Source organism: Pedobacter sp. UYP1 (assembly GCF_040547305.1).
Taxonomy (GTDB): Bacteria; Bacteroidota; Bacteroidia; order Sphingobacteriales; family Sphingobacteriaceae; genus Pedobacter.
On record NZ_JBEPPL010000013.1, the window covers coordinates 1 to 57671 of the forward strand.

Here is a 57671-nt window from a genome sequence, read left to right on the forward strand (position 1 = left end):
GTCATAACGTTTTCCATTTCTTGGAAGAGCTAATCCTCCACCTTTTTTATTCTCCATACACTGTTTTTAGTGTATAGCTTTTTTAGGAAGTGACATCTTCAGCTACAGTTCGTCTGCTGATCAATAACATCAGTTCTAAGAGAAATTCCTGTTACGCTAAAACCATTCCTGTGGTAACATGATTATTTCTTTGATTTCTTATAAGTTAAAATTAACAATTGTTTATTATTTAAATGAAAATAAATTGATACTCATTTTTCCTGTAAATAATGGTTTAAACGCTGTTTTTTGAATAAACTTTAATTATGTGTAATTAATATTTGTTTTTGTGATTTTTCGTGCTGAAATTGTATTTATCGATTCGCTATTATAAATATAAATAATGTAAATATATCCATTTTAAGCGATGTAAGGATGGTTTTATTATTCAAATAAGTGCATAAATATAAATAAATGTCATATAGTTTATCTTAAAGTAAAATTAACCTACAATTAACCTATCAATGAAAAACACTGAAGTATACCTGAAGCCGAATTTAGTCATGGAGCCATTAGTCGATAAATGGTATGCATGGAGCCATCTGATCTCTCCTGCAACAGCCGCGATGAACATTGTTGGGCGACATATGACTATTATGGAATCCTATTTAATGGCACCGGAGCTTCATGCAGAAGCTGTCCTGAATCCAAAGTTAAGGGGAGGCCCCTTTATGGATATACCCGTAGAGAGAGCCGATGAAGTCAAAGCAATTTATGAAGATACCCTGTTAAAGCAACAGCCTGTATTGGAATTTTCAAAAGCAGTGAATAAATTAGATAAGCTGCTGAAAGCCGATGCGAAAGGTTTTGCGATGGAAGAAATGTACGCCCGCGTACCTGAAGAACTTAAAGGCTACGTAGAGCTCTACTATGACCGCAACAACAACGGAGGGTTCAGATTTTTTGAACCTCTTTTGTATGATAGTGCTTACTATAATAAAAATTCTCAAAGTTTGGCCTTATGGATTACTGACAATGACCACAGGCCATTTTGCCTGAGTACGCCGAAGCTGACTGATGAAAATACACTGCATTTAGAGATCCCTTTTGATCATGCCGGCATTGATGAACTGGCCAGAATGAAAAGAGTCCCGCAGACCCTTGATTATATCAAAGAAAAACTGGGGATTACCGATGACCAATCGGCACTTTTTGAAACGTTTTTTACGACTGATGTTCCTCCTGCTTATGAAAAGTACGCAGGTGATAAAATCCGCATGCGCTATTTCGGCCATGCCTGTATTTTAATTGAAACCAAAGACATCAGTATCCTGGTTGACCCGCTGATCAGTTATTACGGCTATGCTTCAGAAGTAGATCATTTTTCGGATGTGGATCTTCCTGATACTATTGATTATGTTTTGATCACGCATAACCATCAGGACCATATTCTATTTGAGACCTTGTTGCCCTTACGCCATAAAATCAAAAATATTATTGTGCCCAATACCTGCAGCGGTAAACTCCAGGACCCCGATTTAAAGCTCATGTTCAATCATATTGGTTTTCACAATGTGACCTCGATCAATGAAATGGAATCGGTAAAATTTGCGGATGCCATTATTACAGGAGTACCATTTACAGGAGAACACAGTGATCTGAATATCTTAACAAAATCGTGCTATTTTGTACAGATAGGAGATTTTAAACTGGCATTTTTTGCGGATTCAAGAATAATGGAACCAGAACTCTATGCCCATATCCAGCGGAAAATAGGGAATGTGGATGTTGTTTTTCTGGGAATGGAATGTGATGGAGCTCCTTTATCCTGGTTATATGGACAGTTATTGCCTCAAAAATTACCAAGAGATCAGGACAACAGCCGCAGGTTATCGGGATCTGACTGTAAAAAGGGAATGTCCTTAGTCGATATCTTCCATCCCAAAGAAGTTTACGTGTATGCCATGGGACAAGAGCCCTGGGTTGAGTTTATCAGCAGTATTAAATATACCGATGAATCAAATCCTATTGTTCAATCCAACAGATTAATAGAAGAGTGCAGGGAAAAAGGAATTGCTGCAGAGCGATTATTTGGTGAAAGAGAAATACTCTATAACAAATAACGGATTAAAATTAACAATCACCTTATAGCTTTCTTACCGCTTACTACTATACGTAAATCGTATAGTAGTAACTAATTTAACCTTGCATGAAACTCTCATCCAACACATTCCCTATGCATCCTGCGCAACAGGATGTCTTTATTGATCAGCTGATTAATATCAATAGTCCCCATTACAATATCAATAACTACTTTAAGATTACAGGTACATTAAACATTGATAAATTCATCAGTACTATCGTTTCTTCGGCTGCGGTTTTTGATGTTTTTAAAATGGCGATTGCTACAGCTGATTTTAATCCCGGTTACCAGATTAATGAGCAAGAACGCGAACTCCCTGTTCAGCTCCTGGATTTTAGTGGTGACGACCATCCGGCAGAGCTGATTCTCCAGTGGATAGAAAATCAGAATGACAGGCCGCTTTCCTTAGAAAAATCAAGCTTGCCTGTGGAGCAGTATATCCTTAAAGCAACTGACAATGAACATTATTATTATTTTAAGTTTCATCACCTTCTTTTTGACGGATATAGTGTCAGGGTGTGGGCAAATTATATTTCCAGTAAATATAAAAGCTTGTTAAATAATGATCAGGATGTTTTTGTTTCACCTTCTTATTTGCAGGAGGTAGAAAAAGCAGTAGCCCATCGTGGATCCGACGCTTATCAGGTTAGTGCTGCCTACTGGAAGGCAAAATTAAAGGCAAAGCCAGCTTCCGTTCTTCAGCCAGCTTACAACGCATTGGATGAGTTGGGGAAAGAAAGCAAATGTTATACACACATTTTAGCAAAAAAAGAGCAAATACAGTTGGCTCAATTAGCCGTGGACAGCCAGGCGCGTTTGCAACATTTAACTATTGCCGCAATGGTGATTTACCTGGCTAAAATGTATGGACTGGAGCGTTCTCTTTTTGGTACAGCTGCCCATAAACGAAATCAAAAAGAGCAGCGGGAAATATTAGGAATGTTTTCTGGCGTTGCTCCATTTGAAGGTAATTATCAGCCAACCACTAAATTAATTGATTTCATTCAGCATATAGCCCAGTCTCAAAAAGAAGATTACAAGCATCTTGATTACATCGCCGGAGATCTGAGCAGACATTTTAAACATGATCCTTTAGCAGGGCCTTTCTTTGATTTTGTGATTAATCATATCGTATTTGATTTATCATTTAATTTAGGAAGCGGTATTCAAACAGCTCATGAGGTTAGGTTTAGCAGACATCAGCAAACGCCACTGGAAATTATGTGGCTTGATCACGGAGAAGATCAGCCCTTACAACTGGTCATTGGATTCCGTCATGAATACTTCCGGGAAACAGAAATCGCCTTATTTGCTGAGCAGTTATTAGCTATTATGAAACAGTTTACACAAGCTCTTCAGCTTAATGTTGAAGAAATTGAGGTGGATACTGAGGCAGGAATACCTGCATTTGTAAAAAGAAAAAATAAGGTGGAAATTACAGCAGAGGAATTGTCGCTGCTAAAAACTTTCAATGCCACAGCAGCAGATTATCCACTGGACCAGAACCTTATACAATTATTCACTGCGCAAGCGAACCTCCATCCGGACGCGATTGCAGTGCTCGTGCACGATGAGCAATTAACCTATAGTGAGCTTGATCAAAAAAGTAATCAGCTCGGACATTATCTGCGTAACGCAGGGGTGCAGGAAAATACGCTGGTGCCAATTTGCATAGACCGTTCAGTAGAGATGGTAATTGGCATACTGGGTATTTTGAAAGCAGGAGGGGCATATGTTCCTGTTGATCCGGAATATCCACAAGAAAGAGTGAACTTTCTGCTGGCAGATACCGGTGCTGCTATTGTCGTGAGCAGTACAGCGCAGCACAAACTGTTTGCACATCAGGAGAATATTCATGTAATTTCAATGGATGCAGACTGGGAAGAAATTGCGCAACAACCTGTCTCTTCCTTAGCAAATGAGCTGTATCCTGACCAATTATGTTATGTAATTTATACTTCTGGTTCTACCGGTCAGCCTAAAGGAGTAATGGTGGAACACAGGAATGTGGTGAACTTGGTTTATGACCGTCAGGAGCTTTTAAAGCTTGGCAATACCGACCGGGTAGCCGCATTTACCAGTTATACTTTTGACCCTTTTGTAGAGCAGTTATTTCTGTCTTTGCTGAATGGTGCGGGACTGGTATTGATTTCCAAAGAAGTACAACTGGATGCAGAGGCGCTTGTTGCTCTGCTGAATAAGGAACAAGTTACTTATATATTAAATACGCCAGGGTTTTTAAGGAATGTACCTTTTGAGCAGGCTCCCAGGAGTTTAAAAGCGGTAATGGTTGGCGGAGAACGCTGTACAACTTTATTGGCAGAACAATGGACAACACAACTCCCTGATTTGCACTTTTATGTCGCCTATGGCCCTACCGAATGTACGGTGACTTCTACTATCTATTTATATCCTGAAGATCACAAAGAAGGAAAATACCTTCCTATCGGTAAACCAACACGAAATCAACAAATCCATATCGTAGATTCCAATGGCAATTTACTGCCTTTAGGCGAACCAGGGGAAATCTGGATAGGGGGTGCTGGTGTAGCGCGGGGTTATCTGAACCGTGAAGAATTAACTGCTGAACAATTTATACCGGATACTTTCGGGAGTACAAATGGAGGCCGTTTATATAAAACAGGTGATATCGGGTATTGGCTTCCGGATGGAAATATTGAATTTGTTGGCCGTAAAGATGACCAGGTTAAGGTGCGTGGTTACCGTATTGAACTCGGAGAGATTGAAAATGCCGTTCAGCAAAGTGGTCAGGCAGGTCAGACTGTCGTGCTTGCTATAGCAGATGAATCTGGTCACAATCAACTGGTTTGTTATTTAATTCCGAAAGGAGATTTTGACAAACAAAGGTTGATCTCTTATCTGGAAACTCAATTGCCAGCGTATATGGTACCCCATGTTTTTGTAGAAATGGTTGCTTTTCCACTAACTGCTCATGGTAAACTGGATAAAAAAGCATTGCCTTCAGCAGATATTAAAGGGCAATTGAGCAGGGATTATGTAGCTGCAAGGGACGAATTAGAGTTAAGACTAGTCAATATCTGGGAAGAGTTGCTTCAGATTAATCCAATTGGAATCCATGATAGTTTCTTCGAACTGGGCGGACATTCTCTGCAAGCCATGCGGGTTAGTGGTTATATGCACAAGGAATTTGGTGTAAATGTCCCGGTAAAACATATATTTCAATGTAAAAATATAGAGAAACTTGCAGTCTATGTAGCTGAACATAAGGGTAAAAGTGCGGTACATTCTTCTATTCCGGTGAAGCAAAGAAATGGGGATGTTCCACTATCTTATGGTCAGGAGGGCCTTTGGCGGATAGACCAGCTTAGTGGAAGTAAGCAGTATCATATGCCTATGTATTTCCGTTTGTCGGGAACAATAAATACAGCTGCGCTTGAACAAGCGATCAATGAGGTTGTGAACCGTCACGAAATTTTAAGAACAGTGATCCGTGAGGATGCCGAAGGACAACCTTTTCAGTTCGTTTTAGAAAAAGATACCTGGTCACTCGATAGAATAAATCATATTCAGGGTGGCGAAAGCGCATTGGATGATTTGCTGTCTGAGCTTTCTTCAGCACCCATCGCGTTACATACGGATCATATGCTGCGTGGTCATCTGATCCGGATTTCGGACCAAGAACAGGTATTGGTAATTATACTTCACCATATCGCAGCCGATGGCTGGTCGGTTTCGGTATTGATCCGGGAGCTGGTTTCTTGCTATCAAATGCAGACCACAGGTTCAACAGCAGCACTACCTGCGCTTCCTTTACAATATGGAGATTATTCCATCTGGCAGCGTGCGCAAGAAGAATCTCAATGGAATGGTGGTATTGCCTACTGGAAAAATCAACTGGAGGGGACCAGTCAGCTGGAGTTGCCTGCAGATTATCCGCGTCCATTTATACAGAGTACAAAAGGCGCCATGGCCGTATTTACATTGAATCAGGAATTGTCAGCAGGATTGCAATTGTTGGCACGCCAGCATGGAGCTACCTTACACATGACCCTATTGTCGGCCTTCAAAATTTTGCTGCACCGTTACAGTGGTCAGGACGATATTTGTGTGGGAAGTGTGATTGCAGGACGGACGCGTCAGGAACTAGAAGGGTTAATTGGCTTTTTTGCCAATACACTGGCCTTAAGAAGTAACCTTGGCGGTAATCCTTCATTTCTTGATTTGCTGCAGCAAGTAAGAGAGACCGCAATGAATGCATACGAACATCAGGATGTTCCTTTTGAACGTGTTGTGGAAGCTGTTGGCCAGGAAAGAGATAAAAGCCGTAACCCTTTATATCAGGTGATTTTTACGGTACAGAATATTCCGGAAGTACCAAAGTTCCGCCTGGGGGAAGCTGTTTTTACAGCGCAGAAAACAGGGCGTACAACCAGTCAGTTTGACCTGAATGTTTCTGTAGTAGCAACAGAAGCAGGAATTGAAATTAGTGTGGAATATTGTACTGATTTGTTTAAAGAAGAAACAATAGGCCGCATGTTTGGTAATTATCAACAGCTGCTTCAATCTATTTTATCTGCTCCGGCGCAAACAATAGCACAACTGCCAATATTGCGTAAGCCAGAACTGCAAAAACTGCTTTTTGATTTCAACAATACGGCAGTTGCTTATCCGCACGAGCAGACTTTAATAGATTTATTTAGCTGGCAGGCAGCTCAGACTCCTGATGCAATTGCATTGGTTTATCTGGATCAGACTTTAACTTATAAAGCGCTTGAGGAACAGAGTAATCAGCTTGGGCATTACCTGCGCAGTGCAGGAGTGAGAGAAGATACGCTGGTTCCAATTTGTATCACGCGTTCTGTAGAGATGATGATTGGAATATTAGGTATCCTGAAATCTGGCGGCGCTTATGTGCCAATTGATTCGGAATACCCACAAGAGCGCATCAATTATATTTTGTCTGATACCCATGCAGCTATCGTGGTGAGCAATGAGGCTAACAAATCATTGCTTTTGGCTCAGCATGCCGATATCCGCATTATTTCGTTAGACGGAGAAAATGAAGCTATTGCGAACGAACCAACATCGGCTGTGCCCACAGCTCTTCGCCCAGCTCATTTATGCTATGTCATGTATACTTCTGGCTCTACCGGGCAGCCGAAAGGTGTTCTGGTTACGCATAGCAATGTGACCAGCCTGATTTCAGGTGCAAATTATATCAAGCTGAGTTCCCGTGATGCGTTATTATCTGCGGGCTCTGCTTCTTTTGATGCTACAACATTTGAGTATTGGAGCATGTTGCTGAATGGCGGGCGTCTGGTCTTATGTCCTGCTAATAGTTTGCTGGATAACAATTTATTCAAAGAAGTATTGCAAGTAAATAAAATCACGGTGATGTGGTTTACCGCAGGCTGGTTTAACCTGCTTGTTGATGTGGATATCGATTTATTTGAAGGCTTATCAGCGATTATGGTTGGCGGTGAGAAACTATCGGTTGCACATATCAATCGCTTCCGCGAATTCTATCCGGATAAAACTATTATCAATGGCTATGGCCCAACTGAAAATACAACTTTCTCTATTTGTTACCCTATTCAGGAAATGGAGTCAGCAGGGAATATTCCTCTGGGCCGTCCGCTGAATAACCGCCAGGTTTATGTACTGGATAATTTCTTGCAACCAGTACCAATTGGTGTAGCCGGGGAGATTTATACAGGCGGGGCTGGAGTAGCACGTGGCTATCTGAATCAGGAAGAGCTGACCTGGGCACGATTTATCAAAGATCCTTTTGTAATTGGGAACCGTTTATATAAAACAGGTGACATTGGCAGATGGCTTTCCAATGGAAATATAGAGTTTCTGGGCCGGATGGATGACCAGGTGAAAATCAGGGGTTACCGTATCGAGCTGGGAGAGATTGAAAGTGCTATTCAGCAAAGTGGTTTTACAGGACAATGCGTGGTGCTGGCACCCGCTGATGAATCCGGACAGAAACGCCTGGTAGGTTATGTGGTTCCTGGTGAACAAGGGTTTGACAGGGACGGATTGGTCAGTTATCTGGAAGCGCGTTTACCAGATTATATGGTGCCACATGTATTTATGGAGCTGGAGGTTTTTCCGTTAACTGCGAATGGTAAACTGGATAAAAAAGCTTTGCCAGACGCAAATGCTATTCAGCTGATCAGAATGGATTCAGAAGATTTGCTCACGGAAACTGAACAAAAGGTAAAAGATATCTGGGCGCTGTCTCTCGATCTTGAAGAATTAGGAATTCATGATGATTTCTTTAAACTTGGTGGTGATTCTATCATTGCTATTGGGGTCATCAGCCGTTTGCGCAAAGCATTTAATGATAGTATTCGCTTATATGACCTTTATGAATGTTCAACGGTCAGCCGTTTATCGGCGTTGATTGACTCAGGACATGAGGTTGTGACTGAAGATAAAGGACATACAGTTCGTGATGCAGTAATTGCTGAGCTGGAATCTCTGCGTTCACGTTTGCTGCCAGAGTTTGAAGATGAGTCAGAGATAGAAGATGTTTATCCGATGAGTGATATTCAGAGTGGGATGGTTTATGCTTCTCAATTAAATCCTGAGCAAGCCGTTTATCATGATCAGTTAACTTTTAAAATGCCATTATCACTGAACAGGGATGTTTTTGAACAGGCTTTAAAGTTACTGGTTGCCAAGCATTCCATTTTGCGGACCAGGTTTGATCTTGATGTTTATACAGGAGATGTACAAGTTGTTTATAAGCAAGGAGACCCTGAATTGTTATTCCGGGATATTCGTTTATTTACTGAAAATGGATCTGGCGCTTATTTAAATGATTACCTGACAGCAGAACGCGCTATTCCTTTTGTTGCACATCAGGGTAAGTTATGGCGCATCAGTTTATTGCAGACTTTGAAGGATTATATCCTGGTGTTTCAGTTTCATCATGCCATGTTTGATGGCTGGAGTGTTGCTTCATTTACAACAGAATTGAATAATCTGTATTTAGCTATCCTGGCCAATGGACCGCAAGTTCAGGTAACTTCGCTAAAAGCGAGCTATCGTGATTTTGTGATCGAGAGTATTTCAGAAAAGCGCAATGAGGATAACCGGACTTATTGGGCAGAGTCATTAACCGACTATAAACGGTTGGACATGTTTACAGAAACGGTTGCGGATGATAACTGGGCAAAAGCCTATGACCTGGATTATCTGCAGCGCTTAAAAGACAAGACTAAAGCAGATGGATTGAGTTTGAAAGGAATGTTCCTTGGCGCCTATCAGTATATGCTGAGTATGTTGACTATGGAGCAGGAAGTAACCTTGGGTGTGGTGACCAATGGACGTCCGCTTACTGAAGATGGAGATAAAGTACTGGGTTGCTTTTTAAATACTATTCCTTTCCGTTTTATTGGTGGCGATACTGAGCTCACCTGGAAAGCATATTTTGAACGTATTGAACAACAGCTAACTTCACTCAAAGAGCGGGACAGGATGCCTTTAATGGAAATTGCACAGCTAACCGGCGAACAATCTTCCAGTGGCAATCCATTCTTTGATACGCTGTTCAACTACATTAATTTCCATGTATATGGTCAGATGGATACAGAAGAGGGATTATTTGCAAAGCAAGGGCATGTTCAGTTAGCAGAAGAGGAAGAGAAAAATGCTTCTGGCGGTTATGAAGCTACGAACACTTACCTGGATTGTTCGGTGAGTGTAACCGGTGATATTCTGGTGGTAAGTTACCACCGCACAAGAGCTCTTAAAAGTGGTAAAACACTGGCAGATATTCATACTTATTTTGATCGCGTACTGCAAGCTTACCTGGAGCATTACGAACAGCGCATTGCCGATGTTCCGATATTGTCTGCACAGGAACTGGACTTATTAAGCACGTTCAATTCAACAACGATGACGTATCCGGATACGCAAACACTGGTTGATTTATTTGTCACTCAGGCAACTCAGTATCCAGATGCAGTGGCGCTAATAGATGAGGATCAGCATTTAACTTATAAAGAACTCGATCTAAAGAGTAACCAGCTGGGACATTATTTACGTTCGGCAGGAGTTCAGGAAGATACCCTGGTGCCAATCTGTATCGGGCGTTCTATGGACATGATTATTGGTATACTGGGAATTTTGAAAGCGGGAGGTGCTTATGTCCCAATTGATCCGGAATATCCTCAGGAAAGGATTAATTATATGCTTTCTGATACCGGAGCAGGTATTGCTTTAAGCAATGCACAACATCGTGAGCTACTGGATGAACAGGGGATTTTAGTGATTTCAATAGATGAACAGCAGGAATTAATCCAGAAGGAGTCTGCTTCACCTGTACCGGCAGCGCTCCATCCAGCTCATTTATGTTATGTGATTTATACCTCCGGATCTACAGGGCAACCCAAAGGCGTATTGATAGAACATAAAGGTGTGGTTAACTTGATTTGTGATCGCCAGCGGTTTTTGAAATTCAAAACCAGCGACCGGGTACTTTTATTTTCTAATTATACTTTTGATCCTTTTGTGGAGCAGCTTTTTATGGCTTTGCTAAATGGTGCAGCATTAGTTATTATACCTAAAGAGGTACAAATGGATGCAGGTAAGCTGATGGAAGTTATTGCAGCTGAAAAGGTTACTTATCTGGATGTGACGCCAAGTTTCTTAAGCGGGTTAAATCCGGATGAGCAATTAAAAGATTTAAAACACGTGATTGCCGGAGGCGAACGCTGTGCAACTTCGCTTGCACAGCGCTGGACGCAGGATGCGGAATTAGATTTTTATAACGCATACGGGCCAACAGAGTGTACCATTACTGCTACAGTCTATTCTTACGCTAAAAACAGAAAAGACGGCGAGTACCTGTCTATTGGTAAGCCAGTTGGAAATGTACAAATACACATCCTGGATAACGGAGGTAATTTGTTGCCTGCAGGTGTACCGGGAGAGATTTGTATTGCTGGTGCCGGGGTCGCCCGTGGTTATCTGAACCGCGAAGAGTTAACTGCAGCACGTTTCGTTGCCAATACTTTTGGTGAAGGCCGTTTGTATAAAACTGGTGATACGGGCAGGTGGCTTCCAGATGGAAACATCGAATTTATAGGCCGTATAGATGATCAGGTTAAGGTACGCGGCTATCGTATTGAACTGGGAGAGATTGAAAGTACCATTCAACAAAGCGGCTTAGTGAATCAGTGTATTGTAATGGCGCAAGCAGATGATGCTGGTCATCACCAATTGATTTGTTATGTGGTTTCTTCAGGCGTTTTTGTAAAAGAGAATCTGATGGCTTACCTGGAAACTCAATTACCGGAATATATGGTGCCCCGTGTATTTGTAGAGATGGAATCGATTCCATTGACTTCCCATGGTAAACTGGATAAAAAGGCATTGCCTTCAGCAGATACTAAAGGTCAGCTGAGCAGGAATTATGTCCCCGCTGAAACTGAACTGGAATCCACTCTTGTCGGGATCTGGGAAGAGTTGCTTCAGATTTCTCCTATCGGAATTCAAGACAGTTTCTTTGAACTGGGCGGGCATTCTTTGCTGGCTATGCGGGTGAGCAGTAGTATACAAAAAGAACTGGAGGTCAATGTTCCGGTCAAAAGTATATTTCAATGCAAAAGCATAGCTAAACTAGCAGCCTATATAGAAGAGCTCCAGGACAAAACTGTTCGGCTTGGAGTCAATGTAATCAGCCTTTAAACCAATATAACCTAAATAAATAGCTATGAATACGGACTTTAACGAGGTTGTCGGTGTGTTGAAAAAAGCAAGAAATAACGGTGTTTCTGTTTTTCTTGAACATGATAATCTTAAACTTGACTTAGGGGAGCAGACGCAGATTGATCCTGAGCTGCTGGAGGAAATTAAAAAACACAAACAGGATATCATTGATTTTTTACGAAATGATATGTCTTCTGGTGATGATTTTGATCATTCACCAATTCCAGTCAGAGCCGCGCAGGAGGAAATTCCATTGTCTTATGGCCAAAAGGGCCTCTGGATGATTGACCAGCTCAATGGAAGTACGCATTATCATATGCCAATGTATTTCCGCTTGTCGGGGAAATTTAATGCAGATGCGCTGGAGCTGGCCATTAAAGAGGTGGTGAACCGCCACGAGATTTTACGGACGGTAATCCGGCAGAATGCTGCAGGTCAGCCTCTTCAGGTTGTCTTAGAGAAAGATCGCTGGTCTTTAAACAGGATAGCCGATTATCAGGGTGGAGATGCCGGGCTCACTAAGCTGCTGGCTTCCATAGCTGCTGCCAGTATAGATCTCCGTACAGATCATATGCTGCGCGGACATTTAATCCGTATCTCGGATCAGGAACATGTGCTGGTTATTCTTCTGCATCATATTGCAGCGGATGGCTGGTCTCTTTCGGTACTGATCAGGGAACTGGTTTCTCTGTACCAGATGAATACAGGGGGTGAAAAAGCCATACTTCCTGCACCAGGATTACAATATGGAGATTATTCCATCTGGCAGCGTAAGCAGGAAGAGTTACACTGGGGCCGCCGGATCGCTTATTGGAAAGATCGTCTGGTGGGTACCAGTCCACTGGAACTGCCTGGCGATTATCCGCGGCCAGCCATACAAAGTACAAGGGGGGCGATGGCTGTATTCCCGCTTGGGGCAAAACTTTCAGCGGGTTTGCAATTGCTGTCCCGCCAGCAAGGTGCCACACTGCATATGGTGATGCTGGCTGCTATTAAAGTTTTGTTTTACCGTTACAGTGGACAGGATGATATTTGTGTGGGCAGTGTGATTGCAGGACGGACACGACAGGAATTGGAAGGTTTAATTGGCTTTTTTGCCAATACACTGGCTTTGAGAAGTAATCTGAGTGGTAATCCTTCCTTTCTGGACTTGCTGCAGCAAGTCAAAGAGACGACTTTGGGTGCCTATGAAAATCAGGACGTACCTTTTGAACGTGTTGTTGAGGCAGTTGGACAAGAAAGGGATAAGAGCCGCAATCCTTTGTACCAGGTGATTTTTACCGTACAGAATATTCCTGAAGTACCGGTGTTCCGGTTAGGAGAGGCGGTGTTAAAAGAACAGAAAACAGGCCATACCACAAGTCAGTTTGATTTGAATATTTCTGCAGTAGAGGGGCCGGCAGGAATTGAAGTTGGGGTAGAATATTGTACTGACTTGTTTAAAGGGGCAACGATAGACCGCATGTTCCGCAATTACCTGGTCTTACTTCAGGCTATCGTATTCGCTCCCTCACAAAGAATAGATCAGCTGCCGATATTGCGTAAATCGGAAGAGGAGGAGCTTTTAAATACTTTCAATGCAAGGACTTCAGCTTATCCTCAGGACCAGACTTTAGTAGATCTTTTTACCAAACAGGCAAGTCAGACTCCAGATGCTATTGCCGTGGTTTATCTGGATCAGCGGTTAACCTACAAAGAGCTCGATGAAAGGAGTAACCAGCTTGGACATTACCTGCGCAGTGCAGGGGTCAGAGAAGATACACTGGTTCCAATCTGCATTCCACGTTCTGTGGACATGATGATCGGCATACTCGGTATTCTGAAAGCGGGTGGCGCTTATGTGCCGGTTGATCTGGAATATCCGCAGGAAAGAATCAGCTATATTTTGTCAGATACCAAGGCCGGTATAGTTTTGAGTAATGAGGCTGGCAGCTCGCTGTTGAATGGTTATGAAGAAATCTGTATCATTTCTTTGGATGGAGAGCGTGAGATTATTGCTCAGGAACCGGTTTTTGCTGTACCATCAGCTCTCCGGCCGGATCATTTATGTTATGTCATGTATACTTCTGGCTCTACAGGGCAACCTAAGGGTGTTTTGGTAGAACACCGCAACGTGATCAGCCTGAGTTTTGGCGCGAATTATATCAAATTGAGTTCCCGCGATGCGCTATTATCTGCAGGCTCTCCTTCTTTTGACGCCACAACATTTGAATATTGGGGGATGTGGCTTAACGGAGGGCGGCTGATCTTATGTCCGGCCAGCAGTTTACTGGATAACAATTTATTGAAAACGGTACTGCAAATCAATAAGGTTACAGTCATGTGGTTTACTTCGGGCTGGTTTAACCAGTTGGTTGATGTAGCTATAGATTTGTTTGAAGGGCTATCATCGATTATGGTAGGCGGGGAAAAACTATCGGTCAAACATGTCAACCGTTTCCGCCAGTTTTATCCGGATAAGATTTTAATCAATGGATATGGGCCAACTGAAAATACAACTTTTTCGCTGACCTATCAATTAACAGGCCGGCAGTACGAAGGTAATATCCCTATTGGCAGGCCGCTGAAAAACCGGCAGGCTTATATACTGGATAGTTATGGACAACCAGTACCAATTGGTGTGGCCGGAGAGATCTATGTAGGCGGGGCAGGTATTGCCCGGGGTTACCTGAATCAGGAAGTGTTAACTTCAGAAAGGTTTATTCCGGATGTTTTTGGAAAGACAAGTGGTGGCCGTTTGTATCAGACAGGCGATCTTGGCAGATGGCTGGCAGATGGGAATATTGAATTTATCGGCCGCAGGGACGATCAGGTAAAAATCCGTGGTTACCGTATCGAACTGGGAGAAATTGAAAATAGCATTCAGCAAAGTGGCCTGGTGAGCCAGTGTGTGGTAATGGCGCCTGCCGATGAATCAGGACAAAAACGCCTGGTAGGTTATATTACAACTAATGGACAAGGTTTTGAACGGGATGCACTGGTTGCTTATCTGGAATTACGTTTGCCGGATTATATGGTACCTCATCTATTTCTGGAATTAGAAGCTTTCCCGCTTACAGCTAATGGTAAACTGGATAAAAAAGCATTGCCGGATGCAAATAGTATTCAGCTCATCAGAACTGAAATTGCGCAAGCAATGGATGCGCCGCTAACCGAAACTGAGCAAAAAGTAAAAGAGATCTGGGCATTATCACTGGGTATTGAAGAACTGAGTATTCATGAAGATTTCTTTAAGCTTGGCGGGGATTCTATTGTTGCCATCGGGGTCATCAGCAGATTACGTAAAGCATTCAATGATACGATCCGGTTATATGATCTGTATGAGTGTTCAACGGTCAGCAGTTTAGCGGCTTTAATTGATTCGGGGAATACTGTTGATGCTGACAGTCCAAAGGCAGAACCAGTTCATGCAGAAGTTATTGCCGAACTGGAAGCGCTGCGTTCACATTTGCTTCCACAACTGGAACAGCTGTTTGCGGAGCAGCATACTGAACTGGAAGTTGAAGATATTTATCCGATGAGTGATATCCAAAGCGGCATGGTCTATACCTCTCAGTTAAATCCTGAACTGGCTATATATCATGATCAGATCACGTTTAAATTACCAAAGGAATTAGACCGGAATGTTTTTGAACAGGCCCTGAAAAGACTGGTTTCCAAACATTCGATCCTGCGGACCAGGTTTGACCTTCACCTCCATACACAAGGCATACAGGTTGTTTATAAGCAAGGTGATATCCATGTGGAATATCATGATCTCCGGCAATTGGAAGAGACAGCCCCTGGTGCTTACCTGGGCAAATATTTAGCAGAAGAACGGAAGTTCCCTTTTGAAGTCCATCAGGGAAACTTATGGCGGATGGACGTGTTTCAAACTTTGAAAGAACATATTCTGCTGTTTCAGTTCCATCATGCGATGCTGGATGGCTGGAGTGTAGCTTCTTTTGCGACAGAATTGAATAACCTCTATGTGGCACAAATGGAAAGCAGCGTGGAGGTAGAATTGCCGCTTTTGAAAGCAAGTTATCGTGATTTTGTCATAGAAAGTATTTCAGAGAAGCGCAATGAAGAGAACCGTGAATTCTGGGTACAGTCCTTATCCGATTATAAAAGGCTGGATATTTTTACAGATACAGTGATTGATGGTAACTTATTAAAAGTTTACGACGTGACTTACCTGGATCGCCTGAAAACTAAAACACAAGCAGATGGACTGAGTTTGAAGGGCGTGTTTCTTGGCGCTTACCAGTATATGCTGAGCATGCTGACCGTGGAGCAGGAAGTTACGGTAGGGGTGGTGACCAATGGCCGTCCGATTACCGAAGATGGAGATAAAGTGTTAGGTTGTTTTTTAAATACAATCCCTTTCCGTTTCATTGGTGAGGATTCGCAAACCACCTGGAAAACTTATTTTGAGCGTATAGATCAACAGTTAATTTCACTGAAAGAAAGAGATCGTGTGCCTTTGTCAGAAATTGCGAGATTGATTGGGGAACAGGCTTCCAGTGGCAATCCTTTCTTTGATACGATTTTCAACTATATTAATTTCCATGTATTTGATCAGATGGATGGTCTGGAAGGCTTATTCGTGCAGCAGGATTATCTGCAGGCTGAAGCAGATCCGGTACAAATGGAAAGTTCTGAGGTTACCAATACACATCTGGACTGTACAGTGAGTACTACAGGTAATGTGCTGGCTGTTAATTACCGGTTGGGCAAAGAACTGAAGTGCGGTAAAACACTGGCTGATATTCATGTTTATTTTGATGCCGTACTCGCTGCTTACCTTGAACATGATCAGCAGCGTATTGCGGATGTCCAGGTGTTGCCGGCAGCGGAACTAGCCTTGTTATCCGCTTTCAATTCCCGGGCAGCAGCTTATCCGGTTGAGCAGACTTTGGTAGATTTGTTTGCCTTACAGGTTGCTCATCACCCGGATGCGGTTGCGTTGATTTATGAAGATCAGCAGTTAAGCTATAGTGCGCTTGATCAGCAGAGTAATCAACTCGGACATTATTTACGTTCGATGGGGGTAAAAGAGGATATGCTGGTGCCTGTCTGTATAGATCGTTCTTTGGATATGATCATCGGTATATTGGGTATTTTGAAAGCCGGAGGAGCTTATGTACCCATAGATCCGGAATATCCTCAGGAACGGATCAATTATTTGCTTGCCGATACCAGGGCGCAGCTTATAGTGAGCAGTTCCCATTACCGTAACTTATTTCACGAAGACATACGTGTTGTTGCGATGGATGAAGATTGGGCAGCAATCCATCAGGAATCCTCAGCACCGGTTTCAACTGCGCTTCAGGCAGATCATTTATGCTATGTAATCTATACTTCGGGTTCCACCGGACAACCAAAAGGTGTATTGATCGAACACAGGAGTGTTCATAATATGGTCTTCGGCTGGCAGAAAAAATTAACGCTGAATAAGGCTGACCGGGTATTGCTGTTTTCAAACTACACTTTTGATGCTTCTGTTGAACAGTTGTTTATGGCTTTGTTGAATGGCGCCGGGCTGGTTTTAATCTCAAAAGAAGTGCAGATGGATGCCGATGCTGTTATAGCGGTCATGAATGCAGAAAAAGTCACTTATATGCTGGCTACGCCAGGATTTTTAAGGAATATACCTGCAGATCAGGTTCCATCAAGTTTAAGGCATATTACTGCCGGTGGAGAGCGCTGCGGAATTCCATTGGCGCAAAGCTGGACGGAATATACTTCGCTCAATTTTTACAATGCTTATGGGCCAACGGAGTGTACGGTATTTGCGACTACTTATAAATTTGAGAGGGGTTGGAATGAGGCAGATTATCTGCCCATCGGCAAACCAGTTGAGAATGTACAGATTTATTTGCTGGATGCTGCAGGGAATTTATTGCCTGCAGGCGTACCAGGAGAAATCTGTATTGGTGGTTCTTGTGTAGCCAGAGGTTATCTGAACCAGCAGGAGTTAACCTCAGCACGCTTTGTGCCTGATCCTTTTGGAAATAAAGCTGATGGCCGCTTGTATAAAACGGGTGATATCGGCAGATGGCTTCCTGACGGAAATATGGAGTTTATTGGACGTATGGACGATCAGGTTAAAGTAAGAGGGTACCGGATTGAACTGGGAGAAATTGAAAATGCTGTTCAGCAGAGTGATTTTGTCAGTCAATCTGTGGTGCTTACCCGTGCGGATGAATCGGGGAGTAATCATTTGGTTTGTTATGTGGTTCCGGAAGGTCCTTTTGCGAAAGATCACCTGGTGTCCTACCTGGAGACGCAGTTACCTGAATATATGGTGCCGCGCGTATTTGTAGAAATGGAGGCCATGCCATTGACCTCACATGGCAAGCTGGATAAAAAAGCGTTACCGATGGCGGGTGCCTCAGTTCATCAAAGTCAGGGTTATGTGCCTGCCAGAAATGAGCTGGAAGCCAATTTGGTAGCTATCTGGGAAGAATTGCTTCATGTGTCTCCTGTAGGTATTCATGATAGTTTCTTTGATTTGGGTGGCCATTCTTTATTGGCTATGCGCGTAATGAATCCGATCAGAAAGTTAGGATATAAAGTGCAAATGCAAGACTTGCTGGTCAACACGACCATCAATACGCTATCCCGCATGTTGCAAAGACAGCTTTATCAAACAGGGAATGAACATCTTGTTTTACTGAATTCCGGCCGTTTGGATGAGCCTGTTTTTATAATACCTGGCTCGGATGGAATCTGCGATGGTTATGATGAACTGGCTAAAGGATTAGAGGAAAGTGGTGCGGTTTACGGTCTGCAAATGATGGGGCTGTTTAAAGGTGAAAAGCCTTTGGAAAGTATCCAGGCAATTGCGGCAATGAACATAGAATGGATCAGATCAGTACAGTCAGTAGGGCCTTATCGTTTAATCGGACATTCTTTCGGTGGACAGGTAGTTTATGAAATGACACTGCAGTTGGAACGTGAGGGGGAGCAGGTAGATTTGCTGGCTATTTTAGATGCCGCGGCTGTCTTAAAACGAAACCTCCAGTCTGTTGAAAATCAGGGAAATGCATTGCTGGATATACTCAGCTATTATCATTTGATACAGGTGCCTTATCCAGCCTGGACAACTGAGTTTTTAACTGCTGTGGCAGAGATTCCTGAACATGAACTGAAAGGTTTTGTAGCTGATTTTCTGACTGATAAATCTGGCCTTAAGCAAGAAGATGTCGCTTTCATTTTGAGATTGCTCGATTTACAGTTTACAAATGTGCAATTGAATTACCTCGTAAGTGGTGAAATCAAAGCTTTGACAGTTGTTGTCAAAGCTGAACAGGCGGATTGGACAGGTTATGAACCCGGTTTAGGCTGGGAAAAGCATGCAGCAAACGCAGTTGTTTATACAGCTCCTGGAAATCATTTTAATATGGTGAAGAATAAAGAGGCCTTAGCCTTAGCTGCTTATTTAAAAACGCATATCATTTGTTATACTGATTTGTAAAAGACGCTGCTGTCTTTTTGGCTAAACTCAAAGGAACAGTTATATTGCAATAATCCGGTTGTGGTTTTTTCCGCAACCGGATTATATAAGCTGACTGTGCATGGAAAATAATGCTGATTCTCTGGTTGAAAAATTAAAGCTGATCAAGGAATTGAACGCGAATCTTTGGGGCTGGCCAAATGAAAAGGTCCAATTGAAAGAAGCCGGAAATCTTTTAGCAGATTTAATAACAGACTTTCCTGAAAACACTTCGGTACTGATTAATATAGGTGCTTTGAGAATTGATCAGGGAAAATATAAAGCGGCTATGACCTTTTTGAAAAAGGCTGAATCGATTGGCTCGGCCGACCGCAATTTATACCTGAATATAGCTATAGCAATGCTTAATATTTCGGCTCAAACCAGGGAAAATGCTCAGGTTTGGTTTAAAAAGGCAGAAACTTTCGAGGCTGACGACTTAACTATAACTGCTTATTTTGATCCTCAGGGGTATTAGCCAATCACCTTTTTCTCCATGACAATGAATTCTATTGGTTGTTTAATATCGCCGAAAACCCCCTCGCCTTCAAATGGTTGTATTTCTCCTGTAAAGGTGTATCCATGACGTTCATACCATTCAATAAGTTCTGTCCGGCTGCGGATTACAGACATCGTAATGGTGTGGCAGTTTAATTTTCTGGCTTGTATTTCTGCTGCTGCAAGCAAGGCTTTACCAATTCCTTTGCCTTGGAGAACAGGGGATACACTGAACATGCCTAAGTATAATTTAGGGCCTTTAACCTCCAGGTAAACAGAACCCAGGATCTGCTCATTTTCATCCGTATATTTGAGGATCTCAATCGTATCCTTATTGAAGTACGTAGCTAATGTTTCTTCATCGATCCGGATACCACCTAAAAGGTCTGCTTCAGTTGTCCAGCCTTTCTTTGATTCCTCACCGCGATAAGCGCTGTTTACTAATACATTTAACTGGGGTACATCTGCAACTGTGGCACTGGTAATTGGCATATAATTATTTTTAAGTCAAATTTAATATTTTCAACTATTGCAGCCAAAACGGGATTATAAGAATTTGAAATCTTCCCGTACCGGATCAAAAATATCTATCAGTTTACAATCGGTAATCGCTTTGCCACCGTGAATCACATTCGGTGGAACAATTGCGAATGTACCGGTATCCAGTACTTTCGATACCCCATCGACAGTCAGTTCAAACTGGCCTTCAATAACAAATACGCATTGATGATTGATGTGCTGGTGCATTGCAGATACACTTCCTGCTTTTACCTCCAGGAAATTGATCGTATTGTTATCCGTATGGATTATTTTTGATAAATAACCAGGTGATAATTCTTTAGTTTCTATATCAGAAAAACGGTGAAAAACAGGGTTGTTCATAGTGTGTTTTATTTTGTGTTTGTTTTTGATGAAATATTAGCTCTGTATTTTCTTGATGAAATAAACATAAACTTCTTTTCTTATTAAAAATCCTAAATCTTTATAAACTTTAATCGCACGTTCATTATCAGTGCGTACATGTAAGAAAGGAATACTGGATGCTGCTTTGATCCTTCGGATCTGTTGGAGTAACAGTTGCCTGGCAAATCCTTTACCCAGATGATCAGGATGCGTACACACAGCACTGATCTCTGCATAATTAAACGGATTTAAACGCTGACCTGCCATCGCTGCCAGCTTACCATTTTCAAAGATACCCTGGTAATGTCCGAATTCAATTGTTCTGGTTGAAAAAGGCCCTGGATTGGTCAGCTTAGTCAGTGCAAGCATTTCGGGGATATGCGCTTCATTTAGTGGTACAGGCTGTAAAGTGATTTCCTGATTGATAGCTGGCTGCTCGAAAACCATTTGAAAAATACTGACCTGGTTAAGGATTTTCCAGGAATGCGGAATTTCTACTGCCACAGGTATTACCAATCCAATTGGATTGTCATGGGGTATGATTTCATAAAGCTGGTGAAAGTTTTCTTCAGTGTTTTCTTTTAAGCCAACAAAAGGTGAAACTTCCGGATCAAAATGTTTAATGTTTTCGCTGCCATTTGAAAAATTTGCATGATGGCTGATGAGTGCATTAAATACGGGATTATCTAATATATGATCCATGGCGTAAACCTAGAAAAAAAATCTTCAGTCTAAAAAAAATACTGGATTCAGCTATGGGATGAGGTATTAAATTTACTTAACTATGGAGATTTAGTTTTTTACACCACTTATATTTGTACCAGGGCCGGCTGCTCAGCTTACAAGCCGGTTATTCAGATTGAAATTAATACCAATGAAAAAACTTACTTTAAAACAACCACAACTTCATCCTTCAAACTTTGATTTCTTAAAAGATTTAGGACAAAATAATGATAGAGAATGGTTCAGTTTACATAAAGATGAATTTCAAAAAGAGCAGTTGCAGCTAGAAGACTTTGCAGATGCGTTATTACAAGATCTCAATTCGCATGATGTAATTGAAACCGCTTCAGGGAAAAAGAGTTTGTACCGTATTTACAGAGATACCCGCTTCTCAAAAGATAAGACTCCTTATAAAACACATTGGAGCGGCAGTTTCAGGCGTGCAGGAAAATTCCGCAGAGGAGGATATCATTTTCATCTTGAATCTGGTAACAGTTATATTGCTGGTGGTTTCTTCGGGCCATCCACTGAAGATCTGAAACGAATCAGACAAGAGATTTCTTTTGATGCTGTTCCACTCAGGAAAATCCTAAGCAGTAAATCATTTACCTCAACATTTGAAACTTTAAAAGGGGAACAGCTCAAAACGACACCCAAAGGTTTTGATGCCAATGATGAGGCCATTGACCTTTTACGCTATAAACAATTTCTGCTGATCCGGAAGTTTTCAGATGAAGAAGTGCTTGGTGAAGATTTTCTACAACTGGCTGGACAGACTTTCAAAAATATGCGTCCATTTTTTGATTACATGAGTGAAATATTGACAACTGATATTAACGGACTATAGATCTAAAGCCTTGATACCGCGTGTTTTTTGATAAGGATTGTCTCAGAATAATATATATTTAGATATAATCTGAGATACGATGCTTCATGAAAACCTTATTTTAATCCTTGTTTTGCTTTTAGGTGTAACCATTCTGGTAATGGTTGGCCATAAATTGAAAATCTCTTATCCTATATTCTTAGTCTTAGCTGGCTTAATTATAGGGTTTATTCCGGGAATTCCGCATCTTACGGTTGATCCGGATATCATCTTTTTACTTTTTCTGCCTCCCTTATTATACGAGGCTGCATGGACTACGTCCTGGAAAGATTTCCGCGAATATCGGGGGGCAATCTTTTTACTCGCGGTAGGGTTAGTGTTGATTACTTCTGTAGCAGTTGCTTATGCTGCTGTTGCTTTTATTCCGGGTTTCACTCTGGCACTTGGATTTTTACTGGGAGGAATAATCTCACCACCGGATGCTATTGCAGCTTCCTCTGTTTTAAAGGGGATTAAAATTCCTAAAACCATAAATTCCTTATTAGAAGGGGAGAGCCTGGTCAATGATGCATCCAGTTTAATTGTTTTCAAATTTGCCCTTGCGGCAGTCGTCACTGGAAATTTTGTACTTCAGGATGCTGCGTTGAATTTCGTTGTGGTTGCCGGAGGTGGAATTTTAATTGGCCTGGCCATAGGTTGTGTCTTTTATGCACTTCACCGCTGGCTGCCAACCAACGAAAATATTGATACTGCTTTAACATTGCTTACTCCATATTTCATGTATATCGTAGCGGAGCATTTCAAAGTTTCTGGTGTGATGGCCGTAGTATCCGGAGGACTGTTTTTATGTAGCCAGTCACATGTGATTCTAACACCAAATTCCAGAGTTAAAGTCAACTCCGTCTGGTCTGCAATCACTTTTATGATGAACGGAGTGGTGTTTATTTTAATTGGTCTGGCCTTACCCGATATTGTTGCAGGCCTGGGTTCAGAATATCCACTGAAAACTGCGATATTTTACGGCGTTGGAATCAGTATACTCGCCTTATTTGTCAGGTTTTTCTGGTTATTTTCAACAAGCAGATTCACTAGTTTGGTGAATAAGAAAACAAGAGTCCGTTATCAGGGCATGACCTGGCACTCTTCGGTTGTTATAGTCTGGGCTGGAATGCGAGGTGTGGTTTCTCTGGCGGCCGCACTTTCTATACCATTGATGCTCAATAGCCAAACTCCATTTCCACTGCGGAACTTAATCCTGTTCATCACTTTTGTTGTTATCCTGGTCACCCTGGTTATTCAAGGATTATCCTTACCTTATGTGATCAAAATATTGAAAATACCTGTCAATACTTATAAAATACCAGAGCAAGAGCAAAGTGCACAAATCAAACTGCGGTTAATTGATAAGTCACTGGTCAGGTTACAAAAGAACTACCAGTTCCAATGTATCCATAACGAGCTGATGGCAAGTTTTAAGACCGAACTGGAAAACTCCCTGACTGGCAAAAGAAATAACCTGGAAGCTTTTAGAACAGGTAAAATTGATAAACAAGAATTGAAAGTCTATCGTGAAATAATGCTCGATCTGATTCATATTCAGCGGGATGAACTGCATCTTTTGAAAAATGACAGGAATTACGATGATGATATTATCAGGGAAGAAGAAAGAAGGCTGGACCTGGAAGAATTGAGTACTACAGGTAATCTTTTTTAAAAGGATAATTATTCCGGAAGATATTAACAAATAAGTTCCATTAATTCATTTAAGCTATTCCAATTATAAAATGATAAAACGTTTCTCCAATGCACTTATTCCACAAAAACTAACCTTACTACTGCTGTTTCTTTTATTGATAGCTACTCATGATTGTGTCTCTGCTGCATTCATCAGGAAGCTAAATGTGCAGGAATTGGTAAATAAGAGCAATGGTTTTAACGTTAATTTTACAACCATATCAGCAATTAATGCTGAGGAACCACAGCACCCGAATGATTCTTTAAATCAGGAGATCGTCATCCTTGCAAATCAGGTAGCTTATAACCTGGACGGGCCTAAAACAGCAATGATCAAACATCGCCGGGCTTTACCAGGAATTTTGAAATTCGAACTCCTGGATGCGGCTACCCAGAAGCCGGTTTTCTCTGGTAAACTTGGAAAAGCAGAACAAGTAGCAGATTGGGATTTGGAAAATTGGTATAGTCCTGTTGACTTTACAGCTTTTCATCAACCTGGGGTATACAAAATCCAGTTGATCGTTCAGGATAAAAAATATCAATCTTATAATTTTAAAATTGGAGTACAGGCTATAGGTAAAATAGGGATTCCAGCCATGGTAAACTTCTTTAACCATCAGCGTGCTAACTCTAAAGAAGAATTGGCAGCCGATAAACAGATCAGACTTTTCGGAAGTGACCAGACTGTGAATCTTCAGGGAGGTTGGTGTGATGCTTCCGGTGATATCAGTAAATACTTTTCACATCTGGCCTATACAAATTATATGCTGCCACAACAGATTCCAATGGTTGACTGGTCGATGATTAACACTGTTGAACAAGTTCCGGATTTACTGGGTGAGATGAATATCAAAGCTAAGCTTGAGGAGGAGGCTCTTTACGGTGCTGATTATATCATGCGTTCGTTATCACCTGAAGGGTATTTTTATATGACGGTCTTTAGTTATTTTGATAAAGACCCAAATGCAAGAAGAGTGGTTGGTTTACTGGCAGACAGTAAAACAACCAGTGATTATCAATGTGCCTACCGTGAGGGCGGAGGGGTGGCAATAGCCGCTTTAGCACGGATTTCAAAATGGAACAAGGATGGGGCATTTTCTTCTGCACAGTACCTTGCAGCAGCAGAACGTGCTTTCTCACATCTGCAAAAATTCAGCACATTATATGCTGACGATGGAAAAGATAATATCATAGATGATTATTGTGCATTGATGGCCGCCACAGAGCTTTGGATGGCTACCGGTAAAACAGTATACGGTGACCAGGCCCGTAAAAGATCCGTGAATTTGAAAAACAGGTTAGCTCCTGAAGGTTATTTCATAGCAAATGATGCCAACAGACCTTTCTGGCATGCAGCTGATGCAGGGCTGCCGGTTATTGCATTGGCAAGATACCTGGATATTGAAAAAGAGCAACTGCACCGTAAAATGGCACTGCAAACAATTAAAACCGCATTGGACTATAACCTGAAAGTAACGCATCAGGTAATTAATCCTTTTGGTTATGCCAGGCAGCATTTTCTTTACCGCGGAAAAGTTAAAGACGGGTTCTTTATTCCGCATGAAAATGAGAGTGGCTGGTGGTGGCAGGGAGAAGATGCACGTTTAGGCTCATTAGCTGCGGCAGCAATAGTTGGGGGCCGGTTGGTTTATCCGGACAAAGGGCCTTTAGGTGTAAAACCTGAGCTTGCAATATATGCCAGTAAGCTGGTATCCTGGATTTTAGGAAGTAACCCTTATAATATGTGTATGCTCTATGGCTATGGACATAATAATGTACCTTATATGAGCTCTATGTATGGTCATGGCTCTGGTAAAGGAGGTATTTCCAATGGAATTACAGGGAAAGATGGAAAAGAAGATGGCTCTGGCATTGACTTTAAAGTGGAAGACCATGGCAATGAATGGCGCTGGAGTGAACAATGGATTCCTCATACCAGCTGGTTTTTACAAGCAGTTACGGCGATGTCAGCGAATCCAGATTATTAGTTAATTCAAAACAAAAATGATTAATCAATATAACCAGAATAAGATGAAGTATTTTAAATTGATAAGCGTAATCATGGTATTTATGACCCTGTCTACCGGAAGTTTCGCTAAAGAACCTGCTTTTAAAGCACTGGTATTGACAGAAAGGGGAGGGCTGCATGAAGGATTTGTCGTTGCTGCACTAGATTGGCTTCAAAGCTTTGCAGCAAAGAACAACTTTGAAATTACTGTTATCAATGATACAAAAGCTATTGATAAAGAATACCTGTCCCATTATAAATTGTTTATTCAATTGAATTATCCACCCTATACCTGGACAGATCAGGCCAGGTCTGCGTTCGAAAAATACATTGAGCAGGGACGTGGTGGCTGGGTAGGTTTTCATCATGCCACTTTACTGGGAGAATTTGATGGTTACCCGATGTGGGATTGGTTTTCAGGTTTTATGGGTGGCATCCGTTTTAAAAGCTACATCGCGGGGCTGGCTTCAGGAAAAGTTGACGTAGAAGCTGCACATCATCCGGTAATGAAAGGCGTACCAACCTCATTTATCATTCCTGATGATGAATGGTATACTTTTGATAAAAATCCAAGAGCTCAGGTAAAAGTATTAGCTCATGTCGAGGAATCGAGTTATAAACCTGCTTCTGCTATAAAGATGGGAGATCATCCGGTAATCTGGAGCAATGAAAAAATGAAAGCCAGGAATGTCTATTTTCTAATTGGGCACCACGCAAACTTGTTGAAATCCAGTGCGTTTAAAACGATGTTTGGAAATGCAGTTCTTTGGGCATCTGGTCAATGAATTGCTGGTTAATGAAGATTTAATCAATGGTTGTTGCAGGTCTGACCAATACTAGTTATAAAGGGCTGTACTCAACTTTACAGCCCTCCATATTTTAACTGGCGATTCTGTTCCAGGTCAAATCGTCATAATAAATTAACCCATCTGATGTTGAGGCCCAATAATCCTGGCTTCCACCCCTGAAGGTATGAAATGTGATGACTTTGATTAAACGCTTAGAGGTATCAGTTGTCCAGCGGATATCATTTTTGGTCAATAAATCCACTCCGTCAACCGAATAAGAAATCTGACCATCGAAATTTGAGCCAGTATTGCTCTTTACCCTGATTTTGATAGTGTACCAGGTGTTCTTAGCCAATTGTTTACTTTGTTTTCCGAAGTTATTTCCGCAATCTTCAGGCATATCCTTATAATAGACATAAGGTCTGAAATAGGGTTTATCCGTCCCGCTATTATCTTTCTGATTGCTTGGATTATACCACATAATCCTTGCGCTTCCACCTGTTCCACTGTCTGCTTTATTACAACCAGTAAAGCCGTCCCCAATCAGAAATCCAAATCCGGCTTTTCCACCTCTGCTCCATTGAAAATTAGAATCAAAGCGTATTTTAAAACTTAATTCGTATTCAGAACCATCAGGAACATCTATCTGAACGGTGTTTCCACTACCTGCACTTGCAGGAACTGAAGAAATAGAGTTGGCAGGAATTCTGACACTGACCTGGTTACTGGAAATATTAACATTGCCAGCTTGCCAGTTTCCAATGATATCTCCCATGTCGGAGGCCGCTGTAGTTTTGCTGTAAGCACCATCACTGTGCGTGAAGTTTACTGTCCGGCTTGCATATACAGCTCTGGCAGTAGTTGTTGCATCCTCGTCAATGATTTCATTGGGTTGAACATCCTTCTTACATCCTGCAATTGCAAGTGTAATCCCCAATGCAGCAAGGAGGAAATTTGATTGTTTAAAAATGGTTTTCATAGTTTTAGGTTTTTTTTTGATTGATTGTTGAGCTTTTCATTGATTGTTGAACTTTTGATGGTTTGCTAAGGCTTATTTGATTGCTAAGTTTTTTTGATTGCTAACTAAGCTGTTTGATAAGCGATCCGCTATCCCGGATCCTGATCCGTAGTCCTTTCTCTGATATATTGTTCCATTCCAAAAGCATAATCCATTTGAGTTTGATTCATCAATGGTTTTGATTTTTTGAGGACAAGAATTGCGTTGGCATAGGCTCTGTTTTTGATATAGATATCCGCGATATGGAGAAAAGGCTCAGCCGAATTGGGAAATACTGTTGCCGTAAATTCATACAATTTCAGTGCAGCAGCCTGCTGATCCAAATGTTTAAACAAGAGCTCTCCAAAAGAATTTAAAGCAGTACTATTCAGCTCATATTTTGTGTTTTTTGTCTTCCTCAACGACTGATAAAGATGGATCGCAGAATCAATACTTCCGGTTTCCAGTAGCTTTTTACCCATGACCAGCCCCACGGGGATTTTCACAACTGGCAGGTTTCCGCCTTGAAGCCAATTAGTGATATTCCTGATAATCTCTGCACTGACTGGCTGAGCAGCACTATTGCTTAAAAAAGTAATACCTATCTTTTGATCAGGGATTAATAAGATCTGATTCTGGAAATGAGTAATACTGCTTGTCTTCGTAAATGATTCCTGATCGTTTTCTTTTTGGAATTCCCAACCAAATGTTATACCCGTCAGTTTTCCCGTCATATACCTCGCACCAAAGAAATCATCAAAGGTAGCCCGGCTCACAAAAACGCCTTTCCCTGTTTTTCCTTTGTTCAAAAGCATTTCCATCCAGATAGATAGATCTGCAGCAGTGGTATGTAAGCCATTACTGCCACTATTTTCACGGTTATAAGGATAAATACTGTCTGATTTTGATGTCAAAGTCAACCAGTTGTTGACGCTGAATGGCTGTACCGTTACTGCTGGCTTAGAGAAGCTGGACGATTTCATGCCCATTTTCTGAAAAACTTGCTCGTATATGTAATCTTCAAATGGCTTTTTAGTTACTTTTCCAACCAGGTCAGCAAGGATATCATAATTATAAGGTGACCTGACCACGCGGGTACCTGGAAAGGGAAATTTCAACTGCTGAGATGAAATACTGCGGGTTGTTGTTTCCAATGCCTTGGCAGAGCTATCTGGCGTATCCCATAACAACGGGTAATGTTGTATACCAGAAGTATGAGATAATAAGTGTCTGATAGTTATCTTTTTATTTGTTTTACCTGCTGTTTTAAAATAGGGCAGATATTGCTGTACCGGATCATCTAATTTAATCAGGCCAGAATCCAGCAACTTCATGATTGCCGTAGCCACCATTGGCTCAGAAATACTGCCCGCAGAAAATGGCAGCAAAGAATCTATCTGATGCTTTTCATTATCTGCGATTCCCAGGCTCTTATTAAAAACAGAATCCTGATGTACAATCCCAACTGATAAGCCAGGGATGGAATAAGCCCGGCTAATTTCATTCAGATACTTATTCAGCGCTTTGATCCTGCTGCTGGAAATCTGTTGTTTTAAGGGTGCTTTCTGTTCGCTGTTGCAGCTAAATAGAGTGAATACTATTAAATGGAGAAGGAAGAGTAAGATTCTGTTTTTCATCTTTGTGTGTTTTTTTCATAGCTTCATAAGTACTTGTTTTGCAATGTGCTATTTGAAATTTGCAATATAGTATGCTTGAGTTATTTGGCTAATAGTGAGTAGTGCAGGTGAGATTTAGGGCCGTTGGAAAGGGAATGGCTAAGGCATACTAATCCCGCCTCCTGCAGAGAGAATTTTCATCATGTTTATATTGGTTTATGTAGAATGAATTTAAGAAAATAGGGAAAAAGAAAATCGTTTGAATCTCCCCGGACTAATGAAAAACGTCATTAAAGGAAGGTTCAAACGATTGAAATAAAATAGATCAGTATGCTATTTTAATAATTTTCTGAGGTAGGCTAACAATTCAAGCCCTAATGTTGATTTTAATACTGGAATTAATACCTCTTCTAATTTCAGCTGCTCAACTTTATAAATTTCAAATTTCCGGTCATTGCCATGGATAATACTAAATTCAACGTTTGAAATTCTATCCGCAAGTTTTACAATAATGGCATCTTCGTTTTTGGCTATCTTTTTATAGAAGTTGACTTTTCTTTCTGCTCTGCTGGCTCCTTGATCATCACTCAGTGTATAGACAATATCAGTGACTACTGCTCCGAATTTCGCTTCCAGCTCAGCTTTGGTCACTGCGGTGTCTTCCAGTACATCGTGCAGCCAGGCGGCAACTAATAGATTCAGATGATATTGATTACTTAGCTCAACATTAAACCGCATCAATACACTAATCACATTTCCAAGGTGTATTTCGTAAGGAGATACGCCATATTTCTGATCACCATGCGCTTTTACTGCAAATTCCCGGGCTTCATTAAATAATCTTTTATAATCCATCTTTATACGCTCGTTCTCTGCCATTGTATTTAATAATAAAATCTGGTTATAAATTAAGCTCTAATCTTTTAACAAAAGAAGGATTAAGATATTTCTTCAAATCCTTATAAGGCACGGAAACTACAATTTGTCCTTGCGCAAAACTAGCCACTTCATAAGGATTGTATAAAAATGCAATGCCACTGGTATCAAAAAAGAAGTTCTTGTTGGCTGCCAGGTGATCATCAAATAATTGCGTTGTTAATGCTTCGTTTGGTTTTACCTTGTATTGTATTCTGAAATTCTTTTCTACTAATTTTTGTAAAGAAACAGAATCGATATTGACGAGATCAGTCAGGGCTAAATGTTTTTGATTTTTCACATCAAAACAATACAATGTTGTTCCATAATTATTATGTGCACCACCAGAGTAATCATCAACCAGATGTTTTACAATTGCGAAGCCTCCACCATTATACTGCATATAGAATTGCTGACCTCTGGAATAATTTGCGGTAGCGCCCAGTTTACCTTCTTCGTCTTTCATGTCCGGTATCTCAGCTCTGTAGGCATTCAAATAACTCTTTGCATCGGCTTTTATACCCGCATCCCAGGAGGGTGCATTTAGTATTTTTATGATGTTTCTCAGCTGCTTATCAAGCCACAATACTTCCGGCGTTTTTCCTGCCGGCGTTAAATATTCATAACTGATTACTGCCTGAGGTGAATTTTTCAATTTCGGAATAGCTTTGATAGAATCCTGGTAACTGGCAATATTAAAAGTATAACTTCCTTCGGGATAGCCTTCCTCCAGGCGGAGAATTGATTTTTCTTTGCCTTGTACTCTTAAGCCGCTTAAAACAGTCCCAGTCCATTTTAACTGTAATTTTGGTCCGGCAGGGCCCTCAGAAGAATATCGGTCAGCAAGACTGCTTTCGGTCAGAATGATACTATCCTGATTAATAATAGTATCAGTTATCAAATTCACCTGAGTACCATTATAATCATAAGTACCTGTAAAATTGTTTCCAGTCCGGCTTAAGTTAAGGACTACATTCCGGTCTCCAATAATCCCCTGGAATCTTTTGTAAAATCTTTTCGGAAGATGTTCCTGAACTGCTACCCGGCGGGATACCGCTTCTTTAGCTGTAGTATCATTGGCAGACGTGTTTTTCTCTGTGGAATGACAGCCGGCAATTAATGCCGACAGACAAATAGTAGATAAGAATAATTTCATAGGTTTTATAGCTGTAGTTTGTGAAAATAAATAAATTTCAGCTATTTGTTTTTCTTTTTATTTCTTTGAATGTCTAAAACGCCTCATTTAATCCCAAAAAGAATCCCCTTGAACCGTAATTTCCGAAGGCGTAATCAAGACATAGATTTGTTCTTGTCGCTTTATTGAATAACACGCGTAAACCTGCGCCACCTCCAGGCTGCCACTTATCAAATATTTTTGTGCCCAGCTCATCATTGGTTGTTTGTACATTAAAGAAGGTAACGCCACTCAAAAACTTATTTCTGGTAATCGGGAACCGATATTCTAATTCTGAATAGTTATAATTGGTCCCTTTAAAATAGCCTATGGTATAACCTCTTCCGCTACGGAAAGCCGGGTCTTTACCTGTTCCCGGTAATTCCAGATAAGGAACTGCTCCACTGGCCAAATACGAACCCCAGTTCCAGAATGCAATTACATGTTCAGGATTACGCGCAGAAAGGCTCCAGTATTTTCTGAAATCGGTTGTGAATTGTACTGCGTTTTTTGTACTGCCTATCCAGGTTTGGTTGACTCTGATTCCGGCATCTGCATAAATCCCTTTATAAGCTCTGTTCTGATTATCACGAGTGGTATACTGAACATTGAAGAGCAAGCCATTTGACATATAATGATCGCGGTCAAATCCATGACGGTCACTATATATATTATAAGGTGTTAATTCGTTGTCCGTTGTTCTGTCCTCAATATTTCTTCTCATATCAAATGATACACCAGCACCCACGAACAAATTTTCTTCCACCTGCTTATATACTTTCTCTTTGAAGCTGTAATACTCAGCATGCAGTACATAGCCTTTGCGATCTGGATTTAACAACGCCTCATCTTCTACACTTCCAGGTTGATTATTTCCTATACCTAATCCGAAATCCGGTGTCACAGTTTTTGCGGCAACCAGGCTTCCCTGGAAGTTCCATTTATTACCCGGAGTATAAATATTATGATTAATATAAAAATAAATAATGCCTTTAGTGGTGATCGAAGCCGAAGTGGCTGCTACAGACATCAATGTGTTGGGATCACTTCCTAATACTCTGCCAGCCACAGCTTTGATGCCTATTTGTGCTCCAATACTTGGATTGTATGCCACATTGGGTATTACCGTAATTCCTGACTTTTTACGCAGCGGGTTTACCTTTCTGTCAGGATGTAATACCTTTCTGAATAAGTCAGAAATATCATATTGTTTGTAGGTGGAGTCTGCTGGTTTTACAACAGCGGAGGAAGCTAAAGAATCCTTTTTCAAGGAATCAGCAGATTTTATTTGCTGACTATAAGCAAGACTGCTTAAGGCTGTAAATCCGGCGAATAAAAATAATCTGGATACTATAGAGCATCTCATCCGGTTAGGATTGCGCTTTTTTGTTTGATTTGCTGCGTGTCTGAATTCCAATTTATAATAGCGTTAGGAGTACTTACTGTAAGTGTTAAACCCTGAAATCATTATAATGTTTTATGCTTTAACTATTTATTTGTTATAAAGCAGACAAAAAGGTTAAATTTTAAGGTTGCTCAGCAATTCGGGCAGCACAATTTCAGCCATGAAGGTCAATCAGTTTTTTATTTTCACCTCAATCCCTAAAACATCCTTATATACGCTGATTCCGGTTATTCTTCAATTATTTGAGGGGAATAGTTTTAATTAATTAAATTATTTTTGTACTATTTATTTATATAATTGCAATAAAATAGAAAAGCTTCGCGTTTAGATAGATTATAATTGAAAAATAAATTAACTAAAGGTGTTTGTTGAAATTAGTTTTTGGCTGTCTATTTGATTTTTATGGCTCATTTGGGCTCCTGGGAGGGTATTCCTGCAAGTTGTGTATGGGATGGGGCCTGAGTCTTTGAAAAGGCCTTTTTCTGTCAGATGATGAGTTTGTCCAGGTAGTGTTTGAGAGGTTGTAATTGCTTTTTTTGTTGTTTAAAGTGTTTTAAATGTGTTTTTATGCATTTATGCTTCATTCAGGATATAAAGCCACTATTTAATCGGTCTTTTTTTTAAGCCTCGTATTTTGGGGCTGAATATAATTTTATATGGACTTCAAGTGCTTGTTTTTTAATCGTTGTACCTTTAGTTGATAAAAAAAACACAATAATTTAATGTCTAAATCATTTTATGTATGAATAAATTTGTACTTTCGTTAAAAAACATAAGCTATTAATGCGATGTTAGCGAAACTAGATTCTTATTGCTTTACGAAATACCATATTATAAAGAATGTTTACCTTTTTTAAGAAAAAAAATCAAGTTGAGGATTTAGAATGGCTGGGTGTTGACATACATTCCCATTTATTGCCGGGGATTGATGATGGATCTCCTGATATTCAGCAATCTTTGAATTTGATTAAGCAGTTGAGTGATTTGGGATTTAGTAAATTCCTTTGTACACCTCATATTTTTGAGGAATTATATCCAAATGATGCGAATACCATTTCTTCTGCCTTGAAGGAGGTTAGGTTTTGTTTGGAAAAAGCTGGTTTAGAGGTAGATATTAATGCAGCAGCGGAATATATGATAGATGAAAATTTTCAAGCTAAAGATGGATTGCTTTGTTTACCGGGAAAGTATATTTTGATTGAGATGTCTTATCTCTCAGAAACGCCTGGAATTGACCAGGTCATCTTTGATTTGAAGATTCTTGGCTATCATGTTATTCTTGCGCATCCCGAGCGCTATTCCTTTAATCATAACCATCTGGCCAGATTTAACAGATATAAAGAAATGGGGGTTATGTTTCAGTTAAATTTATTAGCTGTTTGTGGATATTATGGTAATGAAGTAAAACGCGTATCCGAATATCTGCTGGAAAACAAACTCTATGATTTCGCTGCGACAGATTTGCATCATGACAAGCATTTACGTGTGCTTTCTGCTGCAGTTACCAGTGGTGCTTTGTATAAAAAACTAGGTAACTATGATTTTAAAAACAAGGAGATTTTCGCCTGAGCGAAAGCCTGGTGTGGCAGACAAACGGTTGGTTAGTCAAGTAGTAAGTCAGGCGGTAGTAAAGGTATTTAACTGCTTCAAATGTTAAATTAGTATAAAGATAAAACGATTTATATATTCAAAAAGGGCATATAGAATATGTAGTTACCAATGATAGCCCAAATAAACTCTTATAAATTATAACCCGTTAAAAACGCCTTATCCACCTATGAGAAGAAGTTTTAAAAATGGCAAAATCAGAAACGGTGCAATCCTGTTTTTGGCTTTGCTTTTTACATCATGTGCAAGTACAAAAAACGTACCTTACTTTCAGGACATCACGTCCGCAGAAAAATCTGTATTAGCCAATACAGCAGTTTTCACAGAGCCAGCAATTCAGCCTGATGATATTCTTTCTATTTCGATATTTACTATTGATCCGGCTACTTCTATGGTTGTAAATCAAGTAGGTACACAAGCATTGAGTACTATTCCCGGGCCGGCTGGTGGAATTGTCGCTACACCCCCAGCTTCAGGGTTCCTGGTCGATAAAAATGGGGAGATTGATCTGTCTATCGTTGGCAAAGTAAAGATCGGTGGTCTGACTACTTTTCAAGCCAGAGACCTGATCAAAGAAAAAGCTGCAATTGTTTATAAAGACCCGAATGTGCAGGTGCGTTATGCTAATTTTAAGGTCACTGTGCTGGGTGAGGTTGGAAGACCTGCTTCGTATGTGTTGCCTAATGAGAGAGTTAGCGTATTAGATGCCTTAGGTTTAGCTGGAGATCTGACCATATTCGGCAGGCGTGAAAATGTTTTGCTTATTCGGGAGAATAATGGCAAAAAGGAATTCGCGCGTCTTAATTTAAATTCTTCTGAGTTATTTAACAGCCCTTTTTACTACCTTAAACAAAATGATGTCATTTACGTCGAGCCTAACAAAGGAAAAGCTGCTTCTTTAAACCAGGCGAGGACCCAGACCTATGCAATTATCGGGACTGCACTCTCAGTTTTAATAGTCTTGTTCTCAAGACTTTAGTCGCTCACCTTTTAGTATAAATCAATGAACAAGATAGTTGAAAACAGGATATCGCAAAAAGACGACGCTTTAGATATAAAGCAAATTGTATCACGCTTATTATACAATTGGTATTGGATTTTATTCTCTTTATTAATTTGTGTTACTTTAGCTGTGCTGTACGCCAGGTATAAAACACCTAGCTATAAAATATCCGCAAGAGTGCTGGTAAATGATGAAAAAAAGGGTAGTGGCCTGATGGCAGGCAGTGACCTGCTGGGCGACCTGGGCGGATTATTAGGTGCAAAAAGCACAGTTGACAATGAAGCTGAAATTTTAAAGACCCGGTATTTAATGGAGCGTGTTGTCGAAGACATGAATCTTAATATTACCTATTACAGAAAAGGAAGAGTCAAGAATACCGAGCTTTATAAATCGCCTGTCAAAGTGAGGATCCTCTCTGCAGAAGATACCATTAAAGAAACCAATGTAGGAATTGAGCTTTTGAAAAATAATCAGATCGCAATCAGTTCCAAAAAACTAGATACGCTGGTCAGTCTTGGTAAGCCCTTTAAAATGCCCAAAGTAGGGACAATTCTGGTGACCAGAAATACTGAGGTTGCTGATTTATACGGAAAATATAATGTGAACATAAATTCTGTCGATACTAAAGTGGCAGATATGATGGAAGACCTTACAGTTGAGGTTAAGAATAAGCTCATTACTATTGTCGATGTCTCTTTGAATCACCCTATACCTAAAAAAGGGGAGGATATCCTGAATAAGCTGATTGAAAGCTATGTTCAGGAGAATGTGAAAGACAAGAATGAAATCGCAGACAGTACAGTTAAATTTATTCAGAACCGTCTGAATTTCATAGGCAGGGAGCTAGGTGACCTTGAAGGTAACATCCAGGGCTTTAAACAAAAGAATAACCTGGCAGATATGACTGAGCAGTCTAAGCTTTTAGTGCAGACTACAGGGCAGTATGTAAGCGATCTGAGTAAAATGGAAACACAGATCAGCATCCTTAAAAGTTTACAGGAATACTTAAAAGACGGGACGAAGAACAAACGCGTTTTACCGAGTTCTTTAGTGCCGGCAGATTTAGTATTCAGTGGTGCAGTAGAAAAATTCAATACCCTTACACTTGAAAGAGCAAAAAGATTAATCGGTATCACTGAAGCCAATCCGGCGATTATCATACTGGATAAGGAGATTGCAAATGCCAGGGCCGATATTGAAGCCAATCTGGTAACCACACTGGACGCTTTTACCATTACCAGGGATAAGTTAAGCAGTCAAATGAAAAAGGCTGAAACTCAGGTTCGCGGAGTACCGGAAATTGAACGTAATTATTTGAATTTAGCCCGTCAGCAGCAAATCAAACAAGAGCTTTACCTCTTTTTGATGCAGAAAAGTGAAGAAACTGCGATTTCTAAAACCTCAAACATCTCGAACTCCAGAACTATTGATCCGCCTAAATCAGAAGTGAAGCCATTTAGTCCTAAAAAAGCGATGATCTATATCGTGGGTCTTTTCCTTGGCCTGTTTATTCCGATCGCCGTTATTTATCTGAAAGATATTTTAAATGATAAGATCCAGACCAAAGAAGATATCAGCCGGGTAACAGCCGTTCCTGTAATCGGAGAAATCAGCCATAACGAAGAAGGGACTAACCTTGTTGTGGCCAATAGTTCCAGGTCTGCGGTCTCTGAACAATTCAGGGCCTTAAGAACCAACCTCTACTTTTACATGAAAGCTGCAGATGCGAAGGTCATTCTAATTACTTCGAGTATGGCAGGAGAAGGAAAATCTTTTGTGGCGATTAACCTGGCGAATGTACTGGCGCTTTCCAATAAAAAAGTTCTTTTAATGGAGCTTGATTTGCGTAAGCCCGGCCTGTCTGCCAAGCTGGATATTCCAAACGATTCAGGATTCACTAATTACATTATTGATCCCGCTTTAACCGCTAAGGATATAGTAAAACCTTTAAGTATCCATAAAAATTTATCGATCGTAAGTTCAGGCCCTGTGCCACCAAATCCGGCAGAGATGTTATTGGATGACCGGACTAAAGAATTGATTGAAGAACTTAAATTACAGTTTGATTATATCATTATAGATGCCCCTCCAATAGGCATCGTTGCCGATGCGCAGCTGATGTCTGCCTATGCAGATGCTTGTGTATACCTGGTCAGACAAAACTTCACTGCGAAACAACAATTGAATATTGTGGAAGATCTGAGCAGGAATGAAATGATGAAAAATATTGGAATCGTTGTCAATGATATTGATGGTCATGGTTACGGTTATGGCTACGGTTACGGCTATGGTTACGGCTATGGTTCTTACGACGCTCCAGACGATAAAAATAAAAAGTGGTTTAAAAAATTGTTCAAATCTTAATTAATTATGTTTAAAATACTTGATTGTACCTTAAGGGACGGAGGTTACTACACGAACTGGGACTTTGATAAAAGTTTAGTCCATACTTATCTGTCATCTCTAAACAACCTGCCAGTTGATTACATAGAAGTTGGCTACAGAAGCATTCCTATCAAAGAATATTATGGTAAATATTTTTATTCTCCCGTATATGAACTGCAGGAGTTAAAAAGCTTGACCAATAAAAAACTGGTTATCATTTTTAATGAAAAAGATATCAGAGTTGAGCATGTAGCCGACCTGCTGGAGCCTATCATCGGTATTGTTGATATGGTGCGTATCGCACTGGACCCGCAGCAACTTGGACGTGCATTGAAATTAGCAGCTGAGATCAAAAGATTTGGCTTCGAAGTAGGTTTCAATGTGATGTATATGTCTAAATGGAAACAATACGGCAATTTCGTAGAAGAGCTGAGTGGCCTTGACGGCCTGGCTGATTATTTTTACATGGTCGACAGTTACGGAGGGGTATTTCCTGATGATGTGAAACAAACCATGGACCTGATCCGTTCAAAAACAGATTGTAAAATTGGTTTTCACGGTCATAACAACCTGGAATTGGCATTGATCAATTCATTGACAGCCATTGATTACGGTGCTGACATTGTAGATTCAACTATTTTGGGGATGGGTCGCGGGGCCGGGAACTTAAAAACTGAATTGCTTTTGTCAGTTTTAAATACCAAATATAACATGGACATCGATTTTAATGCGATCGGAAATGTTGTGGAAGGATTTGATAAGCTCTTGAAAAAATACGAATGGGGAACTAATGTGCCTTATATGATTTCAGGATCAAATTCATTGCCTCAAAAAGATGTCATGGACTGGTATACTACCCGTGTCTACTCCCTGAACAGTATGGTTAGAGCATTGCAGAATCAAAAGAACAATATCAAAGACAATGCACAACTGCCAGTTTTCAAACCTGCTAAAGCTTACAGCAAAGTACTTATTTTAGGAGGCGGATCAAATTCTGTGGAACATTCCAAAGCCATCATCGAATTTATCAATCAGACTGAAAATATTGCTGTTGTACATTCAAGCTCGAAAAATGCCTCGTACTATAAAGATGTTAAGGCAGATCAGTTTTACTGTCTGGTAGGAAATGAAGGCCATCGTTTAGAAAAAGTATTCAGTGATCTTGGAGACTTTAAAGGAACTTGTGTTTTCCCTCCGTTCCCACGGAAAATGGGGACTTATATTCCTGCTCAGATTCATGATTCTTGTTTCGAATTTGAACAAATCTCTTTTACAGATAAGTTCAAAGAATCGCATAGTATTCTGGCCTTGCAAACCGCATTGGAATTAAAAGCAGAAGAGATTTATATCGCTGGCTTTGACGGTTATCAGGAAGCCTCAATTTCTCAGCTGGAAAGAAGTCTGGTGGAGGAGAACGAATTTTTATTCCAAACCTTCCAGGAAACTTACGCCAAAGATATTCTCTCTTTAACACCTACAAGGTATAAAACCTTACTGTCCGGTTCAGTCTATAGTTTGGTATGCTAATGAATTTTATTGTAGTTATTCCCGCACGGTATCAATCGACCAGGTTTCCAGGAAAACCATTAATCGATATTAACGGTAAAAGCATGTTATTACGGACCTATGAACAATGTATTCAGGCCGTAGATAAAAGTTTAGTATACGTGGCTACTGAAGATCAGCGCATTGTAGAGCATTGCGAGTCCTTCGGTATTCAGGTCTTATTAACCACAGATAACTGCTTAACCGGTACAGACCGGATTGCTGAAGTAGCCGCGCTTGTGAAAGCAGACTATTATATCAATGTTCAAGGTGATGAGCCTTTATTTAACCCCAATGATATCACCAAAATGATCTCCCATCTGGATACTTATCCAGGGGAGATCCTGAATGGATATTGTTCCGTTACCGATGAAAAACAGTACAGAAGCAAATCTGTGCCTAAAGTTGTTTTCAGGCCGGATGGCAGGCTTTTATATATGTCCAGAAGCCCTATTCCCGGCAATAAAAGTCTGGACTTTGTTAAAGCATGGAGACAGGTTTGTGTATACGCATTTCCTTTCCTGGCTTTAAAAGCTTTTGCTGAAACTAAAAATAAAACTGTGCTGGAGGCAGAAGAAGATATCGAAATTTTAAGGTTTCTGGAACTGAATTACGAAGTGAGAATGATTGAGTTGTCCAGTGAATCTATTGCGGTAGACAATCCGGAAGACCTGACAGAAGTATTAGCCAAATTGAAAGAAGATGCTATCAAAGTATAAAGTAATATTATGGGATTTCGATGGAGTCATTATGGACTCCATGCCCATAAGATCAAAAGGGTTTGAGCTGGTATTGGCACAATACCCTAAGGAACAAGTGGACGAACTGATGGCTTATCATGAACTGAACGGCGGTCTTTCAAGGTATGTGAAATTCAGGTATTTCTTTGAGCAGATCAGGAAAGAAACGATTACCGAAGCACAGGTCCTGGAGCTGGCAGCTCAGTTTTCTGAAATTATGCTTTCCCTGTTGCTGGATGAGAAGCTGTTGATTACTGACAGTGTTGAATTTATCAAAGCAAACTGGCAAAAATTCCAGATGCATATTGTTTCGGGATCTGATGGTAAAGAACTAAAAATGATCAATGACGAATTAGGTCTTTCCACTTATTTTAAAACGATCAGCGGTTCTCCAACGCCCAAAAAGCAATTGGTTGAAAATGTATTGACAGCGAATCAATACGATAAAAATGAAGTTGTTCTGATTGGTGATTCTATCAATGATTATGACGCTGCGCTATTCAATAATATCTCCTTTACAGGCTATAATAACCCAGAATTGAAACGGCTTTCCGAAAATTATATTACGCAATTTAAGCTAATCGCTACACAATGAAATTAAGTATCCTTAAGACGGTTTTCTTTGAATCCCTGAACAGGCTTTGTACTTTGATTATCGTACTGCTGGTTTCCAGGAATTTTTCTGTCAGTACTTATGGGTACTTTTCTTTATTTATAACCATCACCTCTATCGGGCAAACTGTCATTGACTTCGGCTCACAGAATTTTGGCGTCAAAGAACTGATCAAACTGAAGGAAATTACAGACATCAAAAAAATGGTAACTACCGTAAGTACCTTCCGTTTTATAGGGTTTATAGTTTGGGTATTGTTCTCCATTGTCTATTCTTTTTTCATAGAAGACTCGCTTACCTTCGCCACCCTTTTAATTTTATGGGGACTGATTTATCTCTATTACTGCGACTGGATTTTAAAAGGAGTGGGTAAAATATCCAGCCAGGCTTTAATCAACCTCACTACAAACGGAGTGGCCTTACTGGTACTCTATCTGCTGATCTGGAAAAAAATTGACCTGACGAACAGTTATATTATCAGTATTGCTAAAATAGGCCCGCTGTTAGCTGCCGCTATTATTTCCGGATTATTTTTAAAATGGTTTACCAAATCAAACCTGGTCCTGGTGGGGATCAAAAAAACATGGCCAAAAAGCCAGTTTAATGAGACTATGCTTTTTACCACTGGTAGTTTCTGTGCCAGAGCCTACAATTCAATAGGGCTGATCTTGGTGGGTTTCCTGCTTGATAAAACTACATTGGGGATGATCTCTTATGCCTTTACCTTTTATAATATCTTTAGTATGGGCAGGGCGATATTGATCACTTCGGTGTATCCATACTTCTGTAAACTCGAAAGGAAAAAAGCGCTGAAACTATCCATGTTTCTGAACCTGGGTGCAACACTATGCTTTGTTTTATTTATGATCATTTACCTGAATTATTCAGATGAAATTATCCACATTATTGTGCCGAAAACGACCGCTATTTCTGAGGTGATCCGGTTCAATTTTAATGTAGGTGTAGCGCTGATTGGTGTCGTGTGCATGTCCTTCTTTACCATTACTTTTTTACAAGCCTTTGAAGGCGGAGGAATCTTTAACAGGCTGACAATTTATGGGCTGGTGATCGTGCTGGTGCTGAACCTGCTGGGCTATTTCCTGGGTTACCTGAAATACAGTTCGATTGCTTCGCTGCTGGCTGCCGAATTTTTAATTGCTCTTTATTCTTACTACTACATTTTTAAAAAGACAGATAATGAAGGCATTAGTGAATAGATTATTTTTAAGCCTTGTGTTTTTGCTTCCATGGCATTCACTTGTTGTGAACGGTTATCTGAGAAAGTATTTCTCCCTGATCGTACTTTGGAAGGAATTGGCTGTTATTGCCTTGTTTATTCTGGCTATTACACACAAAGGGCCAAAAATAAGTGGTATTAAGCTGATTATATTGCTCAGTACTATTTTTCTGTTAACTGCGCATCTGTTTTTTAACAGTGTCGGCCTGCTGGCCGCCTATAGTTACCGGATCTACCTGCTGCCCATATTAATGACCATTTCACTTTATAAATTAGCAGACCTGATTGATTGGGAAAGAATCGCTAAGTGGTTTGTCATCGGTGCATTTGTGATGGCGGTATTTACGATTATCCAGCAATTATTTTTAGGAGAAAGTATTTACCTGAATGCAGGTTATCCAGTGAACACCTTTAGCGATGAAAAACTCAACTTTACTTTTTATATCGGCTATGGATTGCTGCAAAGAGGGGCAGGAGGGTTTATTGCGCCTATTCCGTACAGCGTATATTTAATCCTGGCGCTGGTGTTGCTGTTCAAATACAAAGAGCTGTTCAGTGCTAAATTTGCCAAAACCCTGAATATGGTTTTAACAATTAGCCTGGTGCTGACTTTTACCCGTTCCACCATTGCCACCTATCTGTTTTTCTTTGTGATCCCTTACCTGAATTTCTTTACCCCAAAGACTGTGAAATACCTGCTCGTTCTGGTATTTATTGTGATCATCCAGTTTTTCATCGTTCCCGCTTCTATTCAGGAAATGGAACTCGGTACAATTGATACTTTCTGGAGCAACAGTACCTCTCTGGAAGATACCAGTTCTGCCGGGCACTTTGAAAGTCTGGACAGGGGCTATAAAATTGCGTGGGAGAACATTGGAAATGGCATTGGTTTAGGTAAAGTAGGCGCACATACCGCCGCATTCTTTGACAATGCACTCGTTATCGAATCAGGGTACTTGTCTGTGATCATTGAGCTCGGTTTAATGACGGCTGTTTTTATATACCTGGCCTTCCCGCTGGTTCATTATAAAAAAGGCTCCTTATCAACCGTCATCATCCTGGTTTACCTTGCAGTATCTTTCCTGTTGCCACTAATCTATTACGTAGAATTATCCCTGTTAATTCTAATCACAATTGAAGCGCTAAATAACGAAAAGAAAATATATGTTGATCATAGTAGGCAGTCCCTGGCAAGCTCTTTTGGCTAAAAGTTATATTCTTAAGGAAAACATAACTGACCCGCAATATCTCATTGAAAAATCATCCCCGAAATCATTCGCAGAGATTATAAAAATACTCGATGCGGATGAAAACTCGATCCGGATGATTATTGAATGGCCGAAGCTCTCTGTGCTTTCCAAAGCGAAAGCTAACATCGCTTCTGATTATATAGATGCGATCATTCAGACCCTCAAACAAGAATACTTTAAAACAGTAGAAACGATTCTGGTCTTCTCTGAGCAAACCGTACTTTTTAAAATAATTTACGATCTGTTTGGAGCGAGCAAAACTTATATCAAATCAGAAGATGGAATACTGGATTATTTGCCGGAACTCAAACACCATAGCCTGCTTAAACAAATTGCCGGATATCTTTTTATCCAGTCAAAAGTTAAATATTACCTCTATAAAAACTACTATCCTGTTTTTAGCCAGGTGATCATGTTCAGTAAGGTTGAAGCTGTTAATGAGGAGCGTTATGTTCCGTTGACCATTCTTAAACAAGAGTTGCTGACTGTCTTGAAAACAGCTTACCTGGTTACCGAAGGAGCTGATACCTTCAAAGGTAAAGATGTGCTGTTGTTGTGTCAATCGCTGTCCGAAGACAAGGTCATTCCACTGCAGGAAGAGTTGAAGTTGTATGAGAAATTTATTCAACGCTGTAACGACATGAAACTGACGGTGATTATCAAACCTCATCCACGGTCATGTCCGGAAAAAATCGAGGCTTTAAGTAAACTCACTTCCAGCCAGGTTGAGTTTTTTGAAGACTATGGCATTCCAGCTGAATCAATGCTGCTCAACGGGAAATTTAAAGAAGTGGTAGGCGTTTATTCTAATACCATTATCTATGCCCATCAATTTTTCGGCGTTAAAGGGATTTCTTTATTGACCCCTGCAATGATTGATCTTTTGGCACGTAAAGAAAAAAAGAAATTTACTTATATCTACGCTCAGTTAAGAAAGTATTTTAGTAACGAATATACTGTTTTTCAATAGCTTATGAATTTGACATCGTTTCTTCCCTTCAAAATGAATATCGCAATCCTGGCGATTGCGATCATTCCGTTTACTGGCGGCTTTCAGAGCAGCCCAAAAGAAAAACCTGCTGCTGATGTCAAATTAGGAGCCTACTATTTTGACGGGTGGACTGGTAAATATGCACAGCATATCAGTCCTAAGCTGATGAATTCCTTCGCGAACAGAAAGCCGAAATGGGGGTGGATTACGAGTTCACAAAATGTAGTTGACCAGCAAATTACAGCGGCCTCCAATGCAGGTCTGTCTTTTTTTAGTTTCTGTTGGTATTATAGCGGGAAAGATAAATATAAAACAGAACCTTTAAATAACGCATTGAAGTATTTTCAGAAATCTGCCTTGACCAGTAAAATGGAATATTGTCTGATGGTTGCCAACCATAAAGGTTTTGAAATAGGTACAGCAGACTGGAGTACCGTTCAGGCAGAATGGGTAAGGCAATTTAAGACGCCAAACTATTTGAAAGTAAACGGTAAGCCCTTGTTAATCCTGTTTTCTGTACCCAATCTGGTTAAAGATCTGGGCTCGGCAGATGCGGTTAAAAGTGCTTTTCAGGATTTAAAAGCTGCTGCAACAGCCAGTGGACTGAATGGGGTAACCATGGCTGCCTGTATTTCCGGAGATCCGCAAAGTATCAGACAAGCAGAAGACTGTGGCTTTGATGTTTTGACGGGATATAACCAGCATAGTGCAGGATTTACAGCGAGAACCACGCAGATTCCAATTGACAGTATGCGGACTGCAGAGAAAAGATTATGGAACAGGGTAGCTAAAATCAGTGACTTGCCTTATATTCCTGTATCTACCCTCAACTGGGACCCAAGGCCCTGGTCTGCACCAAATAATGCTTATGATACTGCCCCTTATTTTGTGGGATATTCCGAGAAATCAGTTTACAACTCAGTAACCGGCATGCTGACCTGGATACACAAAAACGCAGCACATACTACTAAAGAAAACATTGCATTGCTTTACGCATGGAATGAAAACGGAGAAGGTGCCTATCTGACTCCCTCTGCAAAAGGGCCAAACTTCCTCAGAGGATTACAAAAAGCTTTAAATAAACAATAATGAGTTTGATACCAAAAAAGATAAGAATTCTGCTCGACGCACATATTTTTGATCATTCTTTTCAGGGCACAGCCACTTACATGTACGGATTGTATTCCGCATTGGTAGAATTCGAAGGACTCGAAATCTTTCTGTGCGCAAATGATCTTCAGCACTTAAAAGCACTTTTCCCTGACCCAAGATTTCAATTTGTGCAATTGAATGCAGGTTCCAGCATCAAGCGATTGCTGACCGAATACCCCAGGTTAATTAAAGAGGGGAAATATGATTATGCACACTTTCAATACATTGTCCCTTTTGTTAAAAACTGCAAGTTTATCAATACCGTTCATGACCTGCTTTTCCTGGAATTTAAACAATATTTTCCCTGGTCGTACCGCATCAGCAGAAAGGTGCTTTTTTTAGCTTCTGCTAAAAGATCGGATATCGTATTAACTGTGTCCGAGTATTCAAGAATTGATGTGGCCAAAAAGTTCCTGATCAATAAAGAGCAGATTCATGTAACCCCTAATGCGGTTACTGTAAGTCCCAGAAAAGTAGAATCTGAGATTAATATCAAAGAGAAGTTTGGCATTGAAAAATATATTTTATTTGTCAGCCGCTTTGAACCAAGAAAAAATCACAGTGGACTGCTTAAAGCCTTTCTAAATTTAAAACTCTATGAACAAGGCTATAACCTGGTATTTATCGGCAGTAAAAAAGAGAAAATTGAGCAAGACGCTTTTGATGAATTACAAAACCAGATGAATGAAGATAACCGGAAATATATCCATTTCCTGGAAGGGATAAGCTGGCCGGATCTGAATGCCTTTTATCAGCAGGCAGAAACCTTTGCTTTTCCATCCCTGGCAGAAGGCTTTGGTATTCCACCCATAGAAGCCGCCATGAATGGATGTAAAGTGATTTGTTCCAATCAGACCGCAATGTCAGAATTTGGCTTTTTCAAATACTTATTTGATCCGGCTGATCAGCCCGGATTTGAAGCCATGTTACGCGCAGTACTGGATGACAAAGCATACCCTTTTGAACAAATCAAACAGGAAATAACCAGTAAATATAACTGGGAAGTAATAGCAGACAATTTTTATAATATAATTAGCAAAGATCATATATGCGCATAGCGATAATCGGGACAAGAGGTATACCAAACTATTATGGTGGTTTTGAACAATGTGCAGAATACCTGGCGCTTGGGTTAGTGAAAAGAGGGTTTGAAGTTATCGTTTATAACTCTCATAATCATCCCTATCAGGAAAAGCAGTGGAACGGCGTTCAACTCGTGCACTGTTACGATCCTGAAGATAAAATAGGGACTGCTGGTCAGTTTATTTATGATTTGAACTGTATTCTTGATGTGCGTAAACAAAATTGTGATATTATCCTGCAATTAGGCTATACCAGCAGTTCAGTCTGGGGCTGGTTACTCCCTAAAAATGTAGTGGTTACAACCAATATGGATGGACTGGAATGGAAACGGACCAAATATTCAGAAAAGGTAAAGAAATTCTTAAGATACGCAGAAAGCCTTGGCGTGAAATATAGTGATCATCTGATCTCAGATTCTATAGGGATTCAGGACTATCTGAAAGATAAATACAAGAAAGACTCTGCATTTATTGCTTATGGTGCTACTTTATTTGAGCAGCCGGATGCAAAGGTACTGGAAGACTATAAGTTAGCTCCGTATGCTTATAATATGCTGATTGCCAGGTTAGAGCCTGAAAATAGCATTGAAGTTATTCTGGATGGTGTAGCTATGGCCAATCTTGATATCCCGTTTCTTGTTGTCGGTAAACATGAAACCGCCTTCGGGAACTATCTGAAAGAAAAATTTGCTGCCCACCCTCAGATCCAGTTTATTGGTGGGATTTATAATATCGGAATTTTAAATAGCCTGAGACATTACTCGAAGATTTATTTTCATGGCCATACCGTTGGTGGAACTAATCCATCCCTGCTGGAAGCAATGGCATCAAGCAGTTTGATCTGTGCAAATGATAACCCTTTTAATAAATACATTTTAGAAGAAGATGCTATCTATTTCCAGAATGCTGCCGACGTTAAAAAGCACTTGTTAAAAGTAATTTATGACCAGGATATTTATCAGACGATGTTAAGCAATAACAGAGATAAAATTACCAGGATCTATGACTGGGAGCTGATTGTTGACCAATATGCGAAGCACTTTGCAGAAGTTAAAGGACAGCTTAACCGATAATAGACGGTTTAACCAGATAATGTACAGTTTAACTTATAAAGGCCAGCTTAACCGATTAAAGATAGCTTATCGGTTAAGCTGGTTTTTGTAGGTCATTTACCAGCTTTTTCTCAGCTTTAAAAGCAAACCATAAGAATTATAAAGTAATTTACCCTGATCAAGGGCTGTAGCAAAACCAACGCTATAACCCTTGTTTAGTGGTCTCATGCCTTCCAGGTAGAAAGAAAACTGATCCACCGGGACAAAAATATTGGTCGTCTGCGGATTTCTGATCGATCCGGTTGATCCACCATAAATACTCGTTCCGAAAGTACCGTAGTTTTTGGAGTAAGTAAGTTTTGTCGTGAAGTCCCATTCCTTTACACTTCCAGACAAACCGAAATGTACTGCAACTACCCGGTTATTGATGAAATTATCCGCATACCGGTAAGCTTGTCCTTTTCGTGCATCATCTCTGGTAGTGATTAATGGATTTCCGACTCCTAAACCATTGTAAGACCACCCTTCCATGTAATAGAAGTTATTATAATAATCTTCATCACCAGACTTGGTAGGGATGGACCAGGGGTAACCTGCCTGATCTTTAGAATAAAAGAACTCAAATAATGCTTTTTTCCACTCAAAGCCACGGTTTTTGCGGTCATAATTCTTATTCTCGAAACTAATCCCATTTAAACCATCCCTGATATTTGCCAGTTTCGACAGCGCACCGACATCGTAAAAAGTCTGGCGGTATACCATCACTTTCACGCTGGTGAAATCATATTCAGCACCAAGATCAACCGAGCCCAGCTGATTGCCAATTTTCGAAGTAGGTACACCGGCAGCACCATAAGATTTACCTGTTGCTACATAGAAGAATGATTTGAGTGGAGAAAGTTTGAAATTAGGGCCATAAGCCTCTTTTTCATTGCCCCAGTACACCTGGTGGTTGAATCCGCCGTAAAGCTTCAATTTCCAGTCTTTCCTGCCCAAACGAACATAGAGAGATTTTTGATGGAAATAAGTAGTAGGGTGGGTGTTCTGAATTTGATAAACCTGGTTGCTGGACTGTGAACCAGTAATTACATCCAGAATTCTTGTTTTTCCAACCCAGCCATGTGTAAAGTTTCCTTTAATCGCAAACAGGCCATTAAAGGCTGGGATCGTGTAATAATCAGGAATTGAAAGTTCTATTTTGGGGATGCCCAATGCATTTCCCGATACAGAGAAATTACCAGAACTTAAGGTGGTATCCCCATTCAGCCCCATTACATCCTTTGTCCTTCCGCCTTTCAGTTGGAAAATTCCAGCTCTTACCTTTGCGTAAGCCTCAATTAACTGAATTTCAGAATCCTTTCCGGCATTTGCTCTGCCTTCAAAACCAAAACCCCAGTCTATCAGTTTTTTCTTTCCGGATGTACTATCAATTGAAGACGGTGTGTTATAATCGCGATGAAACCTTGCCATAAAACTTGCTGATGCACCGGGCGAAGGAGTGGACCCGAATTGATTTGACCGCATCCAGAAGGGAACTACACCACTGGTAGTCCCGATGGCCTGAGTCTCCACTTCGGCTTTTATACCTTTAAAGGTTTGCGCTTTTAGCTGGCAGGTCAATGCTAAAAGCGCTGCAGAAACTAATATTAACTTATTGTTAATGTTTTCAATGAAACTCATAACGGGATCAGAATAAAAAAAAGGTACGGTAGCGTGTTTATATTTAGAGCGTGCGTCTTTATATTTAGATGAAAGTCTCTCCAAAAGCGATGCTCATTTCTTTAACCACTTCTTTAATCTCCTGCTCCTGGTCCTTAGGGTAAATCAGCAGCGCGTTCCCTTCATCTACCACAATAAAATTATCCAGGCCACGTATAATGGCCAGTTTATCGTTGTTGATATGGATGATACTATTTTGTGTGTCTTTTATATTCAGCTGTCTGGCAGATAATACATTGTTGTCGTCATTTCTTGGCGCAGATTCGTATAAAGAAGCCCAGGTTCCAAGATCTGACCAGCCAAAGTCTGATGGAATAGTATATACATTGTCCGCCTGTTCCATAATTGCGTAATCAATAGATATGTTCGGCGATTTCGGGTAGATTTCATTGATAAATGTTTGCTCTTCAGAAGTGTTGTATACTTCTTTTCCGTTATCAAACATCGTGTATATCGTTTCTGCGTACTTTTTTAGTCCTTTCAGAATAGAGCCGGCCTTCCAGATAAAGATGCCTGCATTCCAAAGGTAATCTCCTGTTTTAAGGAATTCTTTTGCTTTTTCGAGTGAAGGTTTTTCGGTGAACTGAATTACTTTGTGTAATCCCGCATCCTGATCGGCTGCGTATTTGATGTAGCCATATCCAGTATCTGGTCTTGTCGGTGAGATTCCTAAGGTGACCAGCACATCATGCTGTTCTGTGTAAGCTAATGCCTGTTTGACTTTTTCAATGAAGATGTGCTCATGTAGTATAAAATGGTCTGAGGGCGCGACTACAATATTTGCGTCGGGGTTGATTTTATTCAGCTTAAATGAAGCATAGGCTATACACGGAGCGGTATTATTCCGGCTTGGCTCGCAGATGAGTTGTTCTAAGCTAATCCCTTTTAGTTGATTTATAATAATATTACTGTACTGACTATTAGTTACAATGTATATATTTTCAGGAGGGCATAATTTCAAAAAACGATCATATGTTAATTGGAGTAGTGATTTGCCAATACCAAGGATGTCAAGAAACTGTTTAGGGTAGGCATTGCGGCTTTTAGGCCAGAATCTGCTGCCGACTCCGCCGGCCATTATCAATACAAAGTTGTTATTTTTCATCTTTTCTGGTTGATTGTGGTTGCTCTTAAATGATTGAAAATCTTCTTTTTATTTGTGTTTGTGGTTCTTTTTTCTTTCGTTTTTAATACTTTATGAAGCGCGATAGCTTTTAGCGTGTGGTTTTAATGGCAGTTATCACCGTTGATTCTAAAATTATTGAATTATTCCCTGTAAACTGTTATGGAATTCAGGAGTTAATGATTTTTTAACCTTAATCTCATCCTCTTCTTGCAAATGTATTTATTTTTATGTTATTATAATTATGTTTCTATTGCTATTTGCGTTTAATAAAAGGTATATTATGTTAATATATTGTATTTAAGTGAAAATTTAATGCGGTGTTAATGAGGTAAAATCGGTAAGAGTGTTATATTTGCCCTTATAACATTTCTACTTATGACTAAATTAAAACCCTCACTCGTTATTTTGGCTGCCGGAATGGCGAGCCGTTATGGTGGTAACAAACAAATTGAATCTTTTGGGCCTTCAGGAGAAACCATTATGGAGTATTCAATTTTTGATGCCATTAAAGCAGGGTTTGGTAAGGTGATCTTTATCATCCGCGAAGAATTTGCTGCTTCCTTTAAAGCTTCCATTGAACCTAAGCTTGCCGGAAAGATTGAACTGGACTATGTTTATCAATCATTGGAGAAGTTTAGCGGTGGTCAGGAGATTTCTGCAGACCGTACAAAGCCGTTTGGTACACAGCATGCGCTGCTTTGTACTAAGGAGGCGCTGGATTCTCCTTTCGCGGTGATCAATGCAGATGACTTTTATGGATATGATGCATTCAAACAAGCTTACGATTTTTTAACCACGGCGGCTGCAGCAGGAAAATATGCCTGTATCGGATATGAACTAAAAAATAGCTTAAGTGATCATGGTTCAGTAACCCGTGGGGAGATTAATGTGAACCCAGCGGGTGATATTACAGGAATCACAGAGCGGAAAGAAGTGGTTAAAAAACAGGGGAGAGCATTTGCGAAGAATGGTGATACGCTGATTGAATTGCCAATGGATACAAAAGTGAGTATGAACTTTTTTTGTTTCACGCCAGAATTCGTAAATTGGAGTGAAGCCGGTTATCATAAATTCCTGCAAGAGCATGTAAATGACCTGAAGGCTGAATTTTTAATTCCCGAAGTTACAGATCAGCTGATTAATGCAGGTGAAGGTGTGGTGAAAATGATTCCTACCGAAGCTAAATGGTTCGGTGTGACTTTTAAAGAAGATGCTCAGATTGTTAAGGAGCGATTGCTGGAATTAACAGTGGAAGGGGCTTATCCTTCCAATTTATGGAAGTAATAATCAGGATGATCAACCATTAAACTTATAATGATGACTAAGAAAATTTTAATTACCGGCGGCGCCGGCTTTATCGGTTCCCATGTAGTGCGCAGGTTTGTAAAGAACTATCCTGATTACCAGATTGTAAACCTTGATAAATTAACGTATGCGGGAAATCTTTTAAACCTGACTGATGTAGAGGCTGCGCCAAATTACAGCTTTGTAAAAGGTGATATTGTGGATGCTGCATTTATAACCGAACTGTTCCTTGCGGAGCAATTTGATGCGGTAGTGCATTTAGCTGCCGAATCACACGTTGACCGCTCTATCTCTAATCCGATGGAATTTGTAATGACGAATGTGATTGGTACGGTTAATCTTTTGAATGCAGCAAAAGAGCATTGGAAAGGTAACTATGCCCAGAAGCGTTTTTACCACGTGTCTACAGATGAAGTTTATGGGGCGCTCGGTGAAACGGGGATGTTTACTGAAACTACTGCTTATGATCCGCATAGCCCGTATTCTGCATCTAAAGCAAGTTCTGATCATTTTGTGCGTGCTTACCACGATACATACGGTCTGGATGTTGTGATTTCCAACTGTTCAAATAACTATGGTTCTCATCATTTTCCGGAAAAACTAATTCCGCTGGCGATTAATAATATTAAAAATAATAAAGCAGTTCCAGTATATGGGAAAGGCGAAAATGTAAGAGACTGGCTTTGGGTAGAAGATCATGCCCGCGCTATTGATGTCATTTTTCATGAGGCGAAAGCAGGTGAAACCTACAATATCGGTGGTCATAATGAGTGGAAAAATATTGACCTGATCAGAATGCTCTGCAAGATTATGGATCAGAAGCTTGGGCGTGCATCCGGTACCTCCGAACAATTGATTACTTATGTAACCGATCGCGCTGGTCATGATTTAAGGTATGCAATCGATTCGTCTAAGCTTCAGGAGAAATTAAACTGGGTTCCAAGTCTTCAATTTGAAGAAGGTCTGGCCAAAACAGTAGATTGGTATCTTGAAAATGAACAATGGCTGGATGATGTGACCTCTTCAAATTATCAGTCTTATTATGAAACTCAATACGCAGAAAGATAAATGGATATATTAGTATTAGGTGCATCTGGCCAGCTGGGTAGTTGTATCAAAAAAGTAGCTTCGCAAAGAGAAATGGATTCTATCTCTTTTCCTGATGAAACAGCAGGAAATATACTGGACTATACAGCGCTTGAAAAATTATTCGTCGCAGAACAACCGAAATTTGTTATTAATTGTGCGGCTTATACAGCTGTAGATAAAGCAGAAGATGATATTGAGCTTTGTGAGCAGATTAACAGGGATGGTGCAAAAAATATTGCGCTGCTTTGCCAGGTATACGGCGCGGTGATGGTTCATGTTTCTACTGATTTTGTTTTTGGTGGTAACAGTGTCAACCTGTTGAAAGAAGAAGATGTTGCTGAGCCCATTAATGTTTATGGCGTCACTAAGCTGGCAGGTGAAAAAGATATCGCGGCTGTTTTATCTGCGCATTTTATTCTGCGTACCAGCTGGTTGTACTCTGAGTATGGAAATAACTTTGTGAAAACCATGCTGAAATTAGGTGCAGAAAGAGAAGAACTGAATATTATAGCTGATCAGATTGGCACACCAACTTATGCAATTGATCTGGCAAATGCAATTCTGGCTATTATTGAGTCGGGGAAAACAGCTTATGGAGTTTATCACTATAGCAATGAAGGGGTAACTTCCTGGTACGATTTTGCGCAGGGTATTTTCGAATTGAGTCATACAGCAGTGAAATTATTCCCTATTCCTACTTCTAAATATCCGACAAAGGCAGTAAGACCAAAGTTTTCAGTGATGGATAAAACTAAAATCAAAGAGACTTTTGATTTGGAAATCCCTTACTGGAGAGACAGTCTGCTGGCTTGTATCAATCAATTGACTTTAATTAACGTACCTCAAATTTAAGATATGAAAGGAATAATTCTGGCAGGAGGAAGTGGGACGCGTTTGCATCCGCTCACTCTTGTAATGAGCAAGCAAATGATGCCGGTTTATGATAAGCCGATGATTTATTACCCATTGTCAACTTTAATGCTGGCTGGAATCAGGGAGGTGCTGATTATCTCTACACCTCACGATCTGCCGAACTTTGAAAAATTGCTGGGTGACGGAAGTCGTCTGGGTTGTAAATTTTCTTATGCAGTACAAGCAGAGCCGAATGGACTGGCGCAGGCCTTTGTGATTGGCGCTGATTTTATTGGGAAAGATAAAGTTGCACTGGTTTTGGGTGATAATATTTTTCACGGAGAAGGTATGTCTAAATTATTGCAGGCAAGTGCAGATCCTGATGGAGGTGTTGTTTTTGCTTATCAGGTTTCTGACCCGGAACGTTATGGTGTTGTGGAATTTGACGAAGACAAAAAAGCAGTTTCTATCGAAGAAAAGCCAGTTCAGCCTAAATCTGATTACGCAGTTCCGGGTTTATATTTTTATGATAACAGTGTAGTAGAGATTGCGAAAAATATCAAGCCTTCTCCGCGTGGCGAATATGAAATCACTGATGTGAACAAAGTTTATCTGGAGCAGGGTAAGTTGAAAGTTGGTGTGCTTAGCAGGGGAACGGCCTGGTTAGATACGGGTACTTTTAATTCTCTGATGCAAGCAGGACAATTTGTTCAGGTCATTGAAGAGCGCCAGGGACAGAAAATAGGGGCGATTGAAGAAGTTGCTTACCGGATGGGCTTTATAGATGAAGCGCAGCTGACTGCTTTAGCTACTCCATTGGTCAAAAGTGGTTATGGGCAATATCTGCTGAAATTGCTGAAGTAAATTTATTTTTTTTACAGCTTTTTTATTTTTTTCAGCTTTTGCTGTAGCAAAGCTGCGCTGAAAAGACCCTCCGGATCGGTATCTGGAGGGTCTTTTTTTTGTGAAATATCACCGCAGTTTGTATGGATTGTTTTCAAATTGTTTCTCTTTTTTCCGTATAGAGGTGTTATTCAATCTATTTTATTCTTAAATGAAATGTAAAAAAAGCTTTTAAAACCATAAGGAGTATAGCGCTTATATTTTATTCAATTATTGTTAAATTTTGATTAAATAATAAATATCATGCTATAAAAAACTTTTTAAGTTAAATATTGCAATAAAATTGATAATTGTCTTTGCGATTGACGCTTATTTGCTATATTCGTGTGTCTATAAATAAATCCACCTATGCAAACACGTTATTTATATCTTTTGAGGTATGTTTTACCCGTCACTGACCTGTTAATGCTTAATCTGGTTTACTTTGCAGCCTACGATTTAAGTATTTACATGGGAAAAAATGTTTCCTATGAATTATTACATCATTATGTGATCGTATGTAATCTGATTTGGGTGTTTAATGCCTTATTTTTTGGTATGTATACCGAATATGGAGCAAGGCGCCTGGAGCGTATTTACAGAAGCACCTGGAGAAGTGTACTGATGCATGCTGTTTTATTCTCGGCTTATCTGTTATTGGAAAAGAATATAGACTTTTCAAAAACCTTCATTGCGGTCTTTTATTTCCTGCTTTCCAGTGCATTTATACTAAATCGTTTTGTAGGAACGTCTTTGCAATTTGTGCTGATCAATAAATTCCATGTGACTAAAAAGGTAGCTGTAATGGGAGGTAATCCCACTGGAAACCGCCTGGCCAGTTATCTGACCAAGCAAAATAACGTAGACTTTTATGGGATTATCGCCGAGCGCGATGAAGATTTTTACAGCGATAAAACAGGGCTGATCTCTGACTTTGCTATTGCTGAAATGAAAGCAGCAGCAGCCGGTGGTGTCAAAGACTTGTACGTTTCAGTTCCGCCGGAAAGAATGTCAAAAATGCATTCACTGGTAAGAGAGGCAGATAAACAATGTCTGCGCCTGAAATTCATTCCTGATATCGCAGGGTCTTTAGATGCGCCGTACACGATGAGCTATATGGGGGATGAATTTCCGATCATAACTTTGCGTAACGAACCTCTGGAATTGATGGGCAACCGGTTCAAGAAACGGACTTTTGATATTATCTTCAGCGGTCTGGTTATTCTGTTTATTCTGAGTTGGTTATATCCAATCATTGCTTTGCTGATCAAAATTCAAAGTAAAGGTCCTGTACTGTTCAAGCAACTGCGCAGCGGTAGAAATGATGAACCATTCTGGTGTCTGAAATTCAGAAGCATGCGGATGAACAGTACCAGTGATAAAAAACAAGCAACCAAGAACGACGACCGTATTACCCCGATTGGTAAATTCCTGCGTAAAACAAGTCTGGATGAACTGCCACAATTCTTTAATGTATTTGCCGGCAGTATGACTGTTGTAGGGCCAAGACCACATATGTTAAGCCATACAGAAGAATACAGAGCAATTATCAGTGAATTTATGGTGCGTCATTTTATGAAACCAGGAATTACCGGATGGGCTCAGGTCAACGGCTTCCGTGGAGAAACCAAAGCGCCAGGTTCTATGGAAAAACGTGTCAAACACGATATCTGGTACCTGGAAAACTGGACTGCTATGCTGGACGTGAAGATCCTCTTTATGACTATCATCAACGTAATTCATGGCGAGGACAACGCCTACTAAATACTATTCTAACCAAATCTTTGCCCCGGAAAGGATTTTCCGGGTTTATTTTATTGAGTGTAACCTAAAGTACATTTATGCGATCTACCTATCGAAATTTACTATTGCTTTTACTCCTCACTCAATTCCAGTTTTCATTTGCCCAGGTCAAAAAGACCATTACCGGAAATATAACTGATGGGAAAACAGGAGAAACCTTAATTGGTGCCAGCGTGAAAATAACCGGTGGCACAACCGCCGTAGCCATGACCAATGGGTACGGCTTTTATGCTGTTAGCACTTTACAGGGCGAGCATGATATATCTGTAAGCTTTATCGGCTACAAAACGATCACAAAACATCTTAGCTTATCACAAAACATAAGACTGGATTTTGTACTGGATCCTGGTAATCAACTAGATGAAGTGGTTATTTCCAGCACAGCTATTGATGATAACATTAACAGCCCTCAAATGGGGCCGCAGAAAATGAGCAGCAATGAAATCCGGAGCCTCCCCATGCTGCTGGGCGAAAGAGATGTGATGAAGGCGCTGCAACTCCTGCCCGGTATCAAATTAGCAGGCGAAGGGAACAGTGGTTTTTATGTCAGAGGAGGAGCAACCGATCAAAATCTGATCCTGCTGGACGAAGCTCCGGTTTACAATGCCTCCCATCTGCTCGGCTTTTTCTCTACCTTTAACCCCGACGCAATCAAAGACGTCACTGTCTATAAAGAGGGGATGCCTGCGCAATATGGCGGAAGATTATCCTCGGTCATAGATATCAAAATGAACGAAGGCAATAGCAAAGAAACTACTGTAGAAGGAGGTATTGGCCTCATTGCTTCCCGGCTCAAAGTAGAAGGGCCAATAGTCAAAGACAAAGGATCCTATATGATCAGTGGCAGGAGAACCTATCTGGATGCGTTCTTTAAATTATCCCCCAATAAATCTATCAGTAAAAATGCCCTTTACTTCTACGATCTCAATGCAAAAGCCAATTACAAACTGGATGAAAAAAACACCCTTTTCCTCTCCGGCTACTTTGGAAGAGATAAACTCGATCTAGTCAATATCTTTGGATTTGATTGGGGCAATGCAACGGTAACCATGCGCTGGAACCATTTATATGGCCCGAAGCTGTTTTCCAATACTTCTATCATCTACAGCCATTATAGCTATGAGATCAATAACCTGATGGAAGATGCTAACTTCGAAGTCAATTCATTTATCAGAGACTTTAATTTAAAGCAAGACTTCCAGTATAGCATCAGCAATAAACACCAGCTGAAATTTGGTCTTAATGCCATTCATCATACCATAGCTCCCGGTAAGATGACCGCCACCAGCGCATCCAGCGTCAACCCCATTACTTATGAAAACCGCAAAGGACTTGAACTT

The 57671-nt window shown here is 40.4% G+C and carries 36 protein-coding genes (1 of these 36 running past the window's edge); 26 read left to right on the plus strand and 10 right to left on the minus strand.

Going from position 1 to position 57671, the window contains the following annotated elements:
• Nucleotides 1-503: 503 nt before the first annotated feature.
• From ABIB30_RS20770 to ABIB30_RS20785, 4 genes are all read left to right on the plus strand, one after another.
• Nucleotides 504-2102 (plus strand): MBL fold metallo-hydrolase, encoded by a 1599-nt coding sequence (locus ABIB30_RS20770; RefSeq protein ID WP_354304962.1) that lies wholly within the window; start codon nucleotides 504-506, stop codon nucleotides 2100-2102.
• An 86-nt stretch (nucleotides 2103-2188) separates the two neighbouring features.
• On the plus strand, nucleotides 2189-11809 hold the full coding sequence (locus tag ABIB30_RS20775) for a non-ribosomal peptide synthetase (protein ID WP_354304963.1): 9621 nt from the start codon (nucleotides 2189-2191) through the stop codon (nucleotides 11807-11809).
• A gap of 25 nt (nucleotides 11810-11834) precedes the next feature.
• Nucleotides 11835-19292 (plus strand): non-ribosomal peptide synthetase, encoded by a 7458-nt coding sequence (locus tag ABIB30_RS20780; protein WP_354304964.1) that lies wholly within the window; start codon nucleotides 11835-11837, stop codon nucleotides 19290-19292.
• A gap of 100 nt (nucleotides 19293-19392) precedes the next feature.
• The gene (locus ABIB30_RS20785) at nucleotides 19393-19788 is read left to right on the plus strand and encodes a tetratricopeptide repeat protein (RefSeq protein ID WP_354304965.1); all 396 of its coding nucleotides are present in this window, start codon (nucleotides 19393-19395) and stop codon (nucleotides 19786-19788) included.
• On the opposite strand, the gene ABIB30_RS20790 is transcribed toward ABIB30_RS20785, so the two are convergent.
• The 3 genes from ABIB30_RS20790 to ABIB30_RS20800 are packed head-to-tail and all read right to left on the minus strand — an operon-like array spanning nucleotide 19785 to nucleotide 21413.
• A complete protein-coding gene (locus ABIB30_RS20790; protein WP_354304966.1) occupies nucleotides 19785-20300 on the minus strand; it encodes a GNAT family N-acetyltransferase in 516 nt (171 codons plus the stop codon). The two genes, ABIB30_RS20785 and ABIB30_RS20790, sit on opposite strands and share 4 nt — an antisense overlap.
• A 54-nt stretch (nucleotides 20301-20354) precedes the next feature.
• Nucleotides 20355-20690, minus strand: coding sequence for a cupin domain-containing protein (locus tag ABIB30_RS20795; RefSeq protein WP_354304967.1), 336 nt, complete (start codon nucleotides 20688-20690; stop codon nucleotides 20355-20357).
• A gap of 36 nt (nucleotides 20691-20726) precedes the next feature.
• Nucleotides 20727-21413, minus strand: a complete 687-nt coding sequence (locus ABIB30_RS20800) for a GNAT family N-acetyltransferase (RefSeq protein ID WP_354304969.1) — start codon at nucleotides 21411-21413, stop codon at nucleotides 20727-20729.
• Between the two features lie 172 nt (nucleotides 21414-21585).
• Between ABIB30_RS20800 and ABIB30_RS20805 the strand changes: the two genes are divergently transcribed.
• The 4 genes from ABIB30_RS20805 to ABIB30_RS20820 all read left to right on the plus strand — a co-directional run bounded on the left by ABIB30_RS20805 (nucleotide 21586) and on the right by ABIB30_RS20820 (nucleotide 26787).
• Complete coding sequence (locus ABIB30_RS20805) at nucleotides 21586-22281, plus strand: DUF2461 domain-containing protein (protein ID WP_354304970.1); 696 nt, start codon at nucleotides 21586-21588, stop codon at nucleotides 22279-22281.
• Nucleotides 22282-22360: 79 nt separating this feature from the next.
• Nucleotides 22361-23974 carry a Na+/H+ antiporter gene (locus ABIB30_RS20810; protein ID WP_354304971.1) on the plus strand — a complete coding sequence of 538 codons (1614 nt, stop codon included), beginning with the start codon at nucleotides 22361-22363 and terminating at the stop codon, nucleotides 23972-23974.
• Between the two features lie 70 nt (nucleotides 23975-24044).
• Nucleotides 24045-25982: a glycoside hydrolase family 9 protein gene (locus tag ABIB30_RS20815; RefSeq protein WP_354304972.1), complete on the plus strand. Its 1938-nt coding sequence runs from the start codon at nucleotides 24045-24047 to the stop codon at nucleotides 25980-25982.
• Nucleotides 25983-26025: 43 nt separating this feature from the next.
• Nucleotides 26026-26787 carry a ThuA domain-containing protein gene (locus ABIB30_RS20820; RefSeq protein WP_354304973.1) on the plus strand — a complete coding sequence of 254 codons (762 nt, stop codon included), beginning with the start codon at nucleotides 26026-26028 and terminating at the stop codon, nucleotides 26785-26787.
• 94 nt (nucleotides 26788-26881) lie between these two features.
• On the opposite strand, the gene ABIB30_RS20825 is transcribed toward ABIB30_RS20820, so the two are convergent.
• From ABIB30_RS20825 to ABIB30_RS20845, 5 genes are all read right to left on the minus strand, one after another.
• Nucleotides 26882-27769 carry a polysaccharide lyase gene (locus tag ABIB30_RS20825; RefSeq protein ID WP_354304974.1) on the minus strand — a complete coding sequence of 296 codons (888 nt, stop codon included), beginning with the start codon at nucleotides 27767-27769 and terminating at the stop codon, nucleotides 26882-26884.
• Between the two features lie 128 nt (nucleotides 27770-27897).
• Nucleotides 27898-29424: a serine hydrolase gene (locus tag ABIB30_RS20830; protein ID WP_354304975.1), complete on the minus strand. Its 1527-nt coding sequence runs from the start codon at nucleotides 29422-29424 to the stop codon at nucleotides 27898-27900.
• A 312-nt stretch (nucleotides 29425-29736) separates the two neighbouring features.
• Nucleotides 29737-30282, minus strand: a complete 546-nt coding sequence (locus ABIB30_RS20835) for an HD domain-containing protein (RefSeq protein WP_354304976.1) — start codon at nucleotides 30280-30282, stop codon at nucleotides 29737-29739.
• A gap of 22 nt (nucleotides 30283-30304) precedes the next feature.
• Nucleotides 30305-31474, minus strand: coding sequence for an RsiV family protein (locus ABIB30_RS20840; RefSeq protein ID WP_354304977.1), 1170 nt, complete (start codon nucleotides 31472-31474; stop codon nucleotides 30305-30307).
• Nucleotides 31475-31547: 73 nt separating this feature from the next.
• A complete protein-coding gene (locus ABIB30_RS20845; RefSeq protein ID WP_354304978.1) occupies nucleotides 31548-32858 on the minus strand; it encodes a BamA/TamA family outer membrane protein in 1311 nt (436 codons plus the stop codon).
• An 879-nt stretch (nucleotides 32859-33737) separates the two neighbouring features.
• On the opposite strand from ABIB30_RS20845, the gene ABIB30_RS20850 reads away from it, so the two are divergent.
• The 12 genes from ABIB30_RS20850 (at nucleotide 33738) to ABIB30_RS20905 (ending at nucleotide 47576) form a co-directional block, all read left to right on the plus strand.
• The gene (locus ABIB30_RS20850; protein WP_354304979.1) at nucleotides 33738-34466 is read left to right on the plus strand and encodes a tyrosine-protein phosphatase; all 729 of its coding nucleotides are present in this window, start codon (nucleotides 33738-33740) and stop codon (nucleotides 34464-34466) included.
• A gap of 208 nt (nucleotides 34467-34674) precedes the next feature.
• Nucleotides 34675-35484 (plus strand): polysaccharide biosynthesis/export family protein, encoded by an 810-nt coding sequence (locus ABIB30_RS20855; RefSeq protein WP_354304980.1) that lies wholly within the window; start codon nucleotides 34675-34677, stop codon nucleotides 35482-35484.
• Nucleotides 35485-35508: 24 nt separating this feature from the next.
• Nucleotides 35509-37872, plus strand: a complete 2364-nt coding sequence (locus ABIB30_RS20860) for a GumC family protein (RefSeq protein ID WP_354304981.1) — start codon at nucleotides 35509-35511, stop codon at nucleotides 37870-37872.
• A 6-nt stretch (nucleotides 37873-37878) separates the two neighbouring features.
• Nucleotides 37879-39420: an aldolase catalytic domain-containing protein gene (locus tag ABIB30_RS20865; RefSeq protein WP_354304982.1), complete on the plus strand. Its 1542-nt coding sequence runs from the start codon at nucleotides 37879-37881 to the stop codon at nucleotides 39418-39420.
• Nucleotides 39420-40157 carry a 3-deoxy-manno-octulosonate cytidylyltransferase gene (locus ABIB30_RS20870; RefSeq protein WP_354304983.1) on the plus strand — a complete coding sequence of 246 codons (738 nt, stop codon included), beginning with the start codon at nucleotides 39420-39422 and terminating at the stop codon, nucleotides 40155-40157. The genes ABIB30_RS20865 and ABIB30_RS20870 overlap by 1 nt, the downstream gene beginning before the upstream one ends.
• Nucleotides 40141-40773 (plus strand): HAD family hydrolase, encoded by a 633-nt coding sequence (locus tag ABIB30_RS20875; RefSeq protein WP_354304984.1) that lies wholly within the window; start codon nucleotides 40141-40143, stop codon nucleotides 40771-40773. The genes ABIB30_RS20870 and ABIB30_RS20875 overlap by 17 nt, the downstream gene beginning before the upstream one ends.
• Complete coding sequence (locus tag ABIB30_RS20880) at nucleotides 40770-42008, plus strand: MATE family efflux transporter (protein WP_354304986.1); 1239 nt, start codon at nucleotides 40770-40772, stop codon at nucleotides 42006-42008. The genes ABIB30_RS20875 and ABIB30_RS20880 overlap by 4 nt, the downstream gene beginning before the upstream one ends.
• The gene (locus tag ABIB30_RS20885) at nucleotides 41989-43236 is read left to right on the plus strand and encodes a hypothetical protein (protein ID WP_354304987.1); all 1248 of its coding nucleotides are present in this window, start codon (nucleotides 41989-41991) and stop codon (nucleotides 43234-43236) included. Before ABIB30_RS20880 ends, ABIB30_RS20885 begins: the two co-directional genes overlap by 20 nt.
• Nucleotides 43193-44248 carry an alpha-2,8-polysialyltransferase family protein gene (locus ABIB30_RS20890; RefSeq protein WP_354304988.1) on the plus strand — a complete coding sequence of 352 codons (1056 nt, stop codon included), beginning with the start codon at nucleotides 43193-43195 and terminating at the stop codon, nucleotides 44246-44248. The genes ABIB30_RS20885 and ABIB30_RS20890 overlap by 44 nt, the downstream gene beginning before the upstream one ends.
• A gap of 33 nt (nucleotides 44249-44281) precedes the next feature.
• Nucleotides 44282-45358, plus strand: a complete 1077-nt coding sequence (locus tag ABIB30_RS20895) for a glycoside hydrolase family 99-like domain-containing protein (protein WP_354304989.1) — start codon at nucleotides 44282-44284, stop codon at nucleotides 45356-45358.
• Nucleotides 45358-46479, plus strand: a complete 1122-nt coding sequence (locus ABIB30_RS20900) for a glycosyltransferase family 4 protein (RefSeq protein WP_354304990.1) — start codon at nucleotides 45358-45360, stop codon at nucleotides 46477-46479. The genes ABIB30_RS20895 and ABIB30_RS20900 overlap by 1 nt, the downstream gene beginning before the upstream one ends.
• Nucleotides 46470-47576, plus strand: a complete 1107-nt coding sequence (locus ABIB30_RS20905; protein ID WP_354304991.1) for a DUF1972 domain-containing protein — start codon at nucleotides 46470-46472, stop codon at nucleotides 47574-47576. Before ABIB30_RS20900 ends, ABIB30_RS20905 begins: the two co-directional genes overlap by 10 nt.
• 96 nt (nucleotides 47577-47672) lie before the next feature.
• Here the strand turns inward: ABIB30_RS20905 and ABIB30_RS20910 are convergent, their stop codons facing one another.
• Together ABIB30_RS20910 and ABIB30_RS20915 are read right to left on the minus strand one after the other, a co-directional pair.
• Nucleotides 47673-49235: a capsule assembly Wzi family protein gene (locus ABIB30_RS20910; protein ID WP_354304992.1), complete on the minus strand. Its 1563-nt coding sequence runs from the start codon at nucleotides 49233-49235 to the stop codon at nucleotides 47673-47675.
• A 64-nt stretch (nucleotides 49236-49299) separates the two neighbouring features.
• Nucleotides 49300-50379, minus strand: coding sequence for a mannose-1-phosphate guanylyltransferase (locus ABIB30_RS20915; protein WP_354304993.1), 1080 nt, complete (start codon nucleotides 50377-50379; stop codon nucleotides 49300-49302).
• Nucleotides 50380-50775: 396 nt separating this feature from the next.
• Between ABIB30_RS20915 and ABIB30_RS20920 the strand changes: the two genes are divergently transcribed.
• The 6 genes from ABIB30_RS20920 to ABIB30_RS20945 all read left to right on the plus strand — a co-directional run.
• Complete coding sequence (locus tag ABIB30_RS20920; protein WP_354304994.1) at nucleotides 50776-51684, plus strand: nucleotidyltransferase family protein; 909 nt, start codon at nucleotides 50776-50778, stop codon at nucleotides 51682-51684.
• 33 nt (nucleotides 51685-51717) lie between these two features.
• Nucleotides 51718-52773, plus strand: a complete 1056-nt coding sequence (rfbB, locus tag ABIB30_RS20925) for a dTDP-glucose 4,6-dehydratase (protein WP_354305105.1) — start codon at nucleotides 51718-51720, stop codon at nucleotides 52771-52773.
• A complete protein-coding gene (rfbD, locus tag ABIB30_RS20930; protein WP_354304995.1) occupies nucleotides 52774-53646 on the plus strand; it encodes a dTDP-4-dehydrorhamnose reductase in 873 nt (290 codons plus the stop codon). It abuts the gene before it with no gap.
• Nucleotides 53647-53649: 3 nt separating this feature from the next.
• Entirely contained in the window at nucleotides 53650-54510 is an 861-nt protein-coding gene (rfbA, locus tag ABIB30_RS20935) for a glucose-1-phosphate thymidylyltransferase RfbA (protein WP_354304996.1), read from the plus strand.
• Between the two features lie 387 nt (nucleotides 54511-54897).
• Nucleotides 54898-56292 (plus strand): undecaprenyl-phosphate glucose phosphotransferase, encoded by a 1395-nt coding sequence (locus ABIB30_RS20940; protein ID WP_354304997.1) that lies wholly within the window; start codon nucleotides 54898-54900, stop codon nucleotides 56290-56292.
• Nucleotides 56293-56369: 77 nt separating this feature from the next.
• Nucleotides 56370-57671, plus strand: partial view of a TonB-dependent receptor gene (locus ABIB30_RS20945; RefSeq protein ID WP_354304998.1) — the 5' portion only. The gene runs 1026 nt beyond the window's last position; 1302 of the gene's 2328 nt are visible here — the first part of the coding sequence; it begins with the start codon at nucleotides 56370-56372; its stop codon lies beyond the right edge, outside the window.

Excerpts from the sequence above, each read along its gene's own strand:
- ABIB30_RS20845 (WP_354304978.1), bottom strand. The coding sequence starts at position 32,858 with ATGAGATGCTCTATAGTATCCAGATTATTTTTATTCGCCGGATTTACA.
- ABIB30_RS20785 (WP_354304965.1), top strand. The coding sequence starts at position 19,393 with ATGGAAAATAATGCTGATTCTCTGGTTGAAAAATTAAAGCTGATCAAG.
- ABIB30_RS20940 (WP_354304997.1), top strand. The coding sequence starts at position 54,898 with ATGCAAACACGTTATTTATATCTTTTGAGGTATGTTTTACCCGTCACT.
- ABIB30_RS20885 (WP_354304987.1), top strand. The coding sequence starts at position 41,989 with ATGAAGGCATTAGTGAATAGATTATTTTTAAGCCTTGTGTTTTTGCTT.
- ABIB30_RS20840 (WP_354304977.1), bottom strand. The coding sequence starts at position 31,474 with ATGAAATTATTCTTATCTACTATTTGTCTGTCGGCATTAATTGCCGGC.
- rfbB (WP_354305105.1), top strand. The coding sequence starts at position 51,718 with ATGACTAAGAAAATTTTAATTACCGGCGGCGCCGGCTTTATCGGTTCC.
- ABIB30_RS20800 (WP_354304969.1), bottom strand. The coding sequence starts at position 21,413 with ATGGATCATATATTAGATAATCCCGTATTTAATGCACTCATCAGCCAT.
- ABIB30_RS20825 (WP_354304974.1), bottom strand. The coding sequence starts at position 27,769 with ATGAAAACCATTTTTAAACAATCAAATTTCCTCCTTGCTGCATTGGGG.
- ABIB30_RS20860 (WP_354304981.1), top strand. The coding sequence starts at position 35,509 with ATGAACAAGATAGTTGAAAACAGGATATCGCAAAAAGACGACGCTTTA.
- ABIB30_RS20795 (WP_354304967.1), bottom strand. The coding sequence starts at position 20,690 with ATGAACAACCCTGTTTTTCACCGTTTTTCTGATATAGAAACTAAAGAA.
- ABIB30_RS20770 (WP_354304962.1), top strand. The coding sequence starts at position 504 with ATGAAAAACACTGAAGTATACCTGAAGCCGAATTTAGTCATGGAGCCA.
- ABIB30_RS20790 (WP_354304966.1), bottom strand. The coding sequence starts at position 20,300 with ATGCCAATTACCAGTGCCACAGTTGCAGATGTACCCCAGTTAAATGTA.
- ABIB30_RS20895 (WP_354304989.1), top strand. The coding sequence starts at position 44,282 with ATGAATATCGCAATCCTGGCGATTGCGATCATTCCGTTTACTGGCGGC.
- rfbD (WP_354304995.1), top strand. The coding sequence starts at position 52,774 with ATGGATATATTAGTATTAGGTGCATCTGGCCAGCTGGGTAGTTGTATC.
- ABIB30_RS20875 (WP_354304984.1), top strand. The coding sequence starts at position 40,141 with ATGCTATCAAAGTATAAAGTAATATTATGGGATTTCGATGGAGTCATT.
- ABIB30_RS20780 (WP_354304964.1), top strand. The coding sequence starts at position 11,835 with ATGAATACGGACTTTAACGAGGTTGTCGGTGTGTTGAAAAAAGCAAGA.
- ABIB30_RS20900 (WP_354304990.1), top strand. The coding sequence starts at position 45,358 with ATGAGTTTGATACCAAAAAAGATAAGAATTCTGCTCGACGCACATATT.
- ABIB30_RS20915 (WP_354304993.1), bottom strand. The coding sequence starts at position 50,379 with ATGAAAAATAACAACTTTGTATTGATAATGGCCGGCGGAGTCGGCAGC.
- ABIB30_RS20865 (WP_354304982.1), top strand. The coding sequence starts at position 37,879 with ATGTTTAAAATACTTGATTGTACCTTAAGGGACGGAGGTTACTACACG.
- ABIB30_RS20810 (WP_354304971.1), top strand. The coding sequence starts at position 22,361 with ATGCTTCATGAAAACCTTATTTTAATCCTTGTTTTGCTTTTAGGTGTA.
- ABIB30_RS20880 (WP_354304986.1), top strand. The coding sequence starts at position 40,770 with ATGAAATTAAGTATCCTTAAGACGGTTTTCTTTGAATCCCTGAACAGG.
- ABIB30_RS20910 (WP_354304992.1), bottom strand. The coding sequence starts at position 49,235 with ATGAGTTTCATTGAAAACATTAACAATAAGTTAATATTAGTTTCTGCA.
- ABIB30_RS20855 (WP_354304980.1), top strand. The coding sequence starts at position 34,675 with ATGAGAAGAAGTTTTAAAAATGGCAAAATCAGAAACGGTGCAATCCTG.
- ABIB30_RS20920 (WP_354304994.1), top strand. The coding sequence starts at position 50,776 with ATGACTAAATTAAAACCCTCACTCGTTATTTTGGCTGCCGGAATGGCG.
- ABIB30_RS20775 (WP_354304963.1), top strand. The coding sequence starts at position 2,189 with ATGAAACTCTCATCCAACACATTCCCTATGCATCCTGCGCAACAGGAT.
- ABIB30_RS20870 (WP_354304983.1), top strand. The coding sequence starts at position 39,420 with ATGAATTTTATTGTAGTTATTCCCGCACGGTATCAATCGACCAGGTTT.
- ABIB30_RS20805 (WP_354304970.1), top strand. The coding sequence starts at position 21,586 with ATGAAAAAACTTACTTTAAAACAACCACAACTTCATCCTTCAAACTTT.
- ABIB30_RS20905 (WP_354304991.1), top strand. The coding sequence starts at position 46,470 with ATGCGCATAGCGATAATCGGGACAAGAGGTATACCAAACTATTATGGT.
- ABIB30_RS20890 (WP_354304988.1), top strand. The coding sequence starts at position 43,193 with ATGTTGATCATAGTAGGCAGTCCCTGGCAAGCTCTTTTGGCTAAAAGT.
- ABIB30_RS20815 (WP_354304972.1), top strand. The coding sequence starts at position 24,045 with ATGATAAAACGTTTCTCCAATGCACTTATTCCACAAAAACTAACCTTA.
- ABIB30_RS20820 (WP_354304973.1), top strand. The coding sequence starts at position 26,026 with ATGAAGTATTTTAAATTGATAAGCGTAATCATGGTATTTATGACCCTG.
- ABIB30_RS20830 (WP_354304975.1), bottom strand. The coding sequence starts at position 29,424 with ATGAAAAACAGAATCTTACTCTTCCTTCTCCATTTAATAGTATTCACT.
- ABIB30_RS20850 (WP_354304979.1), top strand. The coding sequence starts at position 33,738 with ATGTTTACCTTTTTTAAGAAAAAAAATCAAGTTGAGGATTTAGAATGG.
- rfbA (WP_354304996.1), top strand. The coding sequence starts at position 53,650 with ATGAAAGGAATAATTCTGGCAGGAGGAAGTGGGACGCGTTTGCATCCG.
- ABIB30_RS20835 (WP_354304976.1), bottom strand. The coding sequence starts at position 30,282 with ATGGCAGAGAACGAGCGTATAAAGATGGATTATAAAAGATTATTTAAT.